This window comes from Xanthocytophaga agilis (assembly GCF_030068605.1).
Taxonomy (GTDB): domain Bacteria; phylum Bacteroidota; class Bacteroidia; order Cytophagales; family 172606-1; genus Xanthocytophaga; species Xanthocytophaga agilis.
In genome coordinates, this window is sequence record NZ_JASJOU010000023.1 from 57672 (window position 1) to 107445 (window position 49774).

The following is a 49774-nucleotide window of genomic DNA, read 5'->3' on the forward strand; positions in this document are numbered from 1 at the left end:
GTATATTACAAAAGTTGGAATGTCCAGTTACTGGACGAGTATGGAATGACTATCACTGTACTCACAAAAGAAAAAGCACCCAACCAAACGGCATTCTGGTCTTTTCTATTTCCCAGCATGTATTATCAAACCGCCTTTCTGGAGAAGAACTTAACCATTCAGAAAGAAGAAGGCCAAACATGTGTATTATATGATGAGCATCCTGTTGGCTATATCAGCTTCCCGACCCTGTCCTTATCAGGCTATATATGCACTATTTATCTGGAAGACCAGGAATACCGTCTGATCAGAAAAATATTTTCTACCGAAGAATTCCGAATTGTAAAACACAAATCAGATCTGGTTATAACGTTTACCCACATACAGTTTCAGGAAGATACTAGTGTACTATCAGGATTGTTTAATTTTTCGGATACATTTAATCTGGCTCTGGGTGTATATGATCCGTCTCTGAGTCAGGAGAGGATCCTACAACTCACCTTGCTAGCTGGGTACTGTATTAAATCTGTATATAGCTCAACCTGATAGAAGTAAATGTCGCATTCAAAAAGTATCTTCATCTTAACTATACAACACTTCTGATAATGCTATAATTATGAGACAGTATTAACCATCTCTCCTGTTTTGTACATTCTAAGAATGGCATTTTTATTGCTTGGTTGTACACACTCAAGTTATCGTCCTATCTGCCTCATTTCTGCTTATGTATAAACATTTTTTACTTGTACCCTTCCTCTTCTTCCTTACTTCAACTCTGAATGCCCAGGTGCAGTCTAGCCTTATAGCTGTTTTACAAACCAAAAGCTTTGGTAAACTGAAAAAGTACATGGATAGTGTGAATCGCAATGAGGGGAGTGCTACTATATACCGTGACTATATACGCAATCTTACTACTGGTTACAAGGAGGTCATTTTTTGTGTAGACGCCCGTATATACAAAAAAGAAAATCCATCTTCTTATGAATTTGACTGGTTTCGGATAACCTGTATAACTACCTCAAAGATTTTGTGTTATTATGAACTAAGTAAGCGGAAAGATACTCTAGTCGGAGGCCAGAAAGAACATTATTATGAAACTATTACCAGGTATAGAAATGATAGTACCTATCAGCTTTTTAGAAACGAATTTCAAACCTTATTTCAGACTAAGATAGATGAACATGAGCTTTTTGATGAAGAATCTGTATATGAGGAAGGTTGTGGACTAGGAGGATGGCCTTCAGAATGGGAAGAAAAAATCAGACATTTTGTTAAAAACAAAGAGAGAGGCAGCCTGATGGTCTGGTTACATTCTGCAAACACAGAGAAACAGCTATATGCATTGAAAGGGCTTTCTCAATTGAAAAAGAAGAATAGACTACAATTAAGTGCACATGAAAAAAAGATAATACAATTTATAAAGCATAAAAAGGGAACTGTTCGTTACTGCAAAGGTTGTGTTTTTGGGCCTCCACCATCTGTACGTCGTATAGCCCGGAAGTTTAATTTGGGGATATTAGCATTATTATAGACTAGTAAGACATAGTACTTAACATCAAACAAAAACAGGTCCGAACAGTTGCTCGGACCTGTCATATATATTTTACTATATGCTGGTTACTATTTTGCTTTGGCAGTAACTCCCAATTGACTCAGAATTTCAGTTGCTACCAGTTCGGATGAAGCTGGATTTTGTCCTGTGATCAGTCGGCCATCAGTTACCAGAAAAGGTTTCCAGTCTCCACCACTTTCATAGTTACCTCCTTTTTCTTTTAGCATGTCTTCCAGTGGGAACGGACATTCCTGAGTAGAATTTCCGGCTACTTCTTCACTATTGGAATAACCTGTCACTTTCTTGCCTTTAATTAAAGGGGCGCCATCTTTGCCCTTCACATTTTTTAGCGCTGCCGGAGCATGACATACCAGAGCTACAGGTTTGTTAGCTGCATAAAATGATTCGATGAGTTGGATAGACTGTGTGTTCTCAGGCAGATCCCACATAGGACCATGTCCACCCGGATAGAAGATAGCATCATAATCACTGGCTTTAACCTCTGTCAGGGCAAGCGTGTTATCCAGTTTCTTCTGGGCATCTGCATCCTGCTGGAATCGTTTCACAGAGGCTGTTACATAGTCGGGAGCAAGGCTTTTAGGGTCTATTGGGGCTTTACCTCCCTTAGGTGAGGCAATCACCAATTCGATATCCTGTTCAGATAAAAGGTAATACGGAGAGGCCAATTCTTCGAGCCATATTCCGGTTTTGTGTCCTGTGGCTTGTATTTCACCATAGGATGTAACAACAAAAAGTACTTTCCTGGTTTTCATATGTGTTGAGGTATGTTTTGTGTGTTTTATTTTAAGTTGGCTATATCCCTGTAAGGCTATAACCAGAGACAAGACAATACATAAAAAAGCTGTACTACGTTTCATATTCTGGTAACTAAGTTTGTTTTACTGGGGCAAAGTTGGTAGATCTATGTGTGTTTAAGAAGGAGCCAGATCACAATTTTTCTGTGACGTAGATCACATGAATAGTATAAGAAATAGCAATCTGTATGTGGTAAAATGTACTTTTGCCAATCAGATGTTTAGCTATTCCGCTTTTTAGAATTATGAGTATAGTACTGAGGCAACATATTGAAGAGATTGTAGCACTGACAGATTCCGAATTTGAGTACATACAATCACTCTTTACACACAAAAAGTTAAAGAAACACCAATACCTGGTGCAAGAGGGCAGCTACGTAACACATGAGTATTTTGTGCTGAATGGACTGCTAAAGGCTTCTTATACCAACGAAACAGGCAAAGAACATATTATACAGTTTGCTATGGAAAACTGGTGGGTTACCGATTATCAGGCGTATATCACCCAAAGACAGGCCACACTGAATATCGACTGTATTGAAGCATCCGAACTGCTCAGTATATCGTTTGAAAACAAAAAACTGCTTTGCGCTGAACTACATAAAATGGAGTATTTTTTCCGAATGAAAGCTTCTTTGGGATATGTGGCTATGCAACAGCGTATTTTATCTTTGCTCAACAACGATGCCCGATTGCGCTATGAGCAACTGATGCAGCAATATCCTACACTCCTTCAACGGGTACCTAAGTTGCTGATTGCCTCCTATCTCGGAGTATCACGCGAAACATTAAGCCGGTTTTCAGCTTCCTGAGCGCTATACAGACTACCTCAACTAATCACAGATATATAGATAGAGTATATGCAAACACAACAAAAGCATTTTGTGTGGTATGGCAGTGCGGGAAGTGAAGGCGGACCTTTTATGATTTCTTCTGTTGAAGACTATGCTCAATGGAAAGGTAGCGACGAACAGTTAAGCGAACGATTCCGGATTAGATACGATGGCCCATTGGTAAATGAGCTTTCACCGGATTTTGAGATGGTACAGCCTATTTACTTTTATAGTGAAGCCTCTTGTAAAGAGTTTGTACTGTCATTACTCAAAGAGTTGTATGAGAAGCAACCTCAACTTCTGATGCAGGTAAAAAAAACTGTATGGGATGAAGTAATGAACAGAGAGTATAACATACTGTCACCACATGCCACACCTGATCTCATAGAAAAATGGATGGATACATGGCTGGAGCATATTGGGCTGCAATACAACTTTCTGCTGGAGGAGAAAATCAGCTTTCGTCTTCTGATGGAAGCATATACCGACTACACACACATCTGTGAAATGTATCTGAATCAGGATGAGATCGCTATTGCTCCATTTGGGAATGATGCCCAGGCTCTCTTTTGGGATGTACAGCCTAACATAGTAACACTGGCTCTTGAACCCACAGGCAGTGAAGTGTTATTTGTAACTACGCAAGACATACACAAAGCCAAAGCGCTGGAAGTGATTGCCTCCAGTGATAAATCATACGAAGTAGGTACTCTAAACTTTCCTACAGGACGGGGTGTGCTGGCATGGTCACCGATGACACAAGGAGACCTTGGAGCTGCGGCAGGACTGGAGCCGATTGCAGATTTAAATCCACCTGTGCAACTCAATTCTCTGAACATTCTGGGTGTAGGTACTGTCTTTAAAGTAAAAGCAGGCAATTATGCTGTCACCTGGGGCTGGGACAATGTGGACGAGAAGGAGTTTGCCTGGGTAAGAATTTCATTAAAGGAATAGTTTTGCCTATGGTGAGTACATATTGCTAGCCGAACTGAATTATATGCAGAACGCGTTTTGCGGTACGTTCAACGCAAGTGACATGGAGAAGAGGCTATTTGATTTGTTTGGAAGAAAATAGTTTTTGCCTAGAGTTCACCGCAAAATTGTTAATGCGTTGAATTAACCGCACGAAATTCTTTTGAACAGAATAAACCGCAAGCATTCACTTTGACCTGAACTCACCGCAAAAAATTTCATACGCATAATTCAAGTCAAATCCGGAGCGAATGCTGAATTACGTTGAGCCAATGTAGGGCGACCACGCCGAGTCGTGGCAGGCTGTGTTTGGATTTGGAAAGCATAATCTGAGATTGATTCCTGACAGAATTTTTGGGAAACAAGGCATACCCATAAACTCTACATTTTCAATAATGTTTTGTTAACCCAAGCACGGCCTGTGGGAACGCGTGTAATCTGCCAATCACCCTACATTGTCGAATTAATTAAATCATTCTCTGCATTATCTGAGATAATCCGCTTCTGTTCAAGCACATTAGAAGTACTATAGGCCCTTCTCTACTCCCACTAATCAATTGAAAGTGATGTTGATGGCATTTTGAGAGGTATTACTATGTATGTAAAATAAGCCTTTAACATAGGCCTTGATTGGCTATATATCTTATTGGTATATTTAAAACAGTAAATACCTGATAATAAGTCCTGTTACACTTGGTTACACAGATTTACACCGTTAGTTGCACATCTAAGTAATTGTAAGATAGACTAGTAACACTGGTTACACTTGTCTCTCATATACGCATATTTATTATAATATAATACTATATATAAAAGGGAGTATAGCTGTTGCTCTATTGTTCCCAGGAACTTTGGCAAAAAATAGCAAAACTCCGAAACCAGTGTTACCTGTCTGATTTTCAATGCATTAACATGTAACTTTGGCTGTAACCATGTGTATCCTGTGTAACTTATCGGAAGCCCTATCGGGCATTGATGCGTTCCCGAATCGTTATCAGGCTTTCTTCATAGGAAGCGCCAATGGGGATTTCATGGTCAGCTATCCAAAGCTGATGACGAGAAATTTTTTCAATTTTAGAAATAGCAATAATATAGGATCGGTGTACCCGAATAAATGCCCCTTCCGGCAGCATCTGAAGAATATCTGTCATAGTTTGCCGGCTTAACAGCTTTCGGCCTTTCAGCGTAAAGATCAGATAGTTTCCATCTGACTCAATGTAGAATATATCATCCAGCAACACTTTTTCTTCTTCATACCCTGTTTTGACAAAAATAAACTTCTCTGAATCGCCTTCCCGAAGTGTCTTTATTTCCAGGGCTTTTGTACACGACTTGGTAAATCGTACCAATGAAAAAGGTTTCAGCAGGTAATCAATAGCATCCAGTTCAAAACCCTGGACGGCATATTCGGAATAAGCGGTAGTAAATACAACCATCGGCACTCTTGACAACGTCTGCACAAACTCAATTCCTGAGATATCAGGCATTTTAATGTCTACAAACAACAGATCTATACGGTTTTGCCGAAGAAAAGGAATAGCATCAAAGGCATCTGTAAACGTAGCAACAAGTTCCAGGAAAGGCACCTTTGAGGCATGTCTGGATACAACTTCCAATGCACTGGGTTCGTCGTCAATAGCAATAGCGGTAAGTTTCATCAATTATTTTATCTTGGATAGTTTCCATTCCTGATCTTCTCTTTGTCCCTGTATACCATCAATGCTGCCATTCGCATCTCTCGAAAATGTATACTCGTTTTGAGGAAGCTCATACAAAAAGAATGTAGTATCATCTGTAAAATGCATCTCCCAGGTATTGCGGGAAGTACTATTGTGGTATAGAAGCTTTTCACCCTGTTTATATACTGTAATAGTCTGATCAGGTGCTTCACTCCAGGTATAGCTTCCAATATAAGCATCTGTAGTAGCAGAAGCCACTTTTATCTCTTTTTTCACTACCGGATTGTAAAAATCTTTCCAGGTATATATAGAAGCTACACTGTTTACCAATTCCCGGATTAGTCCGAAGTTATCGGAATTACACATAATTACGACTCCATTCCCTCCCTCTACAGAACCATAATATACAGACGAAAAGCCTTCATTCAAACCAGTATGCTGAAAATAGGCAGCCTCCTTTCCTTCCCTCATAAAAATGAATGTACCCAAAGCCACATCGTAACGAGGCAAATAAGGTGTAAGCATACGACGTGTCATTTTGGGCGATAATACCTTACTGGATTTGCCTTGCAAGGATAACTGCATCTCCAGCACAAATGTAGCAATATCCGTTGGGGTAGTCCATAAGCCTGCTGCAGCTTGTTCAGGATAGATATGGAACAAACTTCCTATTGGCTTACCATCATACCGATAGCCTGTAGCCAGCTCATGTTGTAATTTTACAGCAGGGGGCTGAGCAAAGGTACTGTGTACCATCCCTAAGGGGTTCAGAACCTCTGTCTGCATGTACTGAGCATACGTCTTTTGGGTCACATCTTCTACCAGAAGTTGTGTAAGGGTAGTGCCTCCTCCTGAGTACTCCATTGTGGTGCCGGGCTCTGCCATTAACCGTACTGCCGGAGAGTTGGCAGGTGGCAAGCCATCCAGTACCTGTAGCAAAGAAGGACGAGGCTCCTTGTCTGTATAGCCAGCAAATCCATGTACTGAGAGCCCGGCAGTATGACTTAGCAGATTGCCAAGAGTAATTACTTTTCTATGTGCCAGGGAGTCATACGGAAACTTCCAGCGTTTCAGGTACTGATTAATATCTTTGTCCAGTGCTACCTGCTGATTCTGTACCAGCTTCAGGCATCCTATGGCATTCAGCGACTTGCTGATTGAGGCTGCCTGAAACAGTGTATTTTCTGAAACAGGTCTTTTATCTGTGGTATCTGCCCAGCCGTATCCCTTTGCCCATTCGATCTGGTAGTTATGGATCACAGCAATACTTACCCCCTTTACATTGTAAAAACGCATCCGTTCAGCCAGTGTCCAGTTAGGTCTTCCGTCAATCTGCATCCAGGTGCACAAATTCTGCTCTACCTGCTTGATCCGTTTTTCGATCTCAGCCGTGTAGCGCCTGGTAGGCTGGGCTCTGACTGTTGACATACATCCTATAAGAAGGAGGCATATCTCAAGGAAGAATAGCGTTAAGTATGTTTTCATAGTTGTAGTTACTAAATAGGTGTAAGTGTTCTGATAGTATGGTATCACTGAATTACCAATAACGCAAAACCAGAGAAGCAAAATAATCCTGTCCTGACTGTTCTATATTGAGTGTATATCGATCCGGATAAAGCAAATCCAGCCGCTTGCGTACATTTTCCAGACCAACTCCAGATTTATTCTCTTCCGGATCATTTTCCAGCTTGGCATGCATCGAATTGTGTACTTTAAAATATAGGTGTGTAGCATCCAGCGTAAGCGTGATATATATCCAGGAAGGTTGCCGGAAGCTGATACCATGTTTGAAGGCATTCTCGACAAAGGGGTTCAACAACATGGGAGCAATGTATATTTCTTTGTCTGGCTGTTGAATGTTTACCCGTATTTCGATAGGGTGGGATTCATCCAGACGCATACGCTGTATAGCAATGTAGTTATACAAATATTCCGTTTCCTTGGTTAAGGGTATTCGCTCCTGATTATTTTCATGGAGCATAAACCGCATCATATCGCCTAACTTCTGAATGCCATCTGATGTTTTTTCGGCATTTTCTCGCAAGGCAGCAGCATATAGTGTGTTGAGAGCGTTGAACAAAAAGTGAGGGTTGATCTGCAAACGAAGTGCAATTAGTTCAGCTGATTTATGCGAAATCTGTGTCTGCAACTGGATCTTTTCTTTGGTAAAGACCTGCCGCAGATACATAATTACCAAAGGAACAATCAGCAATATAGTCAGAATAGCTACAATTCTCTTGTTGCGGCTTATTTCCAGATCAAAATCATTGGCCGCAATCCAGGTCATGGCTGTACCAGCTATACATATAATAAAGTAAATAACCAGATACTGAATAACCAGATTCCAGGCCGAATGTTGAATGGCAGGGAGCAATCGGTCATAGCAGAACTTTTGCAGAATAAAAACCAATAACCCCAGCACCAGCATATAAAAGAAATACCGGAATGTGCCATCAGCCAGGTTTTCCATAGGCATATCAAACAGAAATTCCGGCACCTCGCCTATTAAAGCAAAGCCTAGTATTAGTGAAGCCAGGCATATCAGTAGAAAATACCCAATGTATACCTGATTCCCCTTCTGATCTTCGTTGAGTTTGGTATGAATATAATAATAGAGTTGAGCTACACATTCATAATATCCAATGATGGTGAGCATTACCACCGTAGAGGATATGACATTACGCTGACGATACAGAGAGTAAGCCCCTGCCCCAATAACATTCCCGTTTTCATCGCGATAGTATTGCGGAAATTGCCGAAAGTACAGATAAACAAAAACCCCTGCTCCTGCTAATACCAATGTCATGACCAAAAAAATGAAGGTTTTGTCGTCCTGTTGTGCCTCTTTGATTTTGGGAAAAGTATGGTAATGAAACACATACCAGGCTGCAACAAAAAAGATAGTGCATCCAGCAACAGGCAGACACGTATTTACCCCAAAGTTATACCCTTCAATTTCTGCTATCTGATAGGCAACTCCACCCTGTAACTCAGGCTCAGACAGAAACTTAAACAGATTCTGGTATTCCTCAAAATAACGACGTACCAGATAAATGATAGTGGCAATAAAAATAAAGAGGGCTTCGTAGAACCTGACCTTGTTGAGCGTGTGCATAGTACCATTGATTTTTCATCAAAACTATATGCTGAGAAGGGATCTGTGGCAAAAATGGGATGAAACTTTAGAAAAATGGGATGAATGCATCTGTAGAAAGGATAATGGATAAAATTTTTGGGATGACTCATGTTTTCTTTTCTTTCCAAACACGGAACCTCCCGTTTGATCGCACATTTTTGATAAATTATTATCTTGGCATTACAAATCTCAACCCAACCTCTATGCATCAAACCTTACTATTATGTATTTCTTTATTACTGGCAGTTTCGTTATTTGTAATGCTTGGGCAGCGCCTCCGCATTCCTGTTCCGATCTTTCTGGTATTGAGTGGTCTTGTCGTAAGCTGGATTCCGGGAGTACCACGTATATCGATTGATCCAGATCTAATCTTTCTGATCTTTCTGCCACCCTTATTGTATGAAGCGGCCTGGTATACTTCCTGGAAAGAGTTCTGGCGATGGAGACGTATCATTGTTGTACTGGCTTTTGGCCTCGTTGTATTTACTGCCTTTGCGGTTGCCTATGTTTCACAGGCTCTGATTCCGGGTTTTACAATGGCGCTGGGATTTCTATTGGGAGGCATCATTTCGCCACCGGATGCTGTTGCAGCTTCTTCTGTCCTGAAAGAGATTAAAGTTCCCAAGAGGGTTATTAACATTCTGGAAGGAGAAAGTCTGGTCAATGATGCAGCCAGCTTGGTTGTATTTCGGTTTGCCCTGGCAGCTATAGTATCTGGCTCGTTTGTCTGGAAAGATGCAGCAACAGGCTTTTTTTCAGTTACAATTTTTGGCATTGGCGTTGGATTAGGCGTTGCAGGTGTGTTTTATGTGGTTCATCGATGGCTCCCGGCTACTACACGTATCAATATTCTAATGACCTTTATGGCTCCTTATGTCATGTATCTGGCAGCAGAGGAACTTCATGTGTCGGGTGTAATGGCAGTGGTAAGTGGAGGGTTATTCCTGTCCTATCACAGACATCAGATTTTTAATCATACAGTCCGTATTCAGGGAGCTGGCATGTGGGCTACTGTAGTATTTGCGATGAATGGATTAGTTTTTATCCTTATAGGTTTGGAACTGCCTGTCATTGTCAATGGGCTGGATGGCTATTCCAAAGGAGAGGTGATATGGTATGCGATTGTTATCACATTGCTGGTTATTGTTACACGGATGGTAGTGGTGATGTTCACCTCTATTTTTACACGGATAGTAGGAGGAGTGATTCCGGTAGCCGAACGAAGACCAGGCTGGCGTGGACCTATCATTGTAGGTTGGGCAGGTATGCGAGGGGTGGTTTCTCTTGCGTCCGCCTTATCCATTCCGCTTACACTGGATACAGGAGCAGCATTTCCACACCGAAATCTGATTCTGTTTATCACGTTCATAGTTATTCTGGTTACACTGGTATTCCAGGGGTTAACTTTACCCTATATTATCCGAAAGGTCAATTACGCGGATCCTGATCATCTGGCTTCTGAACATGAACAGATTGCAGCCATCCGAAAAAAACTGCTTCAGGTAGCCCTTATACAATTGGAAGAAAATCATTCAGACAAAGTCATTACCAATGAACTGATTGCCAACCTAAAAAACCGGATGGAGGATGATCTGTACCTGCAAACTAACCATTTGGAAGCAGTAGTACTTGATGAAGAGAAAATGGCGGAATATAATGAAGTCTTTGCGGATATAGTAGCCGCTAAACGAAAGGAGTTGTATCAGTTACGCCACAGAAATGAGTTTGATGACGAGGTAATCCGAAAAGAAGAAGCCTGGATTGACCTGGAACAGGAAAAGATTAATCATTCTGTACACTAAGCTGTTATCTCTAGGATAACTTATTGATAAAGGCAGGAAAACAAAAATTCCCCGATGGAAACCTTCGGGGAATTTCAGTAACAAACCACTTACAACCTAAATTTTATTTTTATATCTAAACCAGACGTTGCGTCTGAGGATATGTCTGCTTGACTTACACTACAAAGGTACTACATTTACATCCCCTTTGTAAAGTCATAATTTACTGATTATCATACATGAATGCTTTCCTGCCAGAATTTTGAAAGCCCACCTTGAAAAGCAGGTAAATAACTGATAAATAAGCAGATATAGTATCATAAGGACATACAGAAAATAATCTGTAGCAGAAAAGTCATACAGTTTTTATGTATTTCCCCTGTATTTCTTTCATTTACCACCTCTAACATACTGATAATAAACCAACTAACTGAGTACATTTTCTTTTCAATGCAAGCATTTTACTTTGCTCTTTTTTCTTCATCTGTCGTTCTGTTGTCCTTACTGGTATAGTTGCCTGTTCCGAAATTATATACAAGTGTAAATACCAGCCGACGGGTAGCATAACGATGTGCCAATTGGTTATCTATGATTTCTTTTTCCCGAAATACCAGTTTGTATGCATGTGTATAGAAAATATCATAGAAGGTTAGTCGGGTATTTAGCTTATCCTTTAGCCAGCTTTTCTGTAATCCAATATCTGCTGAGCCGAAGGCTTTGCGTACATACAGGCTACTACCTCCCTTTGACTGATACCGATAGGTAAGATCTGCCGTAACTCCCTTAGGTAAAGTAAAAACATGACTTCCATTGATACTAAAATCCGTGACTCCTATCGCATAAACCTTTCCCAGATAAGGCATCTGTTGTTTTAAATAATAAATACCCAGGTTATGTGTCATTTTCCACCACTGAGTAAGGTTAGAGCCATAGCTGGTTTCCAGATTGGCAAAATCTGCATAAGGCAGGTTAGTACCCAGATACAGCAACTCATTGGTGGTCCGGTTGTATTCCGGATAGCGAACCATATAGTCTTTTTCTCTCCCTGCTGTTATACCAACTGTAAAAGCATGATAGGCATACGACAGATTTGCCGATGTTGTAACTGAAGGACGCAGGTATGGGTTGCCTACCCAATAATTGAGAGGGCTATAATAGAAACGAAAAGGATTTAACTGACTAAAATCCGGACGTGTAATGCGTCGATTTGCATTTAGGCTAATGCGGTGATCTTGTCCTAGTTGATAGCTGGCATTTATTCCGGGTAGCCAGGTAATATACTCTCGTTTTCGTACAGTATTTTGTAAGACAGAGTTCGCGATAGTACGTGTGTATTCTGTACGGAGACTTACTCTCATATCAAGTTTATTACGTTTATACCCATAGGAAACATACCCGGCATGAATGTATTCGTCATACGTAAACCGATTGGTCCGCCCGGCATCAGGCACAAATTGTTGCTCCGTATTTAATGTATCATAACGCAGATCATTGTTTGTACGCACTATAGCCAACTTAGCTCCTGTCTGCCAGTTACCTGATTGTGTATTTCGGGAATAATCGGCCTGTATATTTCGAATCGCTATAGTATTTCTCAGGGTTGTTTTCCAGTAATTTGTCCGTTCATTCAAAAATTGATTCCAAATCTGAATGTCTTCATTCTGTCGATTCTGGATATTTGTCAGTGAGCCAAATAAATTCAGCCGACTGTTTTTTGAAAAGGTCAGAGTATAAGCCACGTTCAAGGCATCATTGATTTGTATCGGAGCATATTTATTGGTGGTTTGACGAACATCCAGGAGTTCATACTGTATAGGTTCCCGAAACGAAAGCTGGTTAACAGTAGTCGCATTTCGATTGGCTCTATATGTTTTAAGAGAGACCTCAATGGTATGCTGAGGATTTATCGTATAATCAACAGTTGCCTGAAGGTTCAGGTTATTATTGGTAGTACGTGTGTGGGTATGGGTTGTCATGATATTTGTATTAGCCAGATGTTGCAAGGCAGTATACAGATAGTAGTCGTCGCCTCCTACATAGCCTGTTCTGAGTATATAGGTAGCCCGTTTGGAACGGTAAGCAACATTCAGTGTATTGTCTGAGGACGAGTACATATTCTGACGAAATGCGGAGTTGAAGAGGCCTTTCCAACCCAACGACTGATTTTGTCTTAACTTGATATCAATAATGGCTTTGTATTGACCATCGTATTGGGCAGACGGATTGGCAATAAGGTCTATGGACTCAATCATATCAGGAGACAAGGCTTTCAGGTAAGCCAGGGATTCCTCCGCACTCATAGGTACAGGTTTGCCGTTGATAAAAATAGCGGGAGTATTTCTCCCTGATACCAGAATAGAACCATCCGGGTCAACAGTGAGTCCGGGAGCTTTACGCAAAATATCCAGAATATTGGAGGAGGATTTAAACAGGCTATTGCCAGCTACCTGAATTACGGTTTTCATGGGTTCATAGCGGATAGCATTTCTCTCACCTTTTACAATTACCTCCGCTAACTGTTTGGCATCTTCTGCCATAACGATAGTTTCAAGCTGTATGGTTGCCTGTTCAGGATAAATAGTAAATTGACCTACATAAGCCTGATGACCCAGCAAAGACACCTGAAATCTATAATGGCCAGTCTGTAGCCCTCTAAACACAAACTTACCTGCAGAATCTGTTTGTACACCTGTCAGCAACAACGAATCTGCCTCTGTAGATAGTCTCACTGTAGCAAGATAGACAGGAATATGATTGCTGTCCGTGACCTGTCCACGAACAATAACCTGGGCATGAAGTAAAACAGTGCTCAGTAACAGCACAGCAGTTAGAGAAAGAAATTTAAGCATAAGTCACATTTGTTACATTCGAAATTGAATGCCCAAATATGTAGTGAATGCCTACTCTCTATGTCCTGATCTTGGATTCCGGGCGTACGGATTTATAAATTTGTACTGTTTCAGGCATATTAACGTACTAAAGAGGCATCCGATCGTTTCGCTAGATCCTCTTTATACATAAGTGGTGTGGTAGCTTTGATCTTCTTAAATGCAGTATAGAAAGTGGATTTGGAATTAAAGCCTACTTCATAGCCTATAGCTTCTAAAGAAAACGGATGCCCCTGGGCTATCATCCGACAGGCTTCTTCAATCCGATACTCATTCACATAGGATGTAAAGTTCTTTCCCAGATTGTCGTTCAGTAATTGTGACAACTGATGAGCAGGTATGTTTATCGATTTAGCCAGTTCACTTAGTGTGAGGTTGGGATTTTTGAATAATCCCCCTTTAACCATTTGCTGCTCCAATGTTGTTACTAAATTCATAACTGTAGCCTCATCTACCTTCCTGACCGGATTTTTTGCCGGAACCACATAAAATTGTTCTGCAGTCCGGCTGTGATACAGATGTATAAAAATCATTGCATATAACACCAATGAGAATATAATAGCTCCACCATAGTAGGTTTCACAAATATCTCGGATTAAATAGGCCATCATAAACGATAGAAATATAGCCACGTTTACTGAATAGATAGCCAGCAACCAGTTTTCAGCAGGTTTAAGTGCATCACTTGTACTACGGATACGGGCAAAAAGACCTCTTATAACTACTCCAGCTGCAATGATATACAACGTCCATACAGCATACACAACCTGAATACTATATTTCCTCCAAAGTTCGGGATAGGTAGCATAACGGTACATTACTCCCATAAAAACAATCGCTGCCAGCAAGGCTCCTATCTGGTATTTCCAGCTACGGGGGACTTGTGTTAACTGATCAATAGACGATTTAAGAAAGAAAAATAACGCTGGCCCAATCAACAGACAAGCTGAAATTCCAATCTGTCGATAGATTTCAGGTAGATTAGAATCAAAATATATTAATACGGCCTTACCAATACGCAGACTCAGTGCAGCCATCAAACATCCCAGGAAAAAGCTGGAAAGATTTCTTCGTTTAGCCAGAAACATAAAATAAATGGCCAGCAGAATACCATTAAAAGCTCCCAGAGCTCCAATAAAGAACAGGATATATTTACCATCATGCATACACTTGAGGCAGGTTACTTATAACAAAAAGTAACCCAATATACTAAGCTGAATAATGGCGAAAAAGCAATTATGGATGTACGGATAAAAAACATACTTTTAGTAAAACAGACTGGATTGTTCCTACTCAGTAATCAGGCAAGTAAAATCAACAGGATTTCTTCTTACTCTTCTACACTAAAAACCATTTCTCAATCCTGTCATTTATGTAGTTGATCATGTTGATTCATAAACAGGATCAAACCCGTTTTAGACGACTTCCATTGCTGATCCAGATAATCTGGTACACCACCCGGTGTCTGTGCAAATAAACCCAATAATATATCCATATCTCCATCCTGATCAATATCCCCTTTTTCGAGGGTAAGAGATTTAACAGGCAGATCACTTTGATGGGTGAAGGAGGTAAATTGTATATGGTCTCCTCTGCTCGTATTTTCCAGATACACAAATGATTCATTCAGTAACTCACCATAATCAGGAAAGAAGGCCGTTAAAGCAATATCAATATCATCATCTTTATCAAAATCATCCGCAATGACTCTTGTTGCTCCATATACGGGATAAAAGTATTTCTCATCAAACTTTCCATTGCCTCTGTTTAAATGTATACGAATGCCATGAAATGCTTTCAGAATAGGTGAGTGATCTGCATTGTCTCCATGAGCGGTGATAATATCAGTAAGTCCATCCTTATTAAAATCTATCAGCACCATATCTGTTGTGCCAAAATGTGGAGGAAAACGCAGTACTCGTTTAGCTTTAAACTGCAAATCCTCTTTCTGCTGGAAAATGTACACAGACTCATCCCCTTGAGCAAACATAGCAATGATATCTTTTTCGCCATCACCATCCATATCCTGTACAAAACACTTTATGGCTCCAGGGATATTCAATAGTACTTGCTCAGTATAAACTTCCTCAGAAGTATGTCGGGTATAGACAGACAGAGAGCCTATCTTATTACCAAATTTACAGACCACAATTTCCGGAATACCATCATTATTCAGATCTTCAATCTGTGTATGAACAGGCCTGTGAAGAGATCGCAGCCATATACTGTCTTTGTCTCTGGCAAGCAGATTAATTGAACCAGTATTCAGTTCGGTAGGAAATAAATTCCCTATTTCTGTCAGATAGGTAACATTCTGGTAAAAGGTAAAATCTACCACTGGGCTTTGGGTAGTCATACTATAGGTAACACCTTGATTCCATTGCCAGTTATAAACCTTCTGGTAGTTATCTCCTATCCATATGGAGTGAGTCTCGTTATTATATTTCAAACCAGTTATCAGAGAGGGAAAGTTATTCTGAAGGGAAATATCTTTTCTTACAAATTGCTCCAATGGTGTATTACGGGTAAGCCGGTTCTTATCTACAGGAACTTCATCTGGAGCATTGCGAATGATATATTGAGACAATTGATTCCACTCTTCCTGCGTTAAAACAGGTTGTTTAGGAATAATGTTATTTGAGGCCGCTATCTCTTTTTCTTCGGGTGTTAGTCCTCTGAGTGGATCAAAACCCGGATAGATAATACCCATACGACTTGCCATCACAGGTAAAACCCGGGACTCCCATATTTGCTTGGTCAAACTGGAAGGCTTAGGAAGCATATGACAACTCCCACAATGGCTAAAATACAGAGTCTGGCCATTATCAAGTGCTGCTCGTTGAATAGTCTGAAAAGAGCTAATGCTTATACTTATTAGTATAAGAACACAAGCAAAAATAGTAATCTTTATAAATCTCATAGCAGGCGACCTTTTTAAATATCTATTACAAGTATTAGCTGTAATATAGTTAAGATTGAATAAACACCATCACCTACTTATCTTATTTTAGTGAAAATACCTTACTATCAATTTCCACCAAATAGAGAAAACTGTCTTTAAGAAAAATTGACAAAAATTATAAAACCACCTATCTCTCCAGTCACTTCTTTCTGATAGAACTTTACCAAGAATGGTAACCCATATCTCATCATAGCTTAATCGACTGCTTACAACAGAGCCACTAAACCAAGTATAGTTCAAAAAAACATGTATTTTTTTATATTTACTAAACAGATATCTTTACCTTTGTTAAAAATCACTTTATGAGCTGCCAATGAGAAACTTTAGTGATGCATACCTTTTGGAAAAATTGTGTCAAAATGACACAACGGCATTTGAAGAGATCTATCACCGATATAGCTCTAAGGTATATCGGATTGCTTATAAGAAACTGTATTCTAAAGAAATAGCAGAAGAACTGGTACAGGATCTGTTTACCAAACTTTGGCTAAAACGCCATGAGTTACATATTACTGGCTCTATTGAGAGTTATCTGGCAATTGCTATTCTCAATGCTGTAACTACCCATATCCGAGCCTGCTTAGTGCGAGAAAAATATGCCTCACAAATACAATGGGATCATTACCTGAGAGAAACCAATACGGAAGATATAGTATGTGTTAACGAACTGGAAGAAACCTTACAGAGAGCGATTTCCAGTATGCCTGAAAAATCCAGAGAAGTATTTTTATTAAGCCGCTATGAAAGCCAATCAGCCAACCAGATAGCAGAGCATCTTAACATTTCTCATAAAACAGTGGAATATCATATGGGGAAGGCACTAAAATATCTTCGGGTTCATCTTCGTGACTTTGTAACACTTATTATCTTCTGGTTTACTTTCTGAAAAGTATTTTTTCAGTCTCTCTCCTCTTATTCCTAAAATAGGCTAGGCTAAACTACAATAACCAATACATTCTGGTATTTTCTCTTATCCCAATAGCTTCGTTTGTAGCTATTTATCATGGGATTTTATCTGCCAGCTAGTAGTAGTAATCACTAATCAATATTTTTTTGCATTGTCACTAGGGATACTTTATCCATAGGCGTCTCTAGTTATAAAAAGGATAATATTTTGAATAAATCCATTATAAAATTAGACAAAAAACATCTTTCCGAATCATTGCCTGTGTTTGTATGAATCAAGAAAAACTTATTGAGCTATTAGACAAATATAAGAAGGGGGAACTTAGTCAGGAAGAAAAGATTGTTTTTGCACAATGGTTTCATATGTTGGGGAAAGACATTGCTGACCCATTGCCGACTGAAGCAGAAGAAAAGGAATGGACTAAAACAAACTGGAATAAACTGCTAACAAATCTGGATGTACAAAACATACAAACTGTACCAACCCAAACACCCTCTTATTTCCGATGGTGGGTAGCCGCTTCTATCCTATTGATAGCAGGTTTAACACTTTGGTATTATAAATCATCTGACACAGAAAACACATCTGTCATTAGCCAGATAGAAAGTATGCGTTTGATTGAAAAAACAAACAATACAGCCCAGGTTATATCTCTTGCATTGGAAGATAGTAGTACTGTTTTACTACAACCAGGAAGTACACTAAAGTATCCTACAAACTTTGAATCAGAACAAAGAGAAGTCTTTTTAACCGGGGAGGCCTTCTTTCAGGTAGCACGCAATCCGGAAAAACCATTTCTGGTATATACGGGTGATATCATTACCAAAGTATTGGGTACAAGTTTTACGATTAAAGCATATGAAAAGTCTTCAAGCATCCAGGTAAGTGTAAAAACGGGAAAAGTTTCAGTATATAAAACTGTTGATCAACAAAAGAAACCAGATGCTGAAAATGCACAAACCAATGCATTAATATTAACACCCAATCAACAGGCGGTCTATCATCTTGAAAGCAAAGAACTTACTAAAAGTCTGGTAGATAATCCTCAGGTATTAGATACAAAAAATGCAACTCAACAGTTAGTCTTTCAGAACAAGCCACTTACTGAAGTATTTGCTGCATTGGAAGAAGTATATGGAGTAGATATATCCTATGATCGGCATGTATTGGCAGGCTGTACTTTCACAGCTGACCTATCAGACAACTCGACACTACAGGATAAGTTAACTATTATTTGTAAAACTATGTCAGGAAGCTTTCAGGTAACAGATACAATGATTGTGATTACATCAAAAGGATGTAACTAAAAAGTCTATAAAAACCATCTCTCACATATTCGATAACCACCAAAAATCCAATATACATGAATAGACCAAGACTTAACAAATAACATTCTTGCGGAAAGGTAAGAGTCAGCGATGTGCCAGCATCACTGACTCTGAATTGTCCCTTCTCTCATCTATAAAGGCAAGTGAGAGTACCACATGTAGCATGTGACAGGGATTGTATTGCCTTTTGTTGACACACAAAAGCAAAGTAAAAATATGCAAACAAAACGACAACTTCCTAAAATTGTTTGGAAAATCATGAAGATCTCAGCCCTCCAGATAAGTATAGTTCTTCTATTCGGGGGTATTGCTCTTGCTAACCATTCCTATTCATATGCACAGGCTGATCTCAGTAAAAAAGTGACTCTACAGTTTGATAATCAACAACTACATGTTGTACTGAGTCAGATTGAGAAAATGACGAATATCAAATTTTCTTATATACCACAGGCCATCTTACCTGAGCGTAAAGTCAGTGTTCATGCTGATAATAAGGCGGTCGAAGATATTTTACAAACCATTCTCCAGCCTTTAAATATAAATTATGAAGTAGTAGGCAGCCAGGTGGTTTTAAGTAAAAGGATAGCTGATGATTCTTCAAATGGAAAGATGGATGCCAATACCTCGACTAGTGTAAATGCCTATGCAATCACTATTACAGGCACTGTCACAGACGAAAACGGCAATGGACTCCCTGGGGTGAGCGTGAGTTTGAAAGGTACAACTACTGGTACCTCTACCGATAAAGATGGAAAATACTCGCTGGCAATACCTAGTGAAAATGGTACTCTGGTATTTTCATTTATAGGGTATACCACTGAAGAAATTGCCATTAACAACCGCAATGTCGTAGATATCAAACTGGTTCCAGACATCAAAGCACTATCAGAAGTAGTAGTTGTCGGATATGGCACGCAGCGCCGGGTAGAAGTAACCAGTGCTGTGCAAACAGTGAAAGCTGAAAACTTTGTCAAAGGCCCTGTACTGGATGCAGGTCAGTTGCTACAAGGTAAAGTAGCAGGACTTAGTATTACAGCACCCAGTGGTGATCCTACCAGTGGCTCACAGATTTTACTTCGTGGAAATACAACCTTATTAGGTGCAAACTCTAATCCGCTGGTAATTATTGATGGTATACCAGGCGATTTGAAAACAGTGTCTCCTGAAGATATTGAAAGTATTGATGTATTAAAGGATGGTTCGGCCGCAGCTATTTATGGAACACGTGGAACCAATGGGGTTATTCTGGTGACCACCCGCAGAGCAGGAGCTAACTTTACCAATAGTGTAGAATACAGTGGCTATGTAAGTACACAAACTATTGCCAGAAAGTTGAATATGTTGACAGCCGCAGATTATCGCAGTCAGATTACGTCTGGTCAACGGGATGCATCCTGGGATCTGGGCAGCTCTACAGATTGGCTGAAAGAGAGTACGCAAACTCCTATCTCTCACGTTCATAATATTACTTTTAGAGGAGGTAATAATACAACTAATTATCTGGCAAATGTTAACTATCGTTCACTTCAGGGGATATTCAAAAAATCAAATAATGAAACGTTCACTGGCAGAATAGATATCAATCACTCTATGTTCAATGACAAGGTGAAGCTGAATATGGGTATTCTGAATGCAAACAATAAATATACGACAACAGGTGATGGATTTAGTTTTAGTGGATATACTTATCGCCAAACCTTAATCCAAAACCCAACGGCTCCGGTTAAAGATTCAACAGGGCACTGGTTTGAGCAGCCCAGCTTGTTTAATTATGAAAATCCACTGGGACGGATTTATGAAAGCGATGGGGAAAACTCTTCTCAGAATACAAGGCTGAATGCCTCTCTTACATTTAACCCTATAAAAGATCTGAAGTTATCAGCGCTGGTTTCGTATACTAAGTTCAATGAAAACAGAGGATATGCAGAAACCAAAAACCATATTTCCACTCTGCGGGATGGCAAGAATGGTTATGCATCTGTAGGAGCCAGTAGCAATGTAAGCAAGCTGATGGAGCTAACTGCTCAATACTCCAAGGAGATTAATAATCATAAGTTTACAATTTTAGGTGGTTATAGCTATCAGGATAATATGTATACCAACTTCTGGATGCAGAACTGGGACTTTCCAACGGATCGCTTCAGCTATAATAATATTGGTATTGGGAATGCATTAAAAACAGGTCTGGCACCCGAGTTTAGTACTAAAACACTTACCAATCTGATTGGCTTCTTTGGTAGGTTAACCTACAACTACAATGAGAAGTATCTGTTGATGGTTAGCTTACGTCATGAGGCTGCCAGTCAGTTATACGGGACCAAACAACCTTGGGGTAACTTCCCGGCAGTATCCGCAGGCTGGCGTATTAGCAGTGAACCATTTATGCGCAATCAAAATGTGATAGATGAGTTAAAACTTCGTGCAGGATATGGGGTTACAGGTACACAACCCAGTGATTTGTTTTTGGGTGTAGCAATTCTCAGCTATGGAAACTATGTATATTCAGATGGCAAATGGATTCAAACGCTTGGACCTTCTCAGAACCCCAATCCTAACTTACGCTGGGAAGAAAAACATGAGAGCAACATTGGTATAGATTACTCCTTATTGAAAGGCAAGATAAGTGGTAGTGTAGACTATTATATCCGCCGCATCAATGGACTATTGTATGACTTCCAGGTACCAAGTCCTCCAAACTTATACCCTTCTACCCGTGCAAACGTAGGAATTATGGAAAACAAAGGTCTGGAAGTAATGCTTAACATCACCCCGGTTCAGACACAGGATTTCCAATGGACAACCAGCTTTAATTTCTCTACCAATACCAACAAGCTGGTGAGTCTTTCCAACGATATCTATAAAACCACCAACAATTACTTCACTACAGGATCTACGGGTGAACCTATTCAAACCTTTACCAACATTGTCACTGTAGGCAAAAACATTGGTGACTTCTATGGATTTAAAGTAGTAGACATTTCAGAAGACGGAAAATGGATATATGAAGGCCGTGATGGCAAACCTGTGGCTTATGATGATTTTCAGCATGCCTTTGAAGATAAGAAAGTATTGGGCAATGGACTTCCTAAATTTTATGCAGGATGGAATAACAACTTCCGGTACAAAAATTTCGATCTGAGCGTTACCATGCGGGGAGCCTTCAAATACCAGATTCTGAACTTCCAACGCATGTATTATGAAAATACAGGTTTACAACAATACAATCGTCTGAAGTCAGCCTACGACAAAGTGTATGGCAAGGCCGTTTTAAGTACGAGTATGCCGCTAGAGTTCAATAGTCATTATGTTGAAAACGGCGATTTCTGGAAGATAGACAACATCATTCTGGGCTACAATATTCGTAACCTGAACAACAAATACATTCACTCTGCACGTGTGTATGTGTCTACATTAAACACATTCATCATTACAGGTTATAAGGGAATAGACCCTGAAGTAAACCGCCTCGGATTAAACCCTGGCAACGATGAACGGGATAAATATCCAACTACCCGCACATTTACCGTTGGGGTTAATCTAAACTTCTAAGTCTATTTCTTTTATCTTTATTCTCTTACACATATGAAATTTTCGACTCTACATAAATATTTTATTGTTGGCATTCTGGGCATTTCTGCCTGTACCAGATTGTATGATGTAAGTTACAATCAGATTATTGCTGGTCAGTTTAATCCTACCACCAGTGATATAGCGGCATTGGTAGGTGCGGCCTATACAAACTGGCGGGATGTACTACAGCAATGGAATGGTTTGTTTCGGATACAGGAAGTATCTGCCGATCAACTGGTGATCCCATCCCGTCCCAATGGATGGGTAGATGGAGGTATCTATCGCCGGATACATGAACACAAATGGACACCTGATGACGACATTACTATCCAGACCTGGGGGCGGTCTTTTGCGGGTATTACCAACTGTAACCGTATCATTTACCAGATTGAATCAGGAGGTATACCTATCACAGATGCGAAAGAAGCTACACTAGCAGAATTGAAGGTACTTCGGGCTTCCTATTATTATGTGCTTTGTGACCTATATGGCAATGTACCTATCATTACGAAATTTGATCTTCCTGAAGGACAGCTACCAGAACAAAATACCCGCAAAGAGGTCTATGAATTTATTGTAAAGGAAATTACAGACAACCTGCCTCTGCTAAGTGAAGACAATAATCAATCTACGTATGGACGGTTTAATAAATGGGCAGCCCATGCCCTGCTGGCAAAGGTATACCTGAATGCAGAAGTATATAGTGGCACAGCAGCCTGGGATAAATGCATTGAGCAGTGTGACGCTGTCATCAATTCTGGTGCAGGCTTTGCCTTAGAGGCCAACCAGAAAGATGTCTTCCAAACAGAAAATGAAACCTCTAAAGAGATCATTTTCGCTCTCCCATTTGATGAAAAATATGTAACTGCCTGGAATTCTTTTTCCATACACATGGAAACGTTACAACCTTCTAATCAGGCTACTTATAATCTTCAATTTACACCCTGGGGAGGTATCTGTGCTATCCCTCAATTTATCGACACCTTCGATCCAGACGATAGTCGCCTGAAAAACAACTGGATTCAGGGACAACAATACTCGTCCAGTGGAGTAGCCCTAAAGTCTACACTGGGAGCCTATGCAGGCCAACCTCTGAGTTTCATTAATGAACTTCCGGGAGTAGACCAATCGGAAGAAGTGCATGGATTTCGCTTAGGTAAATTTGAGATTGCCGATAACTCTACTGTTAATCTTAGTAACGATTGGCCATTGCTACGTTATGCCGATGTGTTGATGATGAAAGCAGAATCTTTATTACGCACTGGAAAAGCGGATGATGCAGCGACACTGGTTACTCAGGTAAGAGCACGTAATTTTACTTCTAATCCTGCGAAAGCCACTGTAACAGGTGCAGATCTGATGAAAGGCAGTAGCTATGACTATGGCTTACGCAATCACCTGACCAGCACTGATGAAGGCGGTGCAGATATTCAATATGGTCGATTCTTGGATGAGCTGGGCTGGGAATTTGCACAGGAAGGCCGTCGTCGTCAGGACCTGATCCGTTTTGGAGTGTTTACGAATAAATCCTGGTTGTCACATAGTCCCAATGGCGATTACAGGACACTACTACCTATACCACGGCCCGAAATAGCTAAAAATGGAAATTTAAGTCAGAATTCTGGCTATTAAATAGTAAACCCTTTCTGGTAAAATAGGAAGGGTTTTTGCTTTTCTTTATAAAATCACATTAGTCACATGAAAAAAATCATTTTCTCATCTGCCTGCTTTCTGATTTCACTAGGATCTGCTCTATCTCAGATCAAACCGGTTGAGCCCAGTAAAGCTGCCCGGTTTCCATTACAGGATGTAAAATTGCTTGATAGCCCCTTCCTTAATGCAGAACAGACCGACCTAAACTATATACTATCTCTTGATCCGGACAGACTACTTGCTCCATTCTTACGGGAAGCTGGATTTACACCCAAAGCAAGCAGTTATACCAACTGGGAAAATACAGGTCTGGATGGTCATGTAGGAGGGCATTATCTTACGGCTCTGGCACTGATGTATGCTTCTACAGGCAATACGAAAGTACAGGAACGCCTGAATTATATGATCAGCGAACTAAAACGTTGTCAGGATAAAAATGGCAATGGGTACATAGGTGGCACTCCTGGTGGACTGGAAATGTGGAAGCAGGTAGCACAGGGCAAAATAGAGGTAAGTAATTTCTCCTTGAATAATAAATGGGTACCGTGGTATAATATTCATAAGCTGTATGCTGGTTTACGGGATGCATACTGGTATGCGAACAATCAGGATGCAAAGGAAATGCTGATTAAGTTATCAGACTGGGCAGTGAAGCTGGTAGCCAATCTGGATGAAGCACAGATTCAGAAAATGCTTACAGCTGAACATGGAGGAATGAATGAGATCTTTGCCGATGTAGCATCCATTACTGGTGATAAAAAATACCTGGAACTAGCCCGGAAGTTTTCACACCAGATCATTCTGACACCTTTAACTACAGATCAGGATAAACTCAATGGACTACATGCCAATACACAGATTCCCAAAGTAATTGGATTTAAACGTATCGCTGAACTGGATGGAGATAAGAGCTATGAAGAAGCTGCTCGTTTCTTCTGGGAAACGGTTGTCAATCACCGATCAGTAGCGATTGGAGGCAATAGTGTACGGGAGCATTTTCATCCCGCCTCTGACTTTACGTCGATGATCACAGATGTAGAAGGGCCGGAAACCTGTAATACGTATAATATGCTGAAACTTACAGAAAGTCTATACCAGACTTCTGCAGAGGTGAAGTATATAGATTATTATGAGAAGGGATTGTATAACCATATCTTATCTTCCCAACATCCGGATCGGGGTGGCTTTGTGTATTTTACCCCAATGCGTCCCAGACATTATCGAGTATACTCTCAGCCACAATCCAGCTTCTGGTGCTGTGTAGGATCAGGTCTGGAAAACCATGCCAAGTATGGGGAGATGATTTATGCCCATTCTGCCAATGAACTATTTGTCAATTTGTTTATACCTTCGTCGGTATCCTGGAAAGAAAAAAATCTCACCCTCACTCAACAAACCCGCTTTCCAGATAATGAAGATGTTACTCTTCTGATTGAGGCAAAGAAACCAACTACATTCGAATTAAAAGTACGCTATCCATCCTGGGTATCAGCAGGAACCTTAACAGTCAGCATTAATGGCAAAGCAGAAAAGATAACAACTACTCCTGGAACATATATCTCTCTAAACCGAAAATGGAAAACAGGAGATAAAATAGAACTGCATATCCCCATGGCAAACCGTCTGGAACAGATTGCCGACCATACGAATTATTACGCCGTGTTTCATGGTCCGATTCTGCTGGCAGCTAAAACAGATACAACTGACCTGACAGGATTATTTGCTGATGACAGCCGGATGGGCCATGTCGCCAAAGGTAAACTATATCCACTATCAGAATCACCCTTATTGGTTGGAGAGGAAAAGAATTTACTTGCCAGCCTCACACCTGTAACAGGCAAATCACTGACATTTACAGCTTCAGATGTGATCTATCCCAAAAAGTACCAACAGGTAGAGCTTATCCCATTCTTCCGTTTACATGATGCCCGTTATGTTGTTTACTGGCCTCAGACTACCCAGGCGCAAATTGCTCAAACACAGGAAATGCTGGCGAAAAAAGAATACATCAACCTAAAAGACGAAAAACGCACAATAGACAAAGTTTTCCCAGGAGAACAGCAACCCGAATCAGATCATTTCTTTATCGGAGAAAATACCCAGACAGGCATACATAAAAATCGTCACTGGCGCGATGCCCGTGGCTGGTTTAGTTATGTACTAAACAACAAAGAGAAGAAGGCTACCCTTCTACAGGTTACATACTATGGCCTGGATAAAGATCGCACGTTTGATATATTTCTGAATGATGTGAAAGTTACCAGCGTCACATTGGATGGCAGCCGTGGAGATCAGTTTTTTACAACTGAATATCCTATTCCTGCTCAGGTTATACAAAAAAGCAAAGACGATAAGATTGTCGTAAAGTTTGTCGCTGCGATTGGTTCTGTAGCAGGTGGAGTGTATGATGTACGCCTGCTGAAAAACTAATAATAAGTCAAAAACAAAAAGGCTTGGGGAAACTGACATTCCATAAGCCTTTTTGTTTCGTAACATAGTATGGATTAGTCTTTAGCAGCCTCCTGAAAATTTTCATTCAGGTATTCTGAAAGCTTTTCAAATTCAGCCTGGTTGTATCTATCTATCAAATCAATACGTTTCCCATCCTGTAGTTTTATATCTATTGCTCTTCCATCTTTATCCAATCCAAATGAAGTGTAATTACTCTCTTCCCAGCTTTGTATATTCTGCAATAAGTATCTTCTTTCCTTCTGAAATAACAATTTAACTACCAGGATATTTTCTTCCAGAAAAAATTGTTTGAGATGACGTATATAACTACGGGTATTAAGAAAGGCAGTTATAAAATTCAGAAAAACTAACAACCATTTTTCCTGGACAGACAATCTATTGGAGCTAAATAATGAAAAAGATATGAACCCAATAGCAAAAGCCCAACCTCCTATATGAAGTAATACTTTCTTTTTCATAATGTAATTCTGGAAAGGGACATATGTAAAATCAAAAAATATTCGGAAAGGTATAAAGTGTTAACACGAAAAGAATTGTGATCGGAATTCCGATCTGTTTTCAATAAAGATTGATTCTCTTTAAATAGTATTCGAAAATGTTTTTGACTTGTATTCCGATCATTTTTGCGTTTGACCAGAATACCGATCATATCTAAAAAATATTCGAATAATGGTCAGATTGACGTTTGACCTAAACTCCGGTCAAACTCACCAATGACTGGAACTCCGGTCATTTTCTCAAAATATCGGAATACCGATCATATTGCAGAATTATCCGTATTCTGATCACTTCTCAAAACTATCGAAATTCTGATAATTGCTGATCCTAAACAGAATAGTGATAATTGTAAAACGGGATCAATATTTTAATCACACACCAACACAATCATCTGAGGCCATCCACTCTTCCCCTCTATTTCTACTCAGAATTTTTGTACCTTTGCAAAAATTCACCTACTCATTCAAGGTTAACTCCCTTGCTCTATCTATGAAAAAGACACTGGAATGGGTACTTCCTCCGGAAGTAGCCTATGATGACATTCGTTTTGAACAGGAGGTTCGCAACCAATTACGCCTCACACCTGATACACCTGCCTTTATTCGTAAAATACGTCGTTCTATAGATGCCCGCAGCCGACAGATTAAAGTAAATCTGGCAGCAGATGTCTATATCAATGAACCAGTCCCTCCGCTTTTGTCTTTTGAAAAATCCTATACAGATGTCAGCAAAAAAGATCAGGCAGTTATCGTTGGGTTTGGTCCGGCAGGCATGTTTGCGGCATTGCGTCTGATTGAAATGGGGATCAAACCGATTGTGCTGGAACGGGGTAAAGACGCTCGTAATCGTCGTCGGGATCTGGCAGCTATCACCAAAGATCATGTTGTAAATCCAGATTCCAACTATTGTTTTGGTGAAGGAGGTGCAGGAACCTATTCAGACGGAAAGTTATATACCCGTTCTAAAAAACGGGGTGATGTGCGTCGTATTCTGGAAATACTGGTAGCCCATGGAGCCACCTCTGAAATTCTGGTAGATGCTCATCCTCACATCGGGACCAATAAACTACCTCAGGTCGTAACAGCAATTCGCGAAAGTATTCTGGAAGCAGGTGGCGAAATCCGATTTGATACTAAAGTCACAGACTTTATTTTAAAAGATGGTGAGATGCGCGGTGTTATCACACACCAGGGAGAGAAAATAGAAGGACTTGGTGTTATTCTGGCGACAGGCCATTCCGCAAGAGATATCTTTGAATTACTACATACCCGCAATATACTCATCGAAGCCAAACCATTTGCCATGGGGGTGCGGGTAGAACACCAGCAACAATTTATTGACAGTGTTCAATACCACTGCGCCGTTCGTGGCAACTATCTGCCTGCTGCTTCCTATTCACTGGTAGCACAAGCCCGATACAAGGGAGTTGAGAAAGGTGTTTTTTCGTTTTGTATGTGTCCGGGGGGGTATATTGTGCCTGCAGCCACAGCACCTGGTGAGATTGTAGTCAATGGAATGTCTCCATCCCGACGCGACGGCCAATTTGCTAACTCAGGGATGGTGGTATCTGTAGATGAAGCAGACTGGAAACCATATGAAAAGCTAGGTCCACTGGCAGGGCTACAAATACAAAAAGTATTGGAACAAACTGCATTTCAACTAGCAGGACAAACACAAACTGCACCAGCACAGCGTCTGCAGGATTACGTAAACGGTAAAATATCCTCTTCCTTACTACCTACCTCCTATCAGCCTGGACTTGTCTCTGTAGATATGACTACTATTCTTCCACCTTCTATTGCTGTTCGTTTGCGGGAAGGTTTAAAGGTATTTGGCAAACAGATGAAAGGCTATCTCACCAATGAGGCTCAGATGGTAGGTGTAGAGAGCCGGACGTCTTCGCCTGTGCGTATTCCAAGAGACAAAGAGACCTTGGAACATCCACAAATCAAGCGGTTATTTCCATGTGGTGAAGGAGCCGGCTATGCAGGTGGTATTGTTTCAGCAGCTATGGATGGCGAACGCTGTGCTGAACAACTGGTGGCACACTATCAAAACAAAAAATGAGTAGTCAATCTTAACGCACTCAGGAACCTCCCTGAAAAATAAAGAGTTATATCTACAAGGATGCACTTTTACCTATAGAAAATTGACTCCCTGCTCAAGAAATGGTAACTTGCTTAAAAAATCAGAAACTGCTGTGAATTCTTCTGTCAAACTACTAAAAGATCATAAACTGCGGAATACTTCCTGTCGGGAAGAGGTGTTGGATTTCTTTTTGGAAAAAGATGCAGCCCTTTCACATTCCGATCTGGAATCTCAGTTAAGTGATTCCTTTGATCGTGTAACGTTGTATCGTACATTAAAGACGTTTCTGGATGCAGGCCTAATTCACAAAGTGCTTGACGATGAAGGAGGAGCTAAATATGCATTGTGTAAAAGCCATTGTACCGATCATCACCATCTGGATAATCATGTGCACTTTAAATGTATGAACTGTGGCAAAACCAGTTGCTTGGATAGTATAACCATTCCTTCTGTTAGCCTACCCAAAGGGTATGAAGGAACAGATGTTTATTTGCTAGTACAGGGAGTTTGCCGGATTTGTGGCGAAAAAAATTAATAAGGCATCACATTCATTATTTATATACTTGCAAAAACCTCGTAGGCGTTAGAAACCTGTGAGGTTTTTGTGTTTTGGTAGTTACTATTTTTTACTTTGCAGGGATTGTTTGTTTTAACACCACATTTACACCGATGGAAATCTATCAGCAACGAAAAGAAAACTATGCATCAGAAGCTCGTCAATGGCACAAAAAATTCAATCAGGTTTCATGGTTACGAGTAGTTATATTTTTAGCAGGAGTGGGTCTGACCTGGTTTGTGTATCAGCTTAGTGAGAGTGGTCTGATCGCTACAGGTGTTGCCCTGTTTTCGATTGTTGCCTTTTTTACAACACTGAAATGGCATAATCGCATTGAATACCAACGCAATCATTTTCGTTATCTAAGTCAGATTAACAATGAAGAATGGCTTCGGTTGGAAGGAAAATACATGCCAGAGAATACAGGTTCCCAATTTAACAATCCTCATCATCCCTATTCAGGGGATCTGGACATTTTCGGCCCTCATTCGTTATTTGTCTTACTCAACAGAACTCAAACTACAGTTGGAAATGAGCTACTAGCCAAATGGATACAGGCAGCAGGCACTGAAGCGGAAATCAGACAACGACAGGAAGCGGTAGCTGAACTCGGTAAAAATCTGGAATGGCAGCAAAACTTTCAGGCCAGAGGTCGGCACCATACCGATGGCCCATCGTCGGCAGCTATTATCCGGGAATGGTTACAAACACCAGCCTCTTTACATAAAAGAACGGGTCTGATCGTTGTGTCCTATCTGATGCCTACCATTATGGTTTTGGCGATCATACTTGCAGCACTAACAGATGTAAGTTACCATTTTCCCTTTGTATTAGGACTCATTAATATTGGTATTGTAGGACTTGTTAATAAACAGATTCAGCATCTGACAGATCAGGCATACGAAACCAGCAAGCCCTTGCAGTTATATGCAGACTTACTAAAAGACATCGAGAGACATCCATTTCAATCATCACGAATGGTGTACCTCAAAAATGAATTGATCAGTGAAGGTCACTCCTCTTCTGAAAAAATTGAACAACTGGCAGGAATTTCAGCTAATCTTTTGTCAGCCCATAATCCTTTCTTCGGGCTTTTCGCCAATGGACTTGTACTATGGAATATCTTTTGGGCGATCCGGCTGGAAAGATGGAAAGCCAATACTCATACCGATTTATCCCGTTGGCTCAATGCCTTGGCAGAAACCGAAGCATTGAACAGTCTGGCTGGATTCTATCATGCCAATTCAGACTATGTATTTCCTGTACTTGTCAAAAAAGGCGAAGAACCCGGCTTTTGTTTGATCAGTAAATCACTGGGGCACCCTCTGCTACTGGCCAGAAAACGGGTAATCAATGATTTTCAGTTGATAGGAAAAGGCAAAACCATTATTGTTACAGGCTCTAATATGTCTGGCAAGAGTACATTTTTACGTACAGTAGGTATCAATGCAGTATTGGCTATGACAGGTGCCCCTATATGTGCTTCTGAAATGAAACTATCCTTATTTCAGGTATTTACGTCTATGCGTACACAAGATAACCTGGAAGAAAGTGTATCCTCTTTTTATGCAGAGTTACAGCGATTGAAACAACTGATTGACTATCTGCCTCAAGGGAACCCGATCTTTTATCTGCTGGATGAAATCCTCAAAGGCACCAACTCTCAGGACCGACATGAAGGTGCCAAGGCATTGATCCGGCAACTCCATCGTTACAATGCATCCGGCCTGATTTCTACCCACGACCTCACATTAAGTGAAATGGTAGATGAGTTGCCTGCTTCAGTAGAAAATTATAGTTTCAACAGCGAAATTATCAATGATCAATTATACTTTGATTACAAACTTCAGACAGGTGTATGCAGAAGTTTCAATGCCAGTAAATTAATGCAGCAAATTGGTATTGAAATGTATACAAATGAACATCCGCCTCTGAATACACATGAATAATATTTTTGTCAGGCATAGAAGTATTATTATATACCAAAAATGCCTTTGAAAGTGGGTATATCATATAAAGTTCTATTTTTGCGTTCATTTTCACTAATGCCGATTCTTGATTGTGTATCAGAATGTTGTTTCAGGCATTAGTACATTCCTATTTTTAGTCACTAGAATACATTAAACGTATGATCCAACGGGTTCAATCTATTTTTCTTCTTTTGATAACAGCTTGTATGATTATCACCATCTTTTTGCCTAACTGGCAGGAGGTGTCTGGTCAGGATGCTGTAACGACAACAGCACTAAAAATGGTGCATTTAAAAGCAGGAGCAGAAGTTAGCAGTCGCGGTATCTGGTACATAGCTGCGCTGGCAGCAATTGCTGCAGGTTTGGCGTTGTTCTCTCTATTCAGTTTTAAGAATCGGGTATTGCAGATGGGTCTGGGAGCTATCAATGCATTGATAATGGCAGGAGTGTTAGGGTTAATGGTTTACTTCACACGTGAAGCTGAGACCATTATTCCAAATCATGAAGGTAGTTTCCAAACAGGTACTTATCTGCCAATGGCAGCCATGATTTGCAATATTATTGCCAATCGATTTATCCGTAAGGATGAGAAGCTGGTCAGATCTGCTGACAGAATGCGATAAAATCAAAAAATCCAGGTTCTGCCAGAAATGCTAAATCTGGATTTTTGCAATTGCTATTGACTGTATCTAACTGTTTCGTTATTCATGAAGAAAAAACAACTTATTCGTTTTTTTATTGGAATTGGAGCTATCGTGCTTCTTAACTTTTTAGCCAATCAGTTCTTCTTTCGGATTGACTTAACAGAAGATCAGCGCTATACTATTGCACCTGCCACCGAACGTTTACTGGAAAAACTGGAAGAGCCAGTATTTATCACTGTTTATCTGGAAGGAAATGATATTCCCCCAGCATTTAAACGCTTACGTAGTACTGTAAAGGAAAAGCTGGAAGAATTCACAGCGTATGCAGGCAACAATATTCGGTTTCGGTTTGAAGATATTACGCAGGAAACAGATAAGAAAAAACTGAATGAACGTATCTACAACCTGATCAAGAAAGGCATTCAACCTACAAATTTGGTAGATAATGAAGGAGGAAGTACTGTAGAGCGGCTTATTATTCCAGGCGCTTTGGTAAGCTACGAAGGTAAAGAAGCCCCAGTTATGCTCTTAAAGGGCAATCAACGTACCAAAGGATTAAGTTCAGAACAGATTTTAAATCAATCCGTAGAGAATGTAGAATACGAACTTGCTTCTGCCATCCGCCAACTAACCAATAAAGAAAGAAAACGGATTGGTATCATTCAAGGCTATGGCAATCTGCGTCCAATACAAATGGCAGATATGATTACTTCGCTTCAGAAGTTCTATGATGTATTTCTGGTTCCTATGCAAAAACAACCGGAGCTCAAAGGTTTGGATGCCATCATTGTAGCCAAGCCTGATTCAGCCTTTTCAGAAGAAGATAAGTATAAAATTGATCAGTTTATTGTAAATGGAGGAAAAGCACTATTCTTTGTAGATGCCCTTAAATCAGATACTATATTGCGCGGAGAAAGCACACTACTTATTAAAAATGACTTAAATCTGGATGATTTATTTTTCAGATATGGTGTGCGCCTGAATGACAATGTGATTCAGGACCTGACGAGCAGCGGCGCTATACCTATGACTGTTGGCAATATGGGTTCGCAGCCACAGGTTAAGTTGATGCCCTGGCGCTTTTTTCCATTGGTAAATACATTTTCCAAACATCCTATTGTCCGAAACCTGGATGCCGTTTATCTGCATTATGCAGGTACCATTGACACTGTAAAAGCAGTAGGAATACAAAAAACACCTTTGATGTTCACCTCTCCTTACTCAAAGGTAAATGCAGTACCTGCTCAAATCGATTTTAATGAAGCACGACTCAACCCTGATCCCAGACAATATCGTGCAGGGCCACAGTCGGTAGCATATCTCCTTGAAGGCAAGTTTCATTCGTTATATGCCAACCGTATTACCCAAGTCGATCCTCGCTTTAAAACGTTCAAAGAATACGGTAATCCGTCAAAAATCATCATTTGTTCAGATGGAGATCTGCCAGCAAATGAAATAGATCCCAAAACAGGTAAACCCGCGGCATTAGGATATGATCAGTTTATGAATACTACCTTTGCCAACAAAGACTTTATCTTACATGCAGTTGATTATCTTATCGATGAAAACGGAGTTATCGCTGCCAGAGCCAAAGAAGTAGTATTACGACCTTTAGATAAGCTGAAAGTACAGGAAGAAAGACTCCAGTGGCAACTTATTAACCTTGTATTACCTATTGTAGTTATTGTAATATTAGGGTTGATCAGAGCCTACTGGCGTAAAAGAAAATATGCAGTATGAGAAAAGGCTCTTCTGCATCTGTTGTTTTGTTAATAGTTTTACTATCTGGATGCCTTGAGAAAACCAAATCAGATAGTACAACACTTAAAGGAATACTCGCTCCAAAATCTGTGACATGTGAATATCCTATCACTATCTCTAAGTTCTGGCATGAGTTTCAGCAAGCACTGCTAAACCATGATAAATCCCAGATGACAACATTGACACGATTTCCTCTTGAGATGGTAAATAAGCATTATTCACAAGAGAAGTTCTTGTCTGACTTTGATAATTTATTTACAAACGATCTCATTGAGGATGTACTTACAGCAGAATATACAGATCTGGAATGTATTACAGAAAAAGATTTTAAAGAAAATACTTATAATACTATTCCTGTTCCTAATTATACTCCGATATTCAGATTTACGATGGGTTGGGATCTAATTATTAATAAAAAACCTAAGTGGAGAGCCTATAAGGTTCTTTATTTTATAGAAGGCACCCAAGGTTACCAGTTATGTTATTATCAAACTTCAATTGGCGAGATATAAGTTAACAGTAGAATAAGTATCAGTAATTCTCAAAAAGAAGTTTGTAATCATACTAAGACAAAACAAAGTAGTATAAAGCATGAATGAACAATGATATTCTGGATTCCCGGAAATAATGTATTTATCTTTTTAGAATATTTGTCTTACAAATAGACTGTAATTGCAAAAAAAGAAGTAAACTACATCCAAATATTTTCCTATACTGAACATAGAAAATCATTAATAAGGTATTTAGGCGTAGCAGAAAGACTACAGCTTACATTAGCTTCTTTGAAAAATATTTTCATAGGATTTCAAGCGCATTGTTGATTTTCTTACATTTGTCCAATAGATTCAAAAAATATATCCCAATATGAAGTTTATCGTTTCTTCTTCGGCTTTGCTCAAGCAGTTGTCTGCTATTAGTGGGGTTATTGCCAGCAACCCGATTGTACCAATTCTCGAAAACTTTCTCTTTCAAATCAATAATACTCAACTGACTATTACTGCTTCTGATCTGCAAACAACCATGATTGCAGATATGGATATTGATTCGGGAGATGTGGGAAGTATTGCGGTTCCTGCTAAAATATTATTAGATACACTGAAAGGTCTTCCAGAACAACCTATCGTGTTTGAGATAGATGCCAACACATATGGTATTGAAATTCTTTCCGATAATGGACGTTATAAATTGTCAGGTGAAAATGCGGCTGATTTCCCGCGTGTTCCTGTAGTGCAAAAAGCTTATTCGGTAGATTTTCCTTCAGATATACTGGAACGGGCTATTGGCAATACCATTTTTGCTACAAGCACAGATGAGTTACGTCCTGCCATGACTGGAGTCTTTTTTGAGCTGAATGGTGACAGTGTGACGTTTGTAGCTACTGATGGACATCGTCTTATCCGTTATCGTCGTACAGACATCGGCTCTGGAGACGAAAACACACTGATCGTTCCAAGAAAAGCATTGAATCTGTTAAAATCATCTTTGCCAACAGAAAAAACAGTTGTCAGAGCAGAATTTAATCAATCTAATGCATTTTTCACATTTGACAATATTCGCATGATCTGTCGTCTGATTGACGAGAGATTCCCTGACTATATCAATGCAATCCCTAAAAACAATCCTAACCATTTGGGAATAAGCCGTCTTGAATTGCTGGCTTCTCTGCGTCGTATTGCTATCTACGCCAATAGAGCAACAAACCAAGTGCGTCTTCGGATTACACCTAAGGAAGTAAAAATTTCTGCAGAGGATCTGGATTTCTCTAATGAGGCAGTAGAAAAGCTTCCTTGTGAATACAACGGAGAAGAAATGGAAATTGGTTTCAATGCCCGTTTCCTCATAGAGATGTTAAGCAACCTTACAGCTAAAGATGTTGTAATTGAACTATCAGCTCCTAATCGTGCCGGATTGATTCTTCCTAAAGAAAAAGATGATAATGAGGATGTACTGATGCTGGTAATGCCTGTTATGTTAAATAACTATGCATAATCCAAATCTCTAGGCCTTATAAGATAGTAGCGCATCTGATTACTCAGGTGCGCTACTGTTGTTTTTAGGGGATTCAAAAAAGATCATCTTCCCCTGATGAAAATTGACATCTGTCCAGTTAGCTGCTTTTGAGAACTGAATACCCACAACTCCACTGGTCGGAATATCCGTAAACTCATAATCACATAACAGTGTAGCCAACTCTGTTAAACCTGGATTATGGCCAAAAAGAATTACAGAGGAAGCGGTTACAGAAAGTCCCTGGATTACCTGTAACAAAGTTTCTGGCTCTGCATGATACAGCCGATCCATTTTTATTATATTTTCTTTGCCTACCTTTAACTCTGTTGCAACTCGCTTAGCCGTGCTCCAGGCTCGTTTTGCAGAGCTACTGATCCATAGATCTGGTTTCACATTCATATAGAGCAGCAACTGTCCCATAAAGGGTACATCCTGCTTACCTCTTTTGTTAAGAGGTCTGTCAAAATCACTCAGCTGGGCATCTTTCCAGCTTGATTTTCCATGCCTGAAAAGGTAGATTGTTTTCATATGCCAAAGATGATACTTTATCTTGATCTTATTGTGAAATATTATGCTGAAAAGCCCGAAAATGACCTTTCTTTTTGAGTGAAATTATTGCCTGGAATTAAATTAAATTTTTATATTTGGAAAATGTTCCATTATATTTTCTTTTCATTTTCATGCAAACAGGCACAGTAAAATTCTTTAATGCAACCAAAGGATATGGTTTTATTAAAGATGATGATTCCAATCAGGAAATTTTTGTTCATATTACCGGTCTGCTAGACCAAGGCATTAAAGAAAACGACCGTGTATCCTTTGATACAATGGACGGAAGAAAAGGCAAAAACGCAGTCAACGTAAAAAAGATATAAATAGTTTTCGGTTACCGATCTCCGTTCTAATCCCCTACTGAACGCCCAAGGCTATACCTGACTATCAGTAACTCCCGATTTAAACTATAATGCTGTTGTTTTGATTGCTCAAAAAGTATTAAATAAAAAAGCCCTGCGATATGCCGGGCTTTTTTTATAGGGCTCTCCCGTCCTGAAATAAGTTGACCCATCAGAGAACAAATGAATAGCTAGAAAGGTTATTTCTGAAACAACCAATCAAACCACAATAATGATAAATACAATTATTTTTGATTTAGGAGGAGTCCTTATAGACTGGAATCCCCGCTACCTATTTCGAAAAATCTTTACCTCTGCTGATGAAATGGAACATTTCCTTACACATATCTGCACCCCTGACTGGAACGAAGAACAAGATGCAGGTCGCCTGTTGCAAGAAGCAACAGATGAGCTTGTAGAAAAACATCCGGAATATGCAGAACAAATACGTGCATTTTACGGGCGCTGGGAAGAAATGCTGGGTGGCACATTTGATGAGACAGTGCAAACGCTTAAAAAGCTAAAAGAATCTGGCCAGTACAAATTGTATGCGTTGACCAACTGGTCTGCTGAAACATTTCCTATTGCCTTGAGCAGATATGAATTTTTATCCTGGTTTGATGGTATTGTTATGTCTGGAGAAGAAAAAAGTCGTAAACCATTTCCCGAATTTTATACTATCCTTCTTACACGTTATCAGATCGCCCCTAACGATTCATTGTTTATTGACGACAATTTACGCAATGTAAAAGCTGCCAGAGCTTTGGGAATAGCCACTATCCATCTGGAATCACCCAAACAAATTGAAACAGCCCTGCAGGAATATAACGTCCATATATAAACATTCAGGTTCATAGTAAGTACAACAGGTCTGGCAAAGTATTTGTCAGACCTGTTGTACTTACTATGAACCTGAAACCTATTAACCAGACTGGCTTCTATTATGAGCACCTTACGTAGCGAGATAAAGCCATAAACTGAAAAAACTTACATATGTAAGGTAGACTCTACAGTACCAACCAAATCATTGATTAACAACAAGTTCTTTCTCTTGTAGCTTTTTTTTAGTAAATTTCATGAAAAAAATATCTGTTTTTTTGCGTTTTCAGCGTTTACAATACATTAGAAAACCGAATTAAAGAAAAAGGAGTAAGACGATTTTTCAGATTTTTTTATGAAATCATACATGCGGGGACAGCGCATATGAAATAGTTAGAGTTACCACTTAAAGCCAGACAACCATGGGTATTGAAAATGATTATCGGATATTGGGAATTTCACCCGGCGCAGACCAGGCAGAGATCAAACGGGCTTACAGGAAAAAGGCAAAAGCTATCCACCCGGATGTAAACCCATCAGATAATGCGGATGTTGCTTTTGTGGAAATAAATGATGCGTATGAGCGACTGGTAAATGAGGAAAAGCAGATAATTCCAGAATACTCATTTCTTATGGATTTGCTACGACCAGAAACACATCAGGAGAAAGCTTTACGATATGCAAAGATGTGGCAGGAGGAATTTCGCAGGAATAATGAATCATTTAAAAGATCATGGGCCTATCTGCCTATAAAAATAGTAGCTTATTTTCTGTGGATGCTTGGAATTGCACTAGCCCTTACCTTCGTATTCGGCCCCCCGGCAGTTTCGCTTTTCCATGATGTAGTTACAGGCCTTTATATGGCTCCTATCATGTTTATAGGTGTTGCCTTTCTATTTGGCTCCTATCAGTTTAAGAAACAAATGAATCGTTATCTGTAACAGACCTGAAAATAAAAAAGCATCCTCTCAATTCTGGATGCTTTTTTATTGCTTGTTGAAAACGAGAGCAGATCATTCCCATTTCAACTCAGTGTCGTTTGTTTCTTCTTCTTCATTGCCCGCAAAACCTTCTCTTTCAAACTGTGAAAAATCAAAGTCAGGCATCAGATCAGTTTTCACATGATCCACTACTTCTTTTAACGCTTCGATAAATTTATCAAAGTCTTCTTTGTAAAGAAAGATTTTGTGCTTTTCGTACACAAAGCCATCATCCCGAAACCGGCGCTTACTTTCGGTTATGGTGAGGTAGTAGTCATTGCCGCGCGTACTTTTTACATCAAAAAAATACGTTCTTTTTCCGGCTCTCACACGTTTAGAGTACAATTCAGCTTTTTCTCTTTGCTCTTCCACAATCCTTGGGTTTAAAAGTTTAACTATTGAAAATGGTTTTACGGCTACTAAAAAAGTATTTTATGCTCAGAATTGCAAATTTTCTGTAAAACATTCTGTTATTTTTATCCGTATCAGGCCAAAAATCCTGTATAAAAAATGGTGCATTTCCTGTCTAACATTACAGTAATTCTATAACTTCAGTCACCCAAAGACTAGCTTTATTGAATCTGTTTTTTTATTATTGATTATTGAAAAAAGCAGGTTTTGGCAACAAATTACTGGAAAACAAAGTATTAAGCCATAAATACGCTTTACAGCGATGGTCCAAAAAGCGGCTTTTTTCAGAGAAACAGGGAAGATGTTGTACTAAATTTTATTAGTAGTATGGAAAAAAAAACTATGAAAACGGAATGTATCTTTACATCCATCCAGATTTGCATTCTTACATTTTTAACAATCTTTTTGTTGTTACCACAAAATGGGAAAGCGCAGACTGAAAACGGATACAAAAAGAAAGGGAAAGCTTCTTATTATGCACACAAATTTCAAGGCCGGCGCACTTCTAATGGGGAGCGTTATCATAATCAAAAACTTACCGCAGCTCACCGGACTCTCCCATTTGGAACACTTGTACGAGTCACCAACCTTCGCAATGACAAATCTGTTATCGTCCGAATTAATGATCGTGGTCCTTTTAGTCATGGTCGCCTGATAGATGTTTCTTATGTTGCAGCCAAAGAGCTGGAGTTGTTAGCCGCAGGAACAGCAAATGTTGAAATTGAAGTAATAGGAATGGGTACACCTGATACAGAACCCAATCCAGATCTTATCGCCCAAACGGTAGAGCCAGTCGTCCCCAGAAAAATAAATCCTTCTACTGCACAAGGCCACAAAACTTACTCTATTCCAGAACCATCTTATTCTTCAGTCCAATATGAGCCTGGTAAAACCTATACAATGAAAGGTGCTACTGCTGCCACTAAAGGGTTTGGAGTACAGGTAGGCTCTTTTCTACAGGCTGAAAACGCAATAAACTTTTGCAAAGGGCTGGTTGATAAAGAAATTCATCAAGTCTACATTCTGGTAGAAAAAATCAAAGACAGCAAAAAATTCTGTGTGGTAGCAGGTACGTTCTCTAAGAAAAAAGAAGCAGAAGCTTTTATTGCTTCACTCAAAGAACATGGATTTTCTGATGGGTTTGTGAAGAAATATTCTAACTAATACAAAACCCGTTCTGTTTTTTCTATGATAATGTGTAGCTTGGAATTCATTTCCAAGCTTTTTTTGTAAATACCCAAACTGGAATTATGCAAAACACAAACTGGAATTCGTTTGTATCGTATAACTGAAGATTAAAGATAGCTATATCATGGAATTAAAGCAGATTCGGGAATTTGGGAACATAGAGTTCCTAGCCAAACAGATGGTAGAAGGCTTTATTACTGGATTACATAAATCTCCCTTTCATGGATTTTCAGTGGAATTTGCCGAACATCGCCTCTACAACACAGGTGAAAGCACTCGCCATATCGACTGGAAGGTTTATGCAAAAACAGACCGATTGTTTACAAAACGTTACGAAGAAGAAACCAATTTGCGCTGTCAGATTTTGATAGATGTCTCTCCTTCTATGTTTTATCCACAGGAGAATAAGGGGAAAATTACATTTTCAGTAATGGCAGCGGCCTGCTTTTCCTATCTACTCCAAAAACAGAAAGATGCAGTTAGTATTTGTACTTTTGCCGATAAAGTAATTACACATACTCCTACTAAGTCTACCCCATCGCACATTCATAAGATTTTCCTATTACTGCAGAATCTGCTGCAAACAAACAAGCCCACAGGTGGCACTGCTGTTGCAGAAGTACTGCATGAGATTGCAGATAAAGTTCCTCGTCGTTCACTTGTCATTATATTCAGTGATATGTTTGATAATATCGCACAGGCTGACAAGATGTTTTCGGCACTGCAACATCTAAAACACAATCAACATGAAGTATTGCTTTTTCATGTAACCGATAAGAAAACGGAAGCAGAATTTGAGTTTGAAGACCGCCCTCATGAATTTATTGATCTCGAAAGTGGAGAACACATTAAAGTGCAACCTGCTCAAATTAAAGATTACTATCGGGAATCTATTCAAAGATTCAATACAGAGTTAAAACTAAAATGTGGACAGTATAAAATTGATCTGATAGAAACTGATATCGCAGAAGGATTTGATCATATATTGAAAGAATATCTCGCCAAACGAGCAAAGATGAGATAAGAAATATTCTGTTCTTTCACATAACATCGTTTTATATATTTTTAATTTAATTTTCAACCAATTAACACCGACTATGGCAGAAAAAACGTATCTGGAACTTTCCGAATCAGATGGATCACACAAGTTTTATGAAGTTGAAGTAGATGGCACACAAGTAAATATCCGGTATGGCCGCATTGGCACAGACGGCACTAAGCAAGCACTAAGCTTTGCAGACGCAACAGCAGCTCAGAAAGAAGCAGAAAAAAAGCTGAAAGAAAAACGGAAGAAAGGATACGAAGATGCTGTACAGGGAGTACGAAAAAAACGCAAGATTACCCGCAGATTTGTAGAATCAACCCCTACCCCACAAACTACCTCTACAGGTTCAGGCTTGGGATCAGGATCACGCCGATCATCAAGCTCATCTTCCTATAACCGGACTTCCGCTGCTCCTACACCTAAACTCCCTTCCGTATGGAGATTTGCCTCTAATGCCATGGCATTTGGGATTTTCATTAATGAAAGTGCCTGCTGGCTAGGCAACCAGGATGGCCGAGTGTTTAAGCTGTCCCACACAGGAGAAGTATTGGAACAATACAAACTACCCGAAGGTGTAAAGTGTATCGTGGCAGATGATGCCTGGATCTATGCTGGATGTGATGATGGAAATGTCTATGATCTTACAGGTAAGTTACCACGAATTGCCTATGAGATTAGTGAAGACGTAGATATTTTCTGGCTAGATGTAAACAATGGCTGGCTAGCAGTATCAGATGGAGACGGTAATGCTGCATTGTTTGATTATGAAGGCAACGAAAGCTGGCGCAGAAAGGGTAAAGGAAATTCAGCATGGATGATTCGGGCTAATTTTAATGGAGAAGTATTTTATGGTGACTCCACAGGTGTAGCCTGTTATGATGGAACAGGTAAAGAAACATGGCACACTAAGACAGGGTCTGTACTATTTGGCTATCAGGACAAATACGTTTTATATGCCGGAACAAGTCAGGCCAATATGGTTTGCTTGAGTAAAACCGGAGAAGTATTGCAGACATTCAAAACAGATGCTTCTGTATACTCCTGTGCTGCTACGGAAGACGGACGTTATGTTTTTGGAGGGGATAATCAGGGTAATGTTTATTGCTTCAATACAGAAGGACAACGACTATGGAAGCTTGCTACTAACCTGGGCTCCGTTCTTTCTATGCAACATTTCAAGGATAATCTGTATATAGTAACTACGTTTGGTTATCTAGCGTGCGTGGATGTAAGTGAAGAAGCCATTCAAAAAGCACAAACAGGAGACACTCCCACTCTGACAGATATTAAAGCTCCTGAAGCAGTTGCTGTTGCACAAACTAACCTGCTGGAAGTCGCATCTCAGAATACACAAGGTATACGGGTACAATGTGTGAAAGAAGGAGGTAAATTACGGGTTAAAGTATTGGATGAAGGATATCACAAAGACTGGTATGTGCAGTTTCCAAGAGATATTCGTATTGAAGGAATGCAATACATTGTGGATGAGTTAAAAGAATCAGCACAGGGGGGGTTCTATCGTGTATTGGGAAATATTTTCAAGGTATCTTAAAAATGTGAACAACAGAAAATAGCGTATTCTCTGTGTTGAACCAGAATCCAGTTAAGAAACATTCTGACTGGTATTCTGGTCATTATAAAACCAAGGCTTAAAAGATTTTCCAGATTGATTTATATCTGCTCGTAGCATTATTCCGCAACAATTCTGTTCGATACACTTAGTACCATTTATAGGTTATTTTATCTATAAATAAGAACTCCAATCTCTTTGGTCTTTTCTAATCTTTACTTTTCTATTTTTTTGTAAATAGAAGTGCCGTTATTTTTTACTTTCGAACTTGCTTTTGTGGCGAAAAGCCATAGTTTTGAGAGCCTTTACCTATTAGGTTACAGATAGGTAAGCTGCTATCTATGTATTATATCAACCAGAATCTATAGTAAAGAATCCGTTTTTATGGCTGAAAACGCAACCTCATCACCAGAAGAAACCCGTCCCAAAAATCGCCAGGAATTATATGAACGTATTCGTTCCGGAGGCTCCAGAGAAGAAGTTATATTAAAAGATATGATTCGTCTGGGGTTCTGGCCTAAGAATGAAAATGCACCTTCTGTACCTGAGCAGATTATTACCCGTGAGGCCGAACTAGGCCGCGAAATAAGAGCCTTACTTACAGAACAACGTCGCGTAGAGAATCCGGAAGCTTTACTCAAGGAAATGCGGAAGCAACGCATGGCAGAATCTAAAAAAAAGCGGGAAGAGACCAAACAACGGCATGAACTGGAACGCAAAGAACGGGTAGAACGCTGGAAACAACGTAAAGAGAAAGAAATCATTTATGCAGGTGAGGGATTCTCTGGTGGATTGAACCAGACTGAATGTGACACACAAAGACTCAGTCAAAAAGGTTTACCTATACTGACAGACACAGCTTCTTTAGCTAGTGCTTTAGGGGTATCTGTCAACGAACTCCGTTTCTTATCTTTTTGCAGGGCGGTATCCAAACATAATCACTATCGGCGTTTTTATATTGCGAAGAAGACAGGTGGTAAGCGACTTATTTCGGCGCCTATGCCACGTCTCAAAAAAGCTCAATACTGGATTTTACAGAATATTTTCTCAAAAATAGATTGCCACAAAGCTGCACATGGATTTTTAGCACAGCGTTCTATAGTTAGCAATGCCCTTCCACATGTAGGAGCGGAAGTAGTAATCAACATGGATTTGAAAGATTTTTTTCCTACTATCACCTATCCACGTGTCAAAGGGGTATTTTTCAAAATGGGTTACTCTGAAGCGGTGGCAACTATACTCGCGCTTCTTTGCACAGAGTCAGAGGTAGAGCAGGCAGAGTTGGACGGAGAAACCTGGTATGTTTGTTCAGGAGATCGTTTTCTGCCACAGGGAGCACCAACAAGCCCGTCCATCACCAATGTTCTTTGTCATCGCTTGGATCGCAGATTGCAGGGTCTAGCTCAAAAACTGGGATTTACCTATACCCGCTATGCAGATGACCTTACGTTTTCTGCTTCAGGGGATGGAACTAAAAATGTCAATAAACTCAAAAGTCTTGTTTATCAGATTGTACAGAGCGAAGGATTTCATGTACATCCAGAGAAAGACAAGGTAATGCGTAAAGGTGGAAAAAAAGAGGTAACAGGAATTGTGGTAAATGAGAAACCCAATGTAGATAGAGCTACACTACATAAATTTCGCGCTTTATTGCATAAAATTGAAAAAGAAGGTATAGCAGGAAAAACATGGGGAAAAGGTGGGGATTTGCTTAGTGCAATAGAAGGATATGCCAATTATGTAGCAATGGTAGATGCGACAAAGGGAAAAACATTTCAGGATAAGGTAAAAAAGATCCAAGCTATGTATGGATTATCCAAGCCAGCACGTAAATCCTACAATAAAGGCAAATACAGTATTCAGCAATCTGAGCAAGCTATTAAGCAACCAATAGTTGGTGTAAACTCAAAACCAGAGGAAAAGAAAGATGAGACAAAAGAAAGCGGTTTGAAATCCTTGTTGAATAAATTCTGGAAGAAATAACTTCTTTTATATCCTCTATAAAACAGAAATTCCCTGATTAATGCATCTTATCAGGGAATTTCTGTTTTATAACTAACTCATTTTAGCCAATCCAGCTTTTCACATCATCTAATGTTGGCATTTTAGCTTCGATCTTCAATTTCTTTCTTAACCCGCCCAAATCGTTAAACAACTTATTTGGATTAGCTGCTTTGAAATCATTAAATGTAGTAAAAGGCATCTTCAATAAAGCAGGTATCCATTCTTCTGGTACACCTGCCGTACGATAATCTTTATCTGTCGGAGCTGCTATTTTCTGCTCTGGTCGCATCTGAGGAAAGAACAATACTTCCTGAATGGTTGGTTGGTTGGTCATAATCATTGTCAAACGATCTATACCAATACCAATACCTGCTGTTGGAGGCATACCATATTCTAGTGCACGCAGAAAATCTTCATCCAATGCCATCGCTTCCTCATCACCACGCTCTGCCAGGCGTAACTGGTCTTCAAAGCGTTCACGCTGATCCAATGGATCATTTAACTCAGAGTAAGCATTACAAATCTCTTTCCCATTGCAAATAGCTTCAAAACGTTCTACCAGACCAGGTTTGCTGCGATGTTTTTTCGTCAATGGCGACATCTCGACAGGATAGTCAGTGATAAAGGTTGGCTGGATAAGATTTGGCTCTACTTTTTCTCCAAAGATTTCATCGATCAGTTTTGCCTTTCCCATAGAGCTGTCAACCTCAATTCCTATACTCTGAGCAGTTTCCCGAAGTTGGTCTTCTGTCATGGCAGAGACATCAATGCCTGTGTACTCCTGAATGGCTCCAAATAAAGTCAACCGTTTCCAGGGACGCTGAAAATCAATTGTATTCTCACCAACCTGTACTTGAGTCTTTCCATGCAGATCCATTGCTACTTTTTCCAGCATCTCTTCTGTAGTATCCATCATCCACTGGTAGTCTTTATAGGCTACATAAAACTCTACCTGTGTAAACTCAGGGTTGTGTGTACGGTCCATCCCTTCATTACGGAAGTCTTTGGCAAATTCAAACACACCATCAAAACCACCAACAATCAATCGTTTCAGGTATAACTCATTGGCAATCCGCAGATACAATGGCATATCCAGTGTATTGTGATGTGTACTAAACGGACGAGCTGTAGCTCCACCATGAATAGGCTGCAGAATAGGTGTCTCTACTTCCAGATAACCACGATTAGTCAGGAACGTCCGCATGGAGTTAACCAGTTGCGACCTTTTCAGGAAAATATCCCGCTTATCTGGATTCACGATCAGATCTACATACCGTTGGCGGTAGCGTAATTCAGGATCTGTAAAGGCATCAAACACTTTTGTCTCTCCATTTTCCTCCACTACACGTGGCATAGGCAAAGGACGTAATGCCTTTGTCAATAATTTAAACTCTGTAACATGAATGGTAATCTCTCCGGTTTGTGTGGTAAATACATACCCATGCACCCCAATAATATCACCTATATCTAATAATTTCCTAAAAACAGTATTGTAAAGTGTCTTATCTTCACCTGGGCATATGTCATCACGACGTATGTATACCTGCATCCGGCCTGTTGCATCCTGAAGTTCAGCAAAAGATGCACTTCCCATTATCCGGAAGTTCATGATACGTCCGGCTATGGAAATATTCTTATAGTCAGTCTTACTTCGTTCGTAATTTTCCTGAATATCTCTAATAGAGGCATTTACCTCAAAACTTTCGGCAGGATAAGGGTCAATACCCAGGCTACGTAATTGCTCTAATTTTCCACGCCGAACAACTTCCTGTTCGCTTAATTGCATAAATGATTTATTATTGTTTACTGTGTACCGTTTCTGACGGATATATGATTGGGATCTGTGTTATCTATTCTTTACAAAAGTAAGCATAGTTTAAGCAAATCATCTAAAACAGAAATGCAAAGGTAGAACGAAAGCCGCGAAAACAAAAGGATACCCTATGTAATGCTGAAAATAAGACTCTTCTGTTATCCGTTTTCTGATATAAAATACTACTATCCAGGCCTACTCGAACGATTACTAACTTTTCCGAAAAAAAAATCAACAACAGTATGCATGCATAACGATTTTTATTATATTTGAACTTGAAATAGTCACAATTGCCTTTTAATAGATTGATCACATTTAATCCTGTATACTCTCATGGAAGCTGTCGTAAACAAAACAATCAAAGGTGGTGAGTTTCTCATTAAAGAAACAGAAGCAGGTCAGGTATTTATTCCGGAAGAATTTTCAGAAGAACAACGCATGATTGCACAAACCTGCGAAGATTTTCTAGACAAAGAAATACTCCCCAAGTTAGAAGAGATTGATTCTGCCAAAAGCCCTGAACTGATGGCCAGTTTAATGGATAAAGCTGGAGAACTGGGATTACTGGGAACATCTATTCCTGAACAATATGGCGGTTTTGGCATGAATTTCAACACTTCTATGTTGGTTACTGAAAAAATAGGTGCCGGACATTCTTTTGCTGTTGCACTGTCTGCTCACACAGGTATAGGCACACTCCCTATTTTATATTATGGCAATGATGCCCAAAAAGCAAAATATTTACCCAAACTGGCTACTGGTGAGTGGAAAGCAGCCTATTGCTTGACAGAACCAGATAGTGGTTCAGATGCAAACTCTGGTAAAACCAAAGCTGCTTTATCTGCTGATGGTAAACATTATGTCATTAATGGCCAGAAGATGTGGATTACCAATGGAGGATTTGCAGAAGTATTCATCGTTTTTGCCAAAATTGACAATGACAAAAACCTGACTGCATTTATTGTTGAGAAAGGATTTGGTGGTGTTACCATGAATGCCCCTGAGCATAAAATGGGGATTAAAGGTTCTGATACGCGCCAGATATTCTTCAATGACTGTCATGTACCAGTTGAGAATATGCTTTCCTCCCGTGAAAATGGATTTAAAATAGCGGTAAACATTCTCAATATCGGACGGATCAAACTAGCGGCTTCTGCTATTGGTGCTTCTAAGATGACATTGGATAAAGCCATCAATTATGCCAATGAACGTAAACAGTTTGGGGTAGCCATTTCAACTTTTGGTGCCATTAAATATAAACTGGGCGAAATGGCTACCCGAATCTATGCTTCTGAATCAGCTTGCTATAGAGCAGGTCAAAACATTGAAGATACTATTGAAGCACTGATTGCCGGTGGTATGTCAGAAGCGGATGCTAAGTTAAAAGGGGTTGAACAGTTCGCTATTGAGTGTGCAATACTAAAAGTTCATGGCTCTGAAGTGCTGGATTATACAGTAGACGAAGGCGTACAGGTATATGGAGGTATGGGTTACTCTGCAGATGCGCCTATGGATCGTGCATACCGTGATAGTCGCATTAACCGGATTTTTGAAGGGACTAATGAGATCAACCGTCTGCTATCGGTAGATATGATCCTAAAACGAGCCATGAAAGGTGAACTGGATCTGATGGGTCCAGCAATGGCTGTGGCAAAAGAAATCTTGGCAATCCCTGAATTTGGAGAGGAAGAAGAAGGATTGTTTGTCACTGAAAAGAAATATCTGCGCAATATGAAAAAAGCAGTTCTGATGGTTGCAGGTGCGGCTGTACAGAAATTCATGATGAAACTAGCAGATGAACAGGAAATCATCATGAACATTGCAGATATGCTTATTGAAACTTATGCCTGTGAGTCTGTATTATTACGTACAGAAAAACTAATTAGTATCAAAGGAGAAGCTGCTTGTACATTACAAGTTGATATGACACGTCTGTATATCAATGATGCAGTAGAACGTATAAATGTTGCCGGTAAAAACGCAGTTAATTCTTTTGCAGAAGGAGATGAGCAACGAGGTATGTTAATGGGCTTAAAACGGTTTACAAAAGTCACTCCAATTAACACTAAAGAAACTCGTCGCCGTATTGCAGAACATCTGATCAAAGAGAATAAATATACATTTTGACGTAAAAACAATTTTGTATAATTTCTGGAAACCTCTGCCAAAAGCAGAGGTTTCTTTTATTGTTATGCTTCTCTGCAACTAAAGGATAACCAGCAATTTTGCTACTAAAAAAGGCACCGTCAAGACTATGTGGAATAAATTTATCTTTGTGAAAAGATTTCTACATTCTGGGGAGCAGGCATGATTTTTATATATTATTGGTTACAATATCCCAAAAAAAATCACCCCACATTCTACTAATTTCTAGGAGAAAAAAGTAAATATGGATGCTGTCGTTTTTTTAGTGCAAAACCATAAAACACTGTAGGTCAACAAAAGTAAGAGCTTTTAAAGGTAACCCGGCTGAAAATGCAAATCTTACATACCTACATAAATGATACTGCAAAAGCCTGATAACCTGATTCTTCTTTCCTCCGTATTCTCCTTCAGTTTTGGAACAGGATGAAAAGATACGTGCACATGTCTCTCTCCGAACTACTTCCGAAACGTAAAACCACAGTCTGAATAATTCACTCACCAGTGATTAACCCTAAAGTTTAATGCCAGGTTAATCACCAAAAAATTAACAGCTATGTTTACGTTTACGATCCAGGCCAGAAAAAAACTAAAATATGCATTGGCCGTTGCAATCACCAGTATTTTCTCTATACCCACATTTGCCACAGATTACTATGTAAGTACGTCAGGAAGCGACAGTAACGATGGGTCTCAATCCAGACCCTGGAGAACCATCGCTAAAGCTTCCCAGACTGTACCTTCCGGTTCACACATGATCTATGTAGCGGCCGGTACCTATGATGAACAACCCATGCCGCTCAAACCTGGTGTTTCTCTACAAGGAGCCGGCATCGACCAGACTATCATCAAAAA

The 49774-nt window shown here is 39.7% G+C and carries 37 protein-coding genes (1 of these 37 running past the window's edge); 26 read left to right on the forward strand and 11 right to left on the reverse strand.

The window, feature by feature from the left end; genetic code table 11:
* Nucleotides 1-525, forward strand: partial view of a hypothetical protein gene (locus tag QNI22_RS37735; RefSeq protein ID WP_314519475.1) — the 3' portion only. The gene continues 18 nt to the left of window position 1, outside the view; 525 of the gene's 543 nt are visible here — the last part of the coding sequence; its start codon lies off the left edge, out of view; its stop codon occupies nt 523-525.
* 178 nt (nt 526-703) lie between these two features.
* Nucleotides 704-1510, forward strand: coding sequence for a hypothetical protein (locus QNI22_RS37740; protein ID WP_314519476.1), 807 nt, complete (start codon nt 704-706; stop codon nt 1508-1510).
* Between the two features lie 89 nt (nt 1511-1599).
* On the opposite strand, the gene QNI22_RS37745 is transcribed toward QNI22_RS37740, so the two are convergent.
* Complete coding sequence (locus QNI22_RS37745) at nt 1600-2304, reverse strand: type 1 glutamine amidotransferase domain-containing protein (RefSeq protein WP_314519478.1); 705 nt, start codon at nt 2302-2304, stop codon at nt 1600-1602.
* 287 nt (nt 2305-2591) lie between these two features.
* Between QNI22_RS37745 and QNI22_RS37750 the strand changes: the two genes are divergently transcribed.
* Nucleotides 2592-3158: a Crp/Fnr family transcriptional regulator gene (locus tag QNI22_RS37750; RefSeq protein ID WP_314519480.1), complete on the forward strand. Its 567-nt coding sequence runs from the start codon at nt 2592-2594 to the stop codon at nt 3156-3158.
* Nucleotides 3159-3206: 48 nt separating this feature from the next.
* Complete coding sequence (locus QNI22_RS37755) at nt 3207-4133, forward strand: hypothetical protein (protein WP_314519482.1); 927 nt, start codon at nt 3207-3209, stop codon at nt 4131-4133.
* Between the two features lie 980 nt (nt 4134-5113).
* Here QNI22_RS37755 and QNI22_RS37760 read toward each other — a convergent pair.
* Genes QNI22_RS37760 through QNI22_RS37770 form a run of 3 tightly spaced genes read right to left on the reverse strand, consistent with a single transcriptional unit; the run spans nt 5114 to nt 8945 of the window.
* Nucleotides 5114-5809 carry a LytR/AlgR family response regulator transcription factor gene (locus tag QNI22_RS37760; RefSeq protein ID WP_314519484.1) on the reverse strand — a complete coding sequence of 232 codons (696 nt, stop codon included), beginning with the start codon at nt 5807-5809 and terminating at the stop codon, nt 5114-5116.
* A gap of 3 nt (nt 5810-5812) precedes the next feature.
* On the reverse strand, nt 5813-7315 hold the full coding sequence (locus QNI22_RS37765; protein WP_314519486.1) for a serine hydrolase domain-containing protein: 1503 nt from the start codon (nt 7313-7315) through the stop codon (nt 5813-5815).
* A 52-nt stretch (nt 7316-7367) separates the two neighbouring features.
* Nucleotides 7368-8945: a sensor histidine kinase gene (locus QNI22_RS37770; protein ID WP_314519487.1), complete on the reverse strand. Its 1578-nt coding sequence runs from the start codon at nt 8943-8945 to the stop codon at nt 7368-7370.
* A gap of 224 nt (nt 8946-9169) precedes the next feature.
* On the opposite strand from QNI22_RS37770, the gene QNI22_RS37775 reads away from it, so the two are divergent.
* Nucleotides 9170-10768: a Na+/H+ antiporter gene (locus tag QNI22_RS37775; RefSeq protein WP_314519489.1), complete on the forward strand. Its 1599-nt coding sequence runs from the start codon at nt 9170-9172 to the stop codon at nt 10766-10768.
* A gap of 440 nt (nt 10769-11208) precedes the next feature.
* On the opposite strand, the gene QNI22_RS37780 is transcribed toward QNI22_RS37775, so the two are convergent.
* The 3 genes from QNI22_RS37780 to QNI22_RS37790 form a co-directional block, all read right to left on the reverse strand.
* Nucleotides 11209-13596, reverse strand: coding sequence for an outer membrane beta-barrel protein (locus QNI22_RS37780; RefSeq protein WP_314519490.1), 2388 nt, complete (start codon nt 13594-13596; stop codon nt 11209-11211).
* A gap of 119 nt (nt 13597-13715) precedes the next feature.
* A complete protein-coding gene (locus QNI22_RS37785; protein WP_314519492.1) occupies nt 13716-14801 on the reverse strand; it encodes a helix-turn-helix domain-containing protein in 1086 nt (361 codons plus the stop codon).
* 200 nt (nt 14802-15001) lie between these two features.
* A complete protein-coding gene (locus QNI22_RS37790; protein WP_314519493.1) occupies nt 15002-16555 on the reverse strand; it encodes an FG-GAP repeat domain-containing protein in 1554 nt (517 codons plus the stop codon).
* Between the two features lie 355 nt (nt 16556-16910).
* Here QNI22_RS37790 and QNI22_RS37795 point away from each other — a divergent pair, with 355 nt between their 5' ends.
* The 5 genes from QNI22_RS37795 to QNI22_RS37815 all read left to right on the forward strand — a co-directional run bounded on the left by QNI22_RS37795 (nt 16911) and on the right by QNI22_RS37815 (nt 26485).
* The gene (locus tag QNI22_RS37795) at nt 16911-17483 is read left to right on the forward strand and encodes an RNA polymerase sigma-70 factor (protein WP_314519494.1); all 573 of its coding nucleotides are present in this window, start codon (nt 16911-16913) and stop codon (nt 17481-17483) included.
* A gap of 290 nt (nt 17484-17773) precedes the next feature.
* Nucleotides 17774-18811, forward strand: coding sequence for a FecR family protein (locus QNI22_RS37800; protein ID WP_314519496.1), 1038 nt, complete (start codon nt 17774-17776; stop codon nt 18809-18811).
* Between the two features lie 237 nt (nt 18812-19048).
* Nucleotides 19049-22381 carry a TonB-dependent receptor gene (locus QNI22_RS37805; RefSeq protein ID WP_314519497.1) on the forward strand — a complete coding sequence of 1111 codons (3333 nt, stop codon included), beginning with the start codon at nt 19049-19051 and terminating at the stop codon, nt 22379-22381.
* Between the two features lie 33 nt (nt 22382-22414).
* Entirely contained in the window at nt 22415-24034 is a 1620-nt protein-coding gene (locus QNI22_RS37810; RefSeq protein WP_314519499.1) for a RagB/SusD family nutrient uptake outer membrane protein, read from the forward strand.
* A 66-nt stretch (nt 24035-24100) separates the two neighbouring features.
* Entirely contained in the window at nt 24101-26485 is a 2385-nt protein-coding gene (locus tag QNI22_RS37815) for a beta-L-arabinofuranosidase domain-containing protein (protein ID WP_314519500.1), read from the forward strand.
* Between the two features lie 74 nt (nt 26486-26559).
* Here the strand turns inward: QNI22_RS37815 and QNI22_RS37820 are convergent, their stop codons facing one another.
* Entirely contained in the window at nt 26560-26985 is a 426-nt protein-coding gene (locus tag QNI22_RS37820; RefSeq protein ID WP_314519501.1) for a hypothetical protein, read from the reverse strand.
* 529 nt (nt 26986-27514) lie between these two features.
* On the opposite strand from QNI22_RS37820, the gene QNI22_RS37825 reads away from it, so the two are divergent.
* From QNI22_RS37825 to dnaN, 7 genes are all read left to right on the forward strand, one after another.
* Complete coding sequence (locus tag QNI22_RS37825) at nt 27515-29092, forward strand: NAD(P)/FAD-dependent oxidoreductase (protein ID WP_314519503.1); 1578 nt, start codon at nt 27515-27517, stop codon at nt 29090-29092.
* 133 nt (nt 29093-29225) lie between these two features.
* A complete protein-coding gene (locus tag QNI22_RS37830; RefSeq protein ID WP_314519504.1) occupies nt 29226-29648 on the forward strand; it encodes a Fur family transcriptional regulator in 423 nt (140 codons plus the stop codon).
* 134 nt (nt 29649-29782) lie between these two features.
* On the forward strand, nt 29783-31618 hold the full coding sequence (locus tag QNI22_RS37835) for a MutS-related protein (RefSeq protein WP_314519506.1): 1836 nt from the start codon (nt 29783-29785) through the stop codon (nt 31616-31618).
* A 179-nt stretch (nt 31619-31797) separates the two neighbouring features.
* The gene (locus QNI22_RS37840; RefSeq protein WP_314519507.1) at nt 31798-32262 is read left to right on the forward strand and encodes a DUF4293 domain-containing protein; all 465 of its coding nucleotides are present in this window, start codon (nt 31798-31800) and stop codon (nt 32260-32262) included.
* 84 nt (nt 32263-32346) lie between these two features.
* Nucleotides 32347-34023, forward strand: coding sequence for a gliding motility-associated ABC transporter substrate-binding protein GldG (gene gldG / locus QNI22_RS37845; RefSeq protein WP_314519509.1), 1677 nt, complete (start codon nt 32347-32349; stop codon nt 34021-34023).
* Entirely contained in the window at nt 34020-34556 is a 537-nt protein-coding gene (locus QNI22_RS37850; RefSeq protein ID WP_314519510.1) for a hypothetical protein, read from the forward strand. The genes gldG and QNI22_RS37850 overlap by 4 nt, the downstream gene beginning before the upstream one ends.
* 352 nt (nt 34557-34908) lie before the next feature.
* Complete coding sequence (gene dnaN / locus QNI22_RS37855) at nt 34909-36033, forward strand: DNA polymerase III subunit beta (RefSeq protein WP_313983138.1); 1125 nt, start codon at nt 34909-34911, stop codon at nt 36031-36033.
* A 39-nt stretch (nt 36034-36072) separates the two neighbouring features.
* On the opposite strand, the gene QNI22_RS37860 is transcribed toward dnaN, so the two are convergent.
* Complete coding sequence (locus tag QNI22_RS37860; protein ID WP_314519513.1) at nt 36073-36582, reverse strand: SixA phosphatase family protein; 510 nt, start codon at nt 36580-36582, stop codon at nt 36073-36075.
* A 152-nt stretch (nt 36583-36734) separates the two neighbouring features.
* Between QNI22_RS37860 and QNI22_RS37865 the strand changes: the two genes are divergently transcribed.
* From QNI22_RS37865 to QNI22_RS37875, 3 genes are all read left to right on the forward strand, one after another.
* A complete protein-coding gene (locus QNI22_RS37865) occupies nt 36735-36929 on the forward strand; it encodes a cold-shock protein (protein WP_313983135.1) in 195 nt (64 codons plus the stop codon).
* Between the two features lie 250 nt (nt 36930-37179).
* A complete protein-coding gene (locus QNI22_RS37870) occupies nt 37180-37788 on the forward strand; it encodes an HAD family hydrolase (protein ID WP_314519515.1) in 609 nt (202 codons plus the stop codon).
* A gap of 400 nt (nt 37789-38188) precedes the next feature.
* Nucleotides 38189-38707 carry a J domain-containing protein gene (locus QNI22_RS37875; protein WP_314519517.1) on the forward strand — a complete coding sequence of 173 codons (519 nt, stop codon included), beginning with the start codon at nt 38189-38191 and terminating at the stop codon, nt 38705-38707.
* Between the two features lie 72 nt (nt 38708-38779).
* Here the strand turns inward: QNI22_RS37875 and QNI22_RS37880 are convergent, their stop codons facing one another.
* Nucleotides 38780-39118, reverse strand: coding sequence for a DUF3276 family protein (locus QNI22_RS37880; RefSeq protein WP_313983131.1), 339 nt, complete (start codon nt 39116-39118; stop codon nt 38780-38782).
* Between the two features lie 381 nt (nt 39119-39499).
* On the opposite strand from QNI22_RS37880, the gene QNI22_RS37885 reads away from it, so the two are divergent.
* The 4 genes from QNI22_RS37885 to QNI22_RS37900 all read left to right on the forward strand — a co-directional run bounded on the left by QNI22_RS37885 (nt 39500) and on the right by QNI22_RS37900 (nt 44943).
* Nucleotides 39500-40321, forward strand: a complete 822-nt coding sequence (locus tag QNI22_RS37885; RefSeq protein WP_314519518.1) for a septal ring lytic transglycosylase RlpA family protein — start codon at nt 39500-39502, stop codon at nt 40319-40321.
* 148 nt (nt 40322-40469) lie between these two features.
* Entirely contained in the window at nt 40470-41369 is a 900-nt protein-coding gene (locus tag QNI22_RS37890) for a DUF58 domain-containing protein (RefSeq protein WP_314519520.1), read from the forward strand.
* A gap of 73 nt (nt 41370-41442) precedes the next feature.
* Nucleotides 41443-42942, forward strand: a complete 1500-nt coding sequence (locus tag QNI22_RS37895; RefSeq protein WP_314519521.1) for a WGR domain-containing protein — start codon at nt 41443-41445, stop codon at nt 42940-42942.
* A gap of 402 nt (nt 42943-43344) precedes the next feature.
* A complete protein-coding gene (locus QNI22_RS37900; RefSeq protein ID WP_314519522.1) occupies nt 43345-44943 on the forward strand; it encodes a reverse transcriptase domain-containing protein in 1599 nt (532 codons plus the stop codon).
* 82 nt (nt 44944-45025) lie between these two features.
* Here the strand turns inward: QNI22_RS37900 and lysS are convergent, their stop codons facing one another.
* A complete protein-coding gene (gene lysS, locus QNI22_RS37905; protein WP_314519524.1) occupies nt 45026-46750 on the reverse strand; it encodes a lysine--tRNA ligase in 1725 nt (574 codons plus the stop codon).
* Between the two features lie 360 nt (nt 46751-47110).
* Here lysS and QNI22_RS37910 point away from each other — a divergent pair, with 360 nt between their 5' ends.
* Both QNI22_RS37910 and QNI22_RS37915 read left to right on the forward strand, forming a co-directional pair.
* On the forward strand, nt 47111-48904 hold the full coding sequence (locus QNI22_RS37910; RefSeq protein WP_314519526.1) for an acyl-CoA dehydrogenase family protein: 1794 nt from the start codon (nt 47111-47113) through the stop codon (nt 48902-48904).
* 571 nt (nt 48905-49475) lie between these two features.
* Nucleotides 49476-49774: DUF1565 domain-containing protein (locus tag QNI22_RS37915; RefSeq protein WP_314519528.1), on the forward strand; the 299-nt coding region annotated here is incomplete at its 3' end.

Bases quoted from the DNA above. Each gene is read 5' to 3' on its own strand.
- QNI22_RS37740 (WP_314519476.1), top strand. From the start codon at position 704: ATGTATAAACATTTTTTACTTGTACCCTTCCTCTTCTTCCTTACTTCA.
- QNI22_RS37745 (WP_314519478.1), bottom strand. From the start codon at position 2,304: ATGAAAACCAGGAAAGTACTTTTTGTTGTTACATCCTATGGTGAAATA.
- QNI22_RS37750 (WP_314519480.1), top strand. From the start codon at position 2,592: ATGAGTATAGTACTGAGGCAACATATTGAAGAGATTGTAGCACTGACA.
- QNI22_RS37755 (WP_314519482.1), top strand. From the start codon at position 3,207: ATGCAAACACAACAAAAGCATTTTGTGTGGTATGGCAGTGCGGGAAGT.
- QNI22_RS37760 (WP_314519484.1), bottom strand. From the start codon at position 5,809: ATGAAACTTACCGCTATTGCTATTGACGACGAACCCAGTGCATTGGAA.
- QNI22_RS37765 (WP_314519486.1), bottom strand. From the start codon at position 7,315: ATGAAAACATACTTAACGCTATTCTTCCTTGAGATATGCCTCCTTCTT.
- QNI22_RS37770 (WP_314519487.1), bottom strand. From the start codon at position 8,945: ATGCACACGCTCAACAAGGTCAGGTTCTACGAAGCCCTCTTTATTTTT.
- QNI22_RS37775 (WP_314519489.1), top strand. From the start codon at position 9,170: ATGCATCAAACCTTACTATTATGTATTTCTTTATTACTGGCAGTTTCG.
- QNI22_RS37780 (WP_314519490.1), bottom strand. From the start codon at position 13,596: ATGCTTAAATTTCTTTCTCTAACTGCTGTGCTGTTACTGAGCACTGTT.
- QNI22_RS37785 (WP_314519492.1), bottom strand. From the start codon at position 14,801: ATGCATGATGGTAAATATATCCTGTTCTTTATTGGAGCTCTGGGAGCT.
- QNI22_RS37790 (WP_314519493.1), bottom strand. From the start codon at position 16,555: ATGAGATTTATAAAGATTACTATTTTTGCTTGTGTTCTTATACTAATA.
- QNI22_RS37795 (WP_314519494.1), top strand. From the start codon at position 16,911: ATGAGAAACTTTAGTGATGCATACCTTTTGGAAAAATTGTGTCAAAAT.
- QNI22_RS37800 (WP_314519496.1), top strand. From the start codon at position 17,774: ATGAATCAAGAAAAACTTATTGAGCTATTAGACAAATATAAGAAGGGG.
- QNI22_RS37805 (WP_314519497.1), top strand. From the start codon at position 19,049: ATGCAAACAAAACGACAACTTCCTAAAATTGTTTGGAAAATCATGAAG.
- QNI22_RS37810 (WP_314519499.1), top strand. From the start codon at position 22,415: ATGAAATTTTCGACTCTACATAAATATTTTATTGTTGGCATTCTGGGC.
- QNI22_RS37815 (WP_314519500.1), top strand. From the start codon at position 24,101: ATGAAAAAAATCATTTTCTCATCTGCCTGCTTTCTGATTTCACTAGGA.
- QNI22_RS37820 (WP_314519501.1), bottom strand. From the start codon at position 26,985: ATGAAAAAGAAAGTATTACTTCATATAGGAGGTTGGGCTTTTGCTATT.
- QNI22_RS37825 (WP_314519503.1), top strand. From the start codon at position 27,515: ATGAAAAAGACACTGGAATGGGTACTTCCTCCGGAAGTAGCCTATGAT.
- QNI22_RS37835 (WP_314519506.1), top strand. From the start codon at position 29,783: ATGGAAATCTATCAGCAACGAAAAGAAAACTATGCATCAGAAGCTCGT.
- QNI22_RS37840 (WP_314519507.1), top strand. From the start codon at position 31,798: ATGATCCAACGGGTTCAATCTATTTTTCTTCTTTTGATAACAGCTTGT.
- gldG (WP_314519509.1), top strand. From the start codon at position 32,347: ATGAAGAAAAAACAACTTATTCGTTTTTTTATTGGAATTGGAGCTATC.
- QNI22_RS37850 (WP_314519510.1), top strand. From the start codon at position 34,020: ATGAGAAAAGGCTCTTCTGCATCTGTTGTTTTGTTAATAGTTTTACTA.
- dnaN (WP_313983138.1), top strand. From the start codon at position 34,909: ATGAAGTTTATCGTTTCTTCTTCGGCTTTGCTCAAGCAGTTGTCTGCT.
- QNI22_RS37860 (WP_314519513.1), bottom strand. From the start codon at position 36,582: ATGAAAACAATCTACCTTTTCAGGCATGGAAAATCAAGCTGGAAAGAT.
- QNI22_RS37865 (WP_313983135.1), top strand. From the start codon at position 36,735: ATGCAAACAGGCACAGTAAAATTCTTTAATGCAACCAAAGGATATGGT.
- QNI22_RS37870 (WP_314519515.1), top strand. From the start codon at position 37,180: ATGATAAATACAATTATTTTTGATTTAGGAGGAGTCCTTATAGACTGG.
- QNI22_RS37875 (WP_314519517.1), top strand. From the start codon at position 38,189: ATGGGTATTGAAAATGATTATCGGATATTGGGAATTTCACCCGGCGCA.
- QNI22_RS37885 (WP_314519518.1), top strand. From the start codon at position 39,500: ATGAAAACGGAATGTATCTTTACATCCATCCAGATTTGCATTCTTACA.
- QNI22_RS37890 (WP_314519520.1), top strand. From the start codon at position 40,470: ATGGAATTAAAGCAGATTCGGGAATTTGGGAACATAGAGTTCCTAGCC.
- QNI22_RS37895 (WP_314519521.1), top strand. From the start codon at position 41,443: ATGGCAGAAAAAACGTATCTGGAACTTTCCGAATCAGATGGATCACAC.
- QNI22_RS37900 (WP_314519522.1), top strand. From the start codon at position 43,345: ATGGCTGAAAACGCAACCTCATCACCAGAAGAAACCCGTCCCAAAAAT.
- lysS (WP_314519524.1), bottom strand. From the start codon at position 46,750: ATGCAATTAAGCGAACAGGAAGTTGTTCGGCGTGGAAAATTAGAGCAA.
- QNI22_RS37910 (WP_314519526.1), top strand. From the start codon at position 47,111: ATGGAAGCTGTCGTAAACAAAACAATCAAAGGTGGTGAGTTTCTCATT.